Genomic DNA, 56519 nt, shown 5'->3' with positions numbered 1-56519 from the left:
ACTCATTCCCGAAGTTCTTCGTGAAGATTCTCGTGCCGTTGATCGCGTCGGGCATCGGCGTCGCTGCCTTCTTCTGCTTTATGTTCTCCTGGGTCGAACTGCTGCTGGCGCGCACGCTGACCTCGGTGAATGCCAAGCCGATTTCCGCGGTCATGACGCGTACCGTGTCGGCCTCTGGTATGGATTGGGGCCTGCTCGCCGCCGCCGGCGTGCTGACCATCATCCCCGGTGCCCTCGTCATCTGGTTCGTCCGCAATTACATCGCGCGCGGTTTCGCGCTTGGCCGGGTCTAGGAGGTCGTCATGGAAAACATCGCATGGATGGCCTGGACGCCGCCGACGGCGATCTTCTTCGGCCTGCTGGCACTCACGCTGGGCACCATGACTTGGCTCGCAGTCGCCTATCCCGAAGCCGAACGCATCGGCATCCTGCGCATTCCTACCACGCGCGGCGACCGGCTGTTCCTGTCGCTGATCGCGGCGGCCGTCATCCACCTGTTGTGGATCGGCTTCGTCGGTTCCGACCCGATCGCGACGCTGCCGATCGGCGAGGAGGGAGTTGAAATCTCGAATCTGTGGTTCGCGACATTGATTTCGCTGGTCTCGGCGGTGGCAATTTTTCGCACCGTCTGACCGGCATGGACTGCAGTCCCGGGATGAACCCGGGCCTGAAACAGAAGTGAGGGAGGAAGCTATGAGGCACCTGACGACACAGGCACGTCGCCCGACGCGCCATATCACGATGACCAGCGCTGCTGCGTTGATCACGGCGACTGCGTTGCTCGCCGCACCGGCCAAGGCCGACGACGCCACCATTCAGAAGTGGATCGACAGCGAATTCCAGCCATCGACGCTGTCGAAGGCAGAGCAGCTGAAAGAACTGCAGTGGTACGAGAAGGCCGCGCAGCCGTTCAAAGGCATGGAGATCAATATCGTCTCCGAAACCATCACCACGCACGAATATGAATCGCGCACGCTGGCCAAGGCATTCTCCGAGATCACGGGCATCAAGCTGAAGCACGACCTGATCCAGGAAGGCGACGTGGTCGAGAAGCTGCAGACCCAGATGCAGTCCGGCAAGAACGTCTATGACGGCTGGATCAACGACTCCGATCTGATCGGCACGCATTTCCGCTACGGCCAGACCATCGCGCTGTCGGACTACATGACCGCAGAAGGCAAGGACGTCACTAGCCCGACGCTCGACGTCAAGGACTTCATTGGAACGTCCTTCACCACCGCGCCGGACAAGAAGATGTATCAACTGCCCGACCAGCAGTTCGCCAACCTTTACTGGTTCCGGTACGACTGGTTCACCAATCCCGACTACAAGGCCAAGTTCAAGGCCAAGTATGGCTACGATCTCGGCGTGCCCGTGAACTGGTCGGCCTATGAAGATATTGCCGAGTTCTTCACCAACGACATCAAGGAGATCAACGGCGTCAAGGTCTATGGCCACATGGACTACGGCAAGAAGGATCCGTCGCTCGGCTGGCGCTTCACCGACGCCTGGCTATCGATGGCCGGCAATGGCGACAGGGGTCTTCCGAACGGTTTGCCCGTCGATGAATGGGGCATTCGCATGGAAGGCTGTCGTCCGGTCGGCTCCTCCGTCGAGCGCGGCGGCGATACCAACGGTCCGGCAGCGGTCTACTCGATCGCGAAATACCTCGACTGGATGAAGAAGTATGCCCCGCCGCAGGCGCAAGGCATGACCTTCTCGGAGTCGGGGCCGGTGCCGGCGCAGGGCAATATAGCCCAGCAGATGTTCTGGTACACCGCCTTCACCGCCGACATGGTGAAGCCGGGTCTTGCGGTCATGAATGCCGACGGTACGCCGAAGTGGCGCATGGCCCCGTCGCCGCATGGCTCGTACTGGAAGGAAGGCATGAAGCTCGGCTATCAGGACGTCGGTTCGGGCACGCTGCTCAAGTCGACGCCGGCCGATCGCCGCAAGGCGGCCTGGCTCTATCTGCAGTTCATCACCTCGAAGACGGTGTCACTGAAGAAGAGCCATGTCGGTCTCACCTTCATCCGTGAGAGCGATATCTGGGACAAGTCGTTCACCGAACGTGCGCCGAAGCTCGGCGGTCTGGTCGAGTTCTATCGCTCGCCAGCCCGCGTGCAATGGTCGCCGACCGGTAACAACATCCCGGATTATCCGAAGCTGGCACAGCTGTGGTGGCAGAACATCGGCGATGCGTCGTCGGGTGCGAAGACCCCGCAGCAGGCGATGGACTCGCTGGCCGCAGCTCAGGATTCGGTGCTCGAACGTCTTGAACGATCCAAGGTTCAGGGCGAATGCGGACCGAAGCTGAACAAGAAGGAAACCGCCGAGTTCTGGTATGCGAAGTCTGCCAAGGACGGCAACATCGCACCCCAGCGCAAGCTGGCGAACGAGAAGCCGAAGGGCGAGACGGTGGACTACGACACCCTGATCAAGTCGTGGCCTGCGACCCCGCCGCAGAAGCGCGCGTCGAACTAAGGCGAACTTTCTGAACAACAAAAAAGGCCGGGAGCGATCCCGGCCTTTTCTCTTGCTGTCATTCCGGGGTCGCGCCCGCAAAGATGCGTGTGCGCCCCGGAATGACGGCGTACTTACTCCGCTGCCTGCTTCGCGCCCAGCACCGGGTAATCCGTGTAGCCCTTGGCGCCGCCGCCATAGAACGTCGCCTTGTCGGCATCGTTGAGTGGTGCGCCGATCTTCAGGCGCTCGACCAGATCCGGATTCGAGATGAACGGCTTGCCGAAGGCGATCAGGTCGGCGGCATCGGCCGCGAGCACCTTGTTGGCCAGCGCGAGATCGAATCCGTTATTGGCGATATATGTGCCCTTGAAGCGCTTGCGCAGGCTGGCATAGTCGAACGGTGCGACGTCGCGCGGACCGCCGGTCGCGCCTTCGACGACATGCAGATAGACGAGCTTCTCGGCGCTGAGCCCGTCGGTGATGTAGTCGAACAGCTTTTGGGCCTGCTTGTCGGCGGCGGCATCGTTGGCCGGCGTCACCGGCGAGATGCGGATACCGGTTCTGTCGCCGCCGATTTCCTTGGCAACTGCCGTGGCCACTTCCAGCATCAGTTTGGCGCGGTTCTCGAGCGAGCCGCCGTAAGCGTCGGTGCGCTTGTTGGTGCTGTCACGCGCGAATTGCTCAAGCAGATAACCATTGGCGCCATGGATCTCCACGCCATCGAAACCGGCTTCGATCGCATTGGCAGCGCCGCGTGCGAAACTGTCGACGACGCCTTGAATTTCACCCAGCTCCAGCGCGCGGGGTTCCGAGACGTCGGTGAAGGTGTTGTTGACGAAGGTCTTGGTGTTGGCGCGGATCGCCGAAGGGGCCACCGGCGCGCCGCCATTCGGCTGCAGGCTGACATGCGAGATGCGGCCGACGTGCCAGATCTGCATATAGATGTGACCGCCCTTGGCATGCACGGCCTCGGTCACCTTCTTCCAGCCAGCGATCTGCTCCTTGGTGTAGATGCCCGGGACGTCCTGATAGCCCTGGCCCTGCTGCGAGACGGGTGTGCCTTCGGTTACCAGAAGGCCGGCGCTGGCACGCTGGCTATAATATTCGATCGCCAGCGGGTTCGGCACGTTGCCCGGCAATGCGCGATTGCGCGTCAGCGGCGCCATCACCGTGCGATTGGTCAGCGTGTTTGCACCAAGCTTGTAGGGTTCGAAGAGTTTGGACGTGCTCATGATGAATGATCCAGTCGATGAAAGGTGAAATCGAATTGGGCATCATGCAGCGCATTGGCAATACCGCTGCGCTGCATGTCGTTGGTTCAGGATAAAACGATCGTGGCGATGACGGATTGAATGATCATGATCTCTCTATCGGTCGGCCAGCAGCCGAATATCCTGCGGTGATGGCGCGGCTTACTGCGCGCCGAGGAAGTCGCGCTTGCCGACATCGATGCCGCACATCCGCAGGATGCCGTGGGCAGTGGTGATGTGGAAATAGAAGCTCGGTAGCGAGAAGCTGGTGAGGAATTGCTGGCCGGACATGGTGGTGGTCTTGCCGGGGCCGGTGGGGAAGGTGATCTCCCGGGTCTCGCCGCCGTCGAATTGGGCGGGCTTGTAGTTCTTCAGGTAATCGACGGTCCTGCCGATTCGCTGCTGCAATTCATCGAAGGTCGTTTCGGTATCCGGCACCGCCGGCACTTCGCTGCCGGACAGGCGCGCGCTGCCCTTGGTGGCGAAATCGCAGGAGAGCTGGACCTGCCGGCTCAGCGGCAGCATGTCCGGGAAAAGTCGCGTGCCGAGCAGGACGGCGGGCTCGATCTTCTTTGCGGCAGCATAGGTTTCGGCCTTTTTCAGTCCAGCGGACAGACTGCCCAGCATCTGCAGATAGGCAGGCACGACGGAATCATAGAACGGCATGAGGATGCTCTTTTGTGATGCGTTTCGAGGCACAGCGCGGCAGGTCGAGAAAGATGCTGTTGCATGGAGTTGGGGCGCGGTTGGCTGATTTCAACCGCCCGGCCTCACAAAAGAGAAGAAATTTCGAGGCTTATCCCGATAAGGGGATACCGATTCTTCGCTTCGCTTTATCCCCCGGATTTCAATGCTGTGAGCAATTCGGCCGTCGGCCAGGAGTCCGCGGGCAGGCCGAACTTGACCTGCATGGCCTTCACCGCGGTGCGGCTCTGCTGGCCGAGAATGCCGTCGATCTTACCGACATTGAAGCCGCGCTTCACCAGCAGTTGCTGCAGTTCGCGGAGTTCAGGATGTGACAGCTGCGCGACAGGGGCGGAGGGCTGCCGCATCTTGGAGGCGCCATTGATGCGGGTGGCGAGATAGGCTGCTGTCGTCGAATAGATCAGCGAATTATTCCATTCGGTATAGGCGGCGAAATTCGCGTAAGCGAGGAAGGCGGGGCCGTGCCGGCCCATCGGCAGCAGCAGCGATGCCGGCATGCTGTCATTCGGCAGTGGCCGTCCGTCGGGATAGCTGACGCCGAATGACGCCCATTTCGCGCGGGGCAGTTGGATAGTGAGATCGGCCTGATCCCACGGCACGTTGTCGGTGACCCGCACCTCCTGCAGCCATGGCTCGCCGCGCCGCCATTTCAAACCGGTGGAAATGTAGTGCGCGGTTGAGCCGATCACGTCGGCGGGGCTGCGCAGCAAATTGCGATGACCGTCGCCGTCATAGTCGACGGCATAGTTGAAGTAATGCGTCGGCAGAAACTGCGTCTGGCCGAGTTCGCCGGCCCATGAGCCGATCATCTCGGCCGGCGAAAGGTCGCCGCGATCGATGATCTTCAGCGCGGCGATGGTCTCGTCCTGAAACATCTTCGAGCGCCGGCAGTCATAGGCCAGCGACACCAGCGAGCGCAGCGTCTGCAAATTGCCCATCTGCACGCCGAAGTCGCTCTCCAGCGCCCAGAACGCTGCGATGACGGCGGGCGGCACGCCATACTCCTTCTCTGCACGCGCAAAGGCTGCGGCGTTCTGCTTGATCTTGAGCTGCCCGTTCTGCATCCGGTAATCCGCCGCCATGCGTCCGGCGAATTGCGTGAACAACTGCCCGAATACGCGCTGTCCACGGTCGCGGTTGACGATGCCCTGGTCGTAGACGAGGTAGGGCGCCGCTTCCGCCATCGCGCGCTGCGATACCCCGCTAGCGACAGCCTGCTGTTTCAGCCCGGCAAGGAATTGATCGAAGCTCTGGCCGCCATGACAGGACGCTGCGCGCTGCGCGGAGGCGGGGGAGGTGAAGGAGATAAGGGCAGATGCTGCAACGAGAATTGTGAATCGCACAGACATTCGCAGCATGAACCAGACCTCTCCGCTGTCGTACCCGGACTTGATCCAGGCATCCATCTTTCTCCCACACTAACATTCAAGATGGATGGCCGGGTCAAGCCCGGCCATGACATGTCATACAAGCATCAGCGCTCGAGGACCCACCGTGTCACGGCCTGATGAAAATTCAACGGTCCGGGCACTGTCATGTGGGTCTTCACATACTTGAAGCCGGCTTTTTGCAAGGTTCGATTCGGTCCAACATTGAAGGCATTCGGCTCGCAGAACAACGATTTGAGCTTCAGCATATCGAAATAGATCGCCGCGCTTCGGCGAACGCATTCTGTACCGATTCCGGTTTGTCGTCTGTCCGGGTGCAGCACGTGAAGATGCATGGTGGCGCTTTCGCCGTAGACAATCTTGTCACAACTGGAAAATCCGATGGGCTGATCATCCATTAGCCACAGCGCAACAACGGCGGCGCGGCGTTCCGGCGGGAGGGCATATTGTTGGCCGATACGCTCCTGCCAGATCAGCGCCGGCGGCATCCTCGTTGGATCGACGCCCATCGCTTCCAGGAATTCCGGCGTGGCGTTGTGGAAATAGGTGCTGACGACGTGAGCTTCGGACGGCAGCATTTCCCGGACCAGCAACGTCATCAATGGCCTCAATGTTAGGGGCGATCGGGAAGACCTTGCAATTATAGTTCCCGCGCATTGCTGAAAGCAAATGACGATACCCGCCGCGTATTCTCGTCCAGGATCAGGCTGCGCGTGATCGGCGGCTCCGCGCGCTGGCTGCAGTTTTCGCGCTCGCACAGCCGGCAATTGACGCCGATCGGCGTGCCTTCGATTTTCTCCAGATCGAGGCCCGCGGAATAGGCCAGCTTCCCGGCGTGGCGGATCTCGCAGCCGAGGCCGATGGCGAAGCGCGGTTGCGGCTGCGGATGCGGCGCTGCGGGCCGGCGTAGTGTCTGTGCGATGGAGAAGTAGCGGCTGCCGTCGGGGAGTTCTATCACCTGGCTCAGCAGGCGGTCCGGCGTGTCGAAGGTCGAATGCACGTTCCACAGCGGGCAGGTGCCGCCGAATTTCGAAAACGGGAAGGTGCCGGATGAAAACCGCTTCGAGACGTTGCCGGCATTGTCGACGCGCAGCATGAAGAACGGCACGCCGCGCGCATTCGGCCGCTGCAGTGTGGTGAGGCGATGACAGATCTGCTCGAATCCGACATTGAAACGCTGGCCGAGCACCTGCACGTCATAGCTCAGCGCTTCCGCGGCGGCATGAAACGCCGCATAGGGCATTAGCGCGGCGGCTGCGAAATAGTTGGCCAGCGTGATGCGATAGAGCCGCCGTGTGGTGTCGTCGAGCGGGCCGGCGCGGCCGATGATGGTCTCGAAATGCGATGAGCACTCGACGAGGCCGATTTGGAATGCGACCTGAAAGGCGCGGCCGGGCGCATCGACCATTTCCGAGATCAGCAGCTGCCGGCGATGTCGGTCGAAACGTCTGAGCGTCTCGCGCATCACATCCACCGGCATAATGCGAGTGACGATCGAATACTTTTCGCGCAACCGTGTGCTCAGGGCAGCAAACAGATCCTGCGACGGCACATTGATCTCGTCGCGCAGGCCCTCGGCCGCCGTTTCGAGTTCGGGAAAGTAGTTACGGTTGGCTTCGATCAGGTCGCGCACGCGCTCGATCGGATTGGCCTCGAATGGCGCGCCTTCATGGCGATCGGCCATCTGCGCCGCCACCATGGTCTCGCCGCGCCGGGCTTCGGTATAAGCCGCATAGAGCCGCTGCAGCGCATGCGTGACGCCGGGACAGAGTTCGGCAAGGTCGCGCAATTCCTGTTTCGGCAAATCGATCTGGCGAAACAGCGGATCGGAAAAGATCTCGTTCAGCTCCGCGAAGAAGCGATCTTCATCCGCCGTCGCGAGATCGCGGAGATCGAGGTCATAGGTCTCGGCGAGGCGCAGCAGCAACTGCGCGGTGACCGGCCGCTGGTTGCGCTCAATCAGATTGATGTAGCTCGGCGAAATGCCGAGGCCCTCTGCCATCTGGGTCTGGGACAGGCCCTGTTGCTGCCGGATCCGCCTGAAGCGCGGCCCCACGAACAGCTTCTTGCCAGACTCGCCCGCCATCCGCGCCAATTCCTGGTTCCCCGAGTCGCCACTCGGTCGTTGATTGTGACAAAATTGACAAAATGACATTAATTACAAGTCGTGATGTTACATCACATCACCATTCAAACACAAGGCATCTGGTGGTTTTGCCTGACATGGCGTTATCTGTTCACACGGTGAATGCATCGCATGTCACGAATGTCGATTTAAGGAATGAACAGGAGCACGACATGTCACACGGTAGCAATTTCTGGGTCATCGGCGGCGAGTTCGGTTCGATGAACTTCCACAAGCTGGTTGAAGGCTCGGCCCAGGTGCAGGGCCCGTTCAAGACGCGCAAGCAGGCCGAAGAAGCCTGGAAGACCGTGTCGGAAGAGAATCGCCACCGTGCCGGCGTCCGCTTCTCCATCGTCGAAGAGCCGAGCCGTCAGGTCGCTTAGGACCGACGGGTCGCCTGAGGCTGAGATCCCGAGCGGCGTCAGTGCCGCCGGATCGCCTCAAGCCTGTCGCTGGTTTGCCCATAAGAAGACGTCCAAGGATATCAGCGGCCTCATCCGGGCAACCGGGTGGGGCCATTGATGCGTTTAGCGGCCAAGCCTCTGGAAACAAACGGCCTTTCCGGCACTCGTGGTTACTGATAGGTTACTGCCCGGTGGATGGCGCGCTCAGGCAGCCAGAAAGGGGTCCAGCGTGGCGAGTAACGGGACGAAGCCTGTCGAGGAAGTCAGGCCGCAGCGACTGCGCGACGCGTTGCGTCAGGCCCGCATCGAGGCGGCCGATCGCACCGGTGTCGTCGTCGAGTTGCGCGATGCCGAAGTGGCGCGGCTGGAGATCCTCAATGAAGCGCTCGATCCGCTGTTCGCCGAGATTCCTGTTGGCATCGAGATGTTCGACCGGGGCATTAGCCAGGGCGACACGCCGCGGCTGTGGATCGACATGGTCGCCCATGTCGCCATGGGGCGTGACAAGCGCATGTATCGCTTCGTGCAGGACACCCGCCATGGCCGCGTGGTGCTGGGCGAGGCGCATGACATTCCGACCATCGTAAAGGCGGTCACCGACTATATCGCGCGCCGCATGATTGAGCGCGAGCACGCGCTGGTGACAATGCCGGCGCCGGAGGTAGCGACGGCGGTGAAGAAGCCGCGCAGCAGATTCTGGCCGTTCGTGTTCGGTGTGATTGTCGGCGTCGTGGGACTATTTGCGCTCGCGTTGTTCGTGTCCGTGCGCGGACATTAGTCACGCTACACCAGCATCGTCCGCGTCAGCTCGTGCACCATATTGCTGCCCCCGAACCCTCGCACCGTCTGCTCGCAGCGCCAGCGTTCGCCGTCGCGTTCGATGGCGAACAGATTGTAGGCCGCTGCCGGCTTGTGGCCGTGTGCAACCGATGATGCCGATGGCACGCCGATTGCGGGAATGCGCCGCTGTGGGCCGTCGAACCACATGGTCGAATGAATGTGGTCGTGGCCGTGCAGGATCAGTTCGACGCCGTGGCGCTTGAGCACAGCTTGCAGCGCTTCGGAATCCGTCAGTCGCTTCATTTTCTGCTTTGAGCGTAGTGGATGATGAATCAGCAATACGCGAAACAGATGAGCGTCGGCGAGGCCGCCAAGCATAATGTTGAGCGCCCTAAGCTGTGCGTCGCCGAGCGAGCCCGTCGCCATGAACGGCGCGGTTGGCACACTCGACGACACGCCGATCAGAGCCAGCGGGCTGCGGATACGCAGAAATGGAAAGCGCGTATCGGGGGTGCCGTCACTGCGCATATAGTCGCCGAAAGTCTCGGCGAAACGTTCGGGTGCTCCGCGCACATAGCCGTCGTGATTGCCGGGTACCAGCGAGACCTTGTCCGGTGTGCCGACGCTTTCGATCCAGCGGCGCGCGCGCGGGAATTCGGCATCCAGGGCGAGATTCACGAGATCGCCAGTGACGGCAATATGGTCCGGCTGCTGCGCCTGCATGTCGCTGACGATGACATCCAGCATATCGCGGCGGTGGATCAGATGCCGGTTACGCCGCCAGTTCAGATAGCCGAGCACGCGCTGCCCCAGGAGCTCGCGCCAGTGCGGCTCTGGCATCGGCGGAACATGCGGATCGGACAGATGGGCGAGGGTGAAAGCGGTCATGAGAAGCGATCTGCCCCTGCGCGTATGTGAACAAGCCGGCTCAATGCGCCCTCATGCCTGTGAAATCCCTGCATGTTTTGGCAAGGTGGGGCATATGACGCAAGCACCCACCGTGTCGCCAGCCAGGAATTTGCCGCGATGACCTCACCGACGTTGCGGCAGCGGCTGGAGCCGACCCTGCGCAAATTCGTGCATCTGTATTTCCGCTTCGCCCGCGGCATGACCTTGGGCGTCCGCGCCGTGGTGCTGGACGCTGACAATCGCGTGTTTCTAGTCCGGCACACTTATGTCACCGGCTGGTATCTACCCGGCGGCGGCGTCGAAGTCGGCCAGACCTTTCGCGAGGCGCTAGACATGGAGCTGCGGGAAGAGGGGCGCATCGAACTCACGGGAGAGCCGGTTCTGCATGGTGTCTTTCTCAACAGTCACGTCTCGATCCGCGATCATGTGGCGGTCTATGTGGTCAGGCAGTTCCGGCAGGACTGGTTGCCCGAGCCCAATCGCGAAATCGCCGAAACCGGTTTCTTCGCCCTCGATGCCCTGCCTCACGACACCACCGAGGGCACCCGGCTGCGGCTGGCCGAGATATTCGACGGCAAGCCGATCAGTGCTACCTGGCGGGTCTGATCCCGTCCGCCCGGGCAATGGACCGCGCGCCCGCCAAATGCTATCCCGCCTCCCGACATGAATGACCTTTCTCTGACCATCCTGGCGGAAACCGCCAACGACGCCCAGATCATCGAACGGCTGCACGCCCGCACCTTCGGCCCGGGCCGTTACGTGCTATCAGCCTACCGGCTGCGTGAACATGTCGGTCATCTGCTCGACCTGTCTTTCACGGCACGGATCGGCACGCTGCTGGTCGGCTCGGTCCGGCAATTGCCGATCTGTGTGGGTGATACGCCGGCACTGCTGCTCGGGCCGCTGACCGTCGAGCCGCCATTCCGCAGCCGCGGCGTCGGCCGCAAGCTGCTGGACCGCGCCATCGCCGATGCGCGCAAGAAGGGGCACAAGCTCATCGTGCTGGTCGGCGACGAGCCCTATTACCGCCGGGTCGGCTTCAAGGCGATCCCTAAGGGCAATGTGACCATGCCGGGTCCGGTCGATCAAAACCGGTTGCTTGTGCTCGAGCTGGTGGAGGGCGCCGCTACGGGTCTCGCCGGCGCCGTTCGGCCGGATTGGGACGCGGCGAAGTAATTTTTTGATCCAAGCCGTCATTCCGGGGCGCGCGCAGCGTTAGCTGCGAGCGAACCCGGAATCTCGAAGTGATAGAACCGCATGAGGTTCCGGGTTCGCGCATTCAGCCGCGCTGAATGCACGCCCCGGAACGACGAGTACCAATCAGAACTTCACACTAGCAAATGCCCGCACGTTCAGCCCGGGCTGCAGCACATTGTCCTTGTTATAGGACACCGCGTTGCGGATGGTCTCGTTCAACAGATTGTTGCCGACCACGCCGAGGGTCATTTCCTTGGCGCCGTAGATGCGCGGATCGAGCAGCGTCTTGTAGCTCACTTCCGCTTTCAGCAGGTTGTAGCCCGATGTCGGCGTCTCCGCGATCTCAGCGATGTCGTTCTGCGCGAAAGCGTGCAGCAAGTTCACGCGCGCGAACCAGTTGGCATCGCGCCAGAACAGGCCGCCGCCGGCACGCACCGGCGGAATGCGCGGCACATTGGTGCCGTCGCTGAAGGTCGCGCGCACGATGTCGGCCTGGGTCTCGATACCCCATGTGCCGCCATAGATCTGCGCAACATCGAGCTGGCTCTGGAATTCGCCGCCGCGGAAGGTGGCGTCACGCTGCGAATAGATCGCCTGGTTCAGTTCGAGGCCAAGCCCCGCCTGGCAGACTCCGTCTCCGCAGGTGTTGCCGGTCAGGCGGCGATAGATGAAGCCGCTATATTGCGTGTAGTAACCGGTGAGCTCGAAGCGGAACGGACCGGCGGCGCGGCGCAGGCCGAGTTCGACCGACTTCGCCGTCTCGATGCCGAGATTGGGATTGCCGATGTCGAAGGTCTCGGTCGCATCATGTCCGCCGCGCGAGAACAGTTCGGCGGGCTTCGGTGCGCGCTCGGTATATTGCGCGGTGATGCTGGCGGAGAGCCCATACCAGGGCAGGTCCTGGATCAGGCCGATGCTGCCGCTCTTCGGCGTGAAGGTGAGGTTACGCCCGACCGCCGGACCGATCGCGCCAGGATCGGCATTGAGATCGAACTCGTTCGGGATCGACGATGGCGTCGTGCCTGACAGTTCGACATGCTCGATGCGGCCGGCGATCTGCGCCTTCGTGGTTTCGGTGAATTTGAACTCGTTGAAGCTGTAGCCGGCAATCCTTGTGTTCTTATTCGGATCCCACAGACCATTGAGCGGGCTGCCGATGTCATCGGGGCTCGGTGCCGTCAGCTCCTGATGATTGACCTGCAGGCCGAAGGCCGACGTGATCGTGGCGAAACGTGCGTTGAAGGGCATCATCTGCACTTCGAGCCGGCCTTCCTGCTCCTTGTTGGTGAAGGTCTGGCGCACGCCATCGGACAAGAGGTCGCTGGCGTCGGCAAGGCCGATCTCGTTGTGCTTGTAGTTGGTCGCGCCGACCCAGAAGCGGATCGCTTCGACCGCCGCGGCGTCCGGGCGATATTCGCCCTTGGCCGTGAACTTGGTCTGCTGGCCGGCGATACGGGTGCCGACCTGCGCGCCTTCAACGCCCGGAATGCGATAGGTCGTGTTGTTCTGGGTGATCGCCGCGCCGATATAGCCGCCGGTGAAGAAGTAGGAGCCGCCGACCGATGCGCCGGCCGACTGGTTAGCCGAGTTCGGCTGACGTCCATTGAAGGCAAGGCCGGGATCGGCATAGGGATAGCTCGGCACATTGTAGTCGCCGGCCTTGCGTCCATAGACATCGGCATGAACCGCGACATTGCCGCCGCCGGCATCGAGCAGGATGCCGCCATCAACACCGCGATCCACCGAACTGAACGAGGTGCGGACTTCGGCATTCATGCAGCCCGGCGCCGCGAGACCGGCGGCCGGCGCCTTCACCGGCATGCCGTAGCTCTGGAACGGCGCCGCCACGGCGCAGTTCGGCAGCGCATCGGGAATGCGATTGTTGGACGCGCTGACCACGCCGCCGATCGATTGCGAGCCATAACGCAGTGTCGCCGGGCCGCGGATCACCTCGATCTGATTGGCGGCAAACGGATCCACCGGCACGAAATGATCTTCGCCGAGGTCGGATGCGCCGTTGCTGCCAATGCCGTTTTCGACGATGCCGACACGATTGACGTCGAGACCCCTGATGATCGGCCGGCTTGATGCGCCCGGTGCGTAGCCGGAGCCGGTTATGCCAGGCTTGTTGGCGAGCAGGTCGCCGAGCGTCGAGGCACCGGAACGGCGGATCTCGTCATTCGGCACCACGGTGACGGTGGCGAACTGATCGGTAACGATCGGGAGTTCGCCCTGCTGCGCCTGCACGGCCGGCTCTGCCTCGACGGGCACCGGCGCAGCATTGCGGTTCGGCGCGGGGCGCGTGACATGAGTATGCGCGGTGCGTGACGGCACCGGCTTGCGGCGCACGATCGGGCTTGGCGCGGTGACTTCCACGGCGGGAAGCTGCGTCTGCGCCAGCGCGGATTGCGGGAGGCAGCTCAGTCCCACCACGGCAGATGTGCCGAGCAGGAGGGCGCGCTTGAATTGAATCGACATAGGTTTGTCCTGACTTCACCGGCCGCGCGCTCGGGTGCTTGCGCCGGGACTCGCGGTGATGCGAATCTGACTTCGGTTACGCCGTTCGCGAGGAATTCGCGGCAGCGATCGTCAAAGGTCGTGTCAGGAAACAGGAGGGCCGCGCGGCTGCGACGCGCCGCTGATGGCGTCGAGATGGTCGAATTCGGCTTCGGCGATCCGCTGCAGCAGGACGGCAGCCTGCGGCAACAGCAGGACCGGCGGCGCGGCAAACAGCGCGGTACCGGCCATCGCCATGACAGCGCAGATGGCGCAGGGATCGGCGGCGCGGTGATGGTGGTCAGTATCGGGAGCGGCCGGCGTCTGCGTTGCATCGCTGGCCGAGAGCGCGATGGTCGAGTCGAGAGGGGCCGCATGAACCGTTCCGCCATGGACATGGCCGAATGACAGAATGAGCTGCACTGCCAGCGCGAACAGCGCCAGCTTTGCCCCATGTCTGATATTCGTGCGAAACCACTTCATGCCAATAGGCCGCCCCGCATCGGCTGGCGGAGAGGTCTGCCAGTGCCGATGTTATAATGTAACATCGCGCGACAGGCGGCCGGGTGTCAACGGCCAGTCATCTCCGGACACAGAAACCCGGCCTGCTGTGGGATTACGGCAACGCTTCGCGTCGATGGATGTTGGCCAATCCACGCTGATGATGAGAGGGACCGAAATTGCGCGTTACACCGTCGCGCGCCTTGCAATGGCTGTCGCATGCGCGCTGGCCAGCACACGCGCCGTCATCTTCTGAAATTGCAGCGCTGCCGGCGACAGGCTGCGGCCGGTCTGCTGAATCCAGGACAGTTGCCGCGTGATCGCCGGGCGCACGAGCTGGAAAGCGATCAGACCTGGGTACTGCTCGGTCGGCATCATATAGGAGGGCAAGATCGCATAGCCGATGCCCTTCGCCGTCATCGAAAGCGCCGTGTTGATGAGCGACACTTCGTGGGTCGGGATGAGCACCTTGCCATCGCGCCCCAGCCGTCGATCGATCTGTGCTCGGATCAGCGTGTCGCGGCGCATCGCGATGGTCGGCAGTGTCGCGAGTTCATCCCACGATAGCGTTTGCATCGCTGCGATCGGGCAACCCGGCCAGCCGATGGCGCTGAGACGCCCTCTCACCAGAGGCGTCAACGTCACCTCGGGCACCGGGCCATCCACGCTGCCGATGGCGAATTCGGCGTCCGACGCGAGCAGCGCGCTTACGAGCTGATCGGATGCGACATCGCGCATGATGACATCAACGTCGGGATAAGCGGTGCGGAATGTCGCGAGCACGGCCGGCATGAGCGCGGAGGCTGCACCGGCCGATGCGACGAAGACGACTGTGCCGCTCCGTGCTTCCGACAGGCTGCGCATCTGACGCGTGAGGCTGAGCGCGTCGCCCAACATACGCTCTGCGGCTCGGACTGCGTCGCGTCCGGCTGCGGTCGGTACACACGACCGTGTTGTGCGGTCGAACATTGGCAGGCCCAACTGCAATTCAAGCTGGCGGAGCAGCAGGCTGACCGCCGCCTGGGTGATGTGAAGTTCTTGAGCTGCGCGCGTCATCGAGCCTGTGCGGCTGACCGCGACCAGTGCTTCCAGTTGGCGAAGGGTGATATTCATGAGGTAATCTTATCAATCAATACTGGAAAAGCGACTTCTCTTATCAAGAGTTGCGGCTAGCTTCAACGTAACGCGCGCAGACGCGGTCGAGGGAACCTGCCATGCAAGACTATGAGACATCCGTCGTTATTGTCGGCGCCGGGCCCGTGGGCCTTACCGCTGCTCTGGACCTTGCATCCAGAGGGATAGGCGTGATCGTGCTCGAGACGCGGCATGCCGGCGAGCCGCCCAATGTCAAATGCAATCACGTTTCGGCCCGATCGATGGAGGTTTTTCGCCGGCTTGGCATCGTGGCCCAAATCCGCGACGCTGGTCTGCCGCCCGACTTTCCCAACGATTGTTCGTATCGCACCACCGCAACGGGCATCGAACTCAGCCGGATCGTCATCCCGTCGCGCACCACGCGCTACACCGCAACGGATGGACCTGACACGTGGTGGCCGACACCCGAACCGCCGCACCGCATCAACCAGATCTATCTGGAGCCTGTTCTGTTTGCGAACGCGGCCGCCAATCCCAGGATCACGATTTTGTCCCGCACCGAGATGGTGCATTTCGATCAGGACATATCGGGCGTCTTGGTCAAGGCCCGTGGGCTCGATGAGGACCGATCCTTCACCATCCGTGCCCGTTTTCTCATTGGATGTGACGGCGGCCGCTCATTGACACGCAAGCTGATCGGCGCGTCATTTGTCGGAACGCCTGTGATCCAGCGGGTTCAATCGACCCTCATCGATGCGCCGGATCTGAAGACCCTGATGCAGTCCCACACACCGGCCTGGATGGTGCTGGCCCTCAACCCGCGCCGTACCGGCACTGTCGTTGCCATCGACGGGCATGACCGGTGGCTGATCCACAATCACCTCAAGCCGGACGAGCCGGAATTCGACTCGGTCGATCGCGACTGGTCTATCCGTACTATTCTGGGCGTCGGGCCTGATTTCAATTACAAGGTCGTCAGCAAGGAAGACTGGGTCGGGCGCCGTCTCGTCGCTGATCGCTTCCGCGACCGTCGCGTCTTCATTTGCGGGGATGCCGCGCATCTGTGGATGCCTTACGCCGGCTACGGAATGAACGCCGGCATCGCTGATGCAGTTTCGCTGTGCTGGATGCTCGCAGCGCATCTCAACGGCTGGGCGGATGCCGGTCTGCTCGATGCCTATGCGGCCGAACGTCAGCCGATCACCGATCAGGTGTCACGGTTCGCGATGGAGCATGCGCTTGCCAGCATCAGCCAGCGCGGCGCAGTACCTGCGGTGATCGAGGAAGACAGCGAAGCGGGTGCGGCGGCGCGTGCCGCGGTCGGCCGTGCCGCATATGATCTCAACGTGAAGCAATACTGCTGCGCGGGGCTCAATTTCGGTTACTTCTATGATCAGTCACCGGTCATCGCCTATGATGGCGAGGCGCCGCCGGCCTATACGATGGGCGATTTTGACCCCTCGACGGTGCCGGGCGCCAGGATGCCGCATGTCTGGCTGAGCGATGGCCGTTCGATCTTTGACGCGATGGGGCCCGGCTATACGCTTTTGCGCTACGATCCGGCTTGCGATGTGACTGCGTTGAGAGAGGCCGCGCGCCGCAACGGAGTTCCTCTGACGCTGATCGATCTGTCGATAGCGGAGGTCGATGCAGGGCAACCCGCTGAAGCATTGCTGCTGGTGCGGCCGGATCAGCATATTGCCTGGCGTGGTCGCCTCCCTCCGCCGGACCCCGACGCGTTGATTGATCTCATCACGGGCAGAACCGCGTCTACGCATCGGAGCGCAGCCGCGCACCAAAACTCAGCCTCGCATACTGTTTCGGGAGCAATTGCATGACTGTATTCGCTCCGACCCGCAGGATGTTGCTTGCAGGCGCCGCCAGTTCGATCGTGGTCGGTACGACGACGCCCGTGTGGGCCGCCTATCCTGACCAACTCATCAAGATTGTCGTCACCTTTCCGCCAGGCGGCAGCGCCGACATCTTTATTCGTGCGCTTGAGCCGGTGATCGCTGCAGACCTGAAGCAGGGCTTCATCATCGAAAATCGCGGCGGCGCGGGCGGCAATATCGGTATGCAGGCGGTGGCGCAGGCGAAGCCTGACGGCTACACCTTAGGCGTGGCGCCGGCAGGCGCATTGACCATCAACCCTCATATCAGCCCGGCGACGTCTTTCGATCCGATCAAGGATCTGACGCCGATTACGCTGCTCGCCGATATCCCGTTTGTGCTGGTCGCAGCGCCTGACGCCCCATTTGCCACGCTCAAAGAGGCGCTTGCGACTGCTGTTGCAAAGCCCGGGCAACTATCGGTGGGATATGGCGGCAACGGCACCGTGATGCACATGACGGCTGCGCTGTTTCTCCAAACAACGAATGTCAAACTGACACTGGTTCCCTATCGGGGCACAGGGCCTGCGGTGACCGATGTCCTTGCCGGGCATATCCCGCTTGCGGTGTTGGACATCCCCAGTTCGCTGGAATTGATCCGTGCCGGGCGACTGAAACCACTTGGCGTCACCAGTGCCAAGCGCGTGCCGTTCCTTCCCGAAGTGCCCACACTCGATGAGCAAGGTGTTGCCGGGTTTGAATCGACGGGCTGGTTCGGCCTCGTGGCTCCCGCCGCGACACCTGGTGACATCGTGACGCGCTTGAATGCCGCCTTCGTCAAGGCTCTGGGAGACCCGGACGTGATCGAGAAGCTGCGGACGATCGGTGCACAGCCGGCACCAATGACGCCGGAAGCCTTCGCGGCCTATATCCGCTCAGAAAGCGCCAAATGGGGGCGTCTCACGCGGGAGATGAACCTCGCGGCGCAATGACCCGGCCGCCATTGGTTCGTACTATCGGCTCTCCCGGAGCCACGTCGCGGCAAACGCGCCGAGCAGCAGCAGCAGCCCGATCAGGCCGGCAAACATCGGCAGCACGCCAACGCCGCGGACCACGCTGGCATCGCGCATATGCACGCCCATCCAGCCGTCGCCGCGGAATACGGTCGAGGAGCGCACCGGCACGATGCGCGGCAGCTCGATGCCCGAGCCTTCATTGATCCGTCGGGCGTCGCCACCACTGGCCTGCGCCAGCGGCTTCAGCATCTCGGTGGTCGAGGTGACCTCGGAGAATTCCTTCGGGTTGATCGGGCCGACATTGATCAGCGCCTTCAGCGTGCCGTCGGTGGCCTGCCACAGACCGAGTTCATCGGCCGGCGTGGTCGCGCGCCACAGACCGGGCTCGCCGGCTGACAGCGTCAGTTCGCGGGTCTTGCCTGATGGTGAGGTCACCGTCACGGGCTGCACGGCGTCGCCCATGGTCTGGCGCAGCACAACGAGATCCTTGCCCTGACTCTGCAGCTTGAGTGCTTCCTCGTCGAGATCCGGCTGCTTCATCAGCCAGTGCGACGTGCGACGAAGCAGATCGAGATGCGGGCCGCCGCCTTCATAGCCGCGCGCCCACAGCCAGATGTGATCTGACAGCAGCAGCGCGACGCGGCCCTCGCCAGAACGCGACAGCAGCAGCAGCGGCTGGCCGTCGGCGCCGGTCATGACGGGCGGCGTGGTGGTGTTGCGCGTCTCGACGGTGCGGAAGAAGCGGCTCCATTTCGGCGGTTCGGAATTGGAGCCTTCGAGGCCGCGCGTCACCGGGTGACGTTTGCCGATATCGCTGAGATGCGCATAGAACGGCTTCTCGCTGACCCCGACGGGTTCGGCGGGCAGCACCGAATCCAGCGGTGTGCGCCAGATCGACGTGTTCGATGCGTAGTCGGGACCAGCCGACACCAGCACGGCGCCGCCGGCGCGGACATAGCGCGCGATATTGTCGAAATAGGCGATCGGCAGCACGCCCTGGCGGGCATAGCGATCGAAGATGATCAGCTGGAATTCGTGAATCTTTTGCTGGAACAGTTCGCGGGTCGGAAACGCGATCAACGAGAGTTCATTGATCGGCGTGCCGTCCTGCTTCTCCGGCGGGCGCAGAATCGTGAAGTGGACAAGGTCGATCGAGGCGTCGGACTTCAGCAGGTTGCGCCAGGTGCGCTCGCCGGAATGCGGTTCGCCAGAGACCAGTAGCACGCGAAGTTTGTCGCGGACGCCATCGATGGCGACCACTGCGCGGTTGTTGACCAGTGTCAGTTCGTTGTCGAGCGGCGAGGCCTCGATCTCGACGATATTCGGGCCGGCATGCTTGATGTCGATGTCGACACTGACGGTCTGGCCACTCAGGACCGTGCGCTCGCTCAGCGTATCGCCGTCGCGGCGGATCGCGACGCGGGCGCGTTCGCCGGTGATGCCCTGATCGTCGAGGCGGAATGTGACGCGCTGCGACTGGCCGACGATGCCAAATCTCGGAGCAGCCGTGATGGCGATGCGGCGATCACGCTCGTCCTTGCGGCCGGTGATCAGCGCATGGACCGGGGCATTGAAGCCGAGACCTGCGACATTGGCCGGGATGTCATGGACGCGGCCGTCGGTGATCAGGAAGGCGCCGGCGACACGGTCTGTCGGGACATCGGAGAGCGCGGAGGACAGCGCGCCAAACAGTTTGGTGCCGTCGGTCTCGCCATCGGCCTGTCCGGCTTCGACAACACGGACTTCGAGGCCTTTGACCTGCTTGAGGCGATCGACCAGTTGCTTCTGCGCTTCCTGGGTTTCCTTGGTGCGCTCGCCGAAATTCTGGCTCGGGCTCTTATCGATCACCACGGCAGCGACCGATGTAAGCGGTTCGCGCTCCTCGCGCGTGAAGGAGGGATTGGCCAGCGCCAGCAGGATCAGCGCCAATGCGGCGACACGCACGGCGGCGCCGCGGGCGCGGCCGAGCAATAGCAGCGCCGATATCACCACGACGGCGGCGAGGCCGATCCACAGCGCGATGGTCGGGACGAGGGGCGTAAACGCGATGCCGTACTGCATGTCGCGCTCCTATTGTCCGAGACGTTCGATGAGCGCGGGCGCGTGGACCTGATCGGCCTTGTAATTGCCGGTCAGCGTGTACATCACGATGTTGACGCCGGCGCGGAACGCGAATTCGCGCTGCCGCGGTTCGCCGGGCGTCAGCGGCAGCATCGGTTGGCCATCGGGCCGCATCGCCCAGGCGCCGGCGAGATCGTTCGAGGTGATGATGATCGGCGACACGCCGTCACCGCCGCGGGCGGGACGCGAGGCTGCGTCATCGCCGTCGTCGCGCGGCAGCGTCTCGACCCAGGTCGGCCCGGAATTGAAGCGGCCGGGGAAGTCGCGCAGCAGATAGAAGGTCTTGGTCAGTACATGTTCGCGCGGCACCGGCTCGAGCTCCGGCACATCCAGCGAGGACAGGATGTTGCGCAGCGTCAGCATGCCCGGCGTCTGCGACTCGCCGTTCGGTCCGGGCGGCGCTTCGACGGCATCGCGGGTGTCGAACAGCACCGTGCCGCCTTGCTTCATGTAAGCGTCGATGCGGTTGATGGCCTCCTGCGGCGGCTTGGCGGCACCGGGAATGATCGGCCAGTAGATCAGCGGGAAGAAGGAGAGTTCGTCGCGAGAAGGATCGACGCCGACCGGCTCGCCCGCTTCCAGCGCGGTGCGTTGCGCGAGAAACAGCGTCAGGCCGGTCATGCCGGACTTGACGATCGAGTCGACGTCGGCATTCCCTGTGACGACATAGGCCAGACGCGTCTGGGACACCGCCTTGACGGCGAAATCGTCGCTGGCCGGATCGGCGCGTGACGGCGTCGGTGCGCCCATCACACTCGTCAGCGCGAGAGCAACGGCGAGTGCGGTCGACACAGCGCGGCGACGGAACATCGCAGCGATAGCGCCGCCGAGCAGCGCAACAATGATCGCGTCGACCAAAAACAGCGCCAGCGCCGTGGAGAGCAGGATGCCGCGGAGGTCGCGCGGTTCGGCATTGGTGTAGCTGGCGCGGTTGGCCTTCAGGCCTGAGAAATCGATAGGCTCAATGCGATCGGCCGATGCCAGTGCATTCACCGCGAGCGGACCATCGGCAGGGCCATAGAAGCCTGGCGGGTGATCGAGCGTGGCGCGGTCGCGATAGTCGGCGGCGAGCGGCTTGGCCGTGGAGGGCGGCGGCGTGAATGCGCCGAAACCATCCAGCGTGCGCAGCGGCGCCACAGTCTCTGCGCCGGTCTCGCCGGCGACACCTGCACCGGGCGTGGACGTGTAACCGGAGATATCGACGACCCTGCGCAGCATCTCTACGAAGGTGCCAGACAATGGCAGGTCCGACCAGCGCATATCAGCGCTGACATGGAACAGGGTCACGAGACCCTTGCCACGACGTTCACCGGTGACCAGCGGCGTGCCATCCACCAGCGACGCCCAGCTCTTCGAGGCCAGCGCAGCGTTCGGCTCGGCGAGCACCTGACGATTCACGGTGATGTCTTTTGGGACAGGGAGACCGGCGAACGGCCCATCGGCGGCGAAGGACGCGAGATGTTGCGGCTTCTCCCAGGTCAGGCTGCCGCCGAGGCTGCGGTCGCCGCGGCGCAGTTTCACCGGGACGAGATCGTCGTCGCCTTGCGCGAGGCGTGGGCCGGCAAAGCGCACCAGCACGCCGCCCGCATCGATCCAGGTATTGAGGCGCTCTCGGATTTCCGGCGACAGGGTGCCGACATCGGCCAGCACGATCATCGGAAGTTTCTGGTCCAAAAATTGCGTGATCGCCTGCTGCGGCGCGCCGCGATCGCCGAGGCGGACGTCAGCGAATGGCGCCAATGCGCGGGTGAGATAGAAGGTCGAGGCCAGCAGCGGCTGCGCGGTATCGTTGGTGGCGCCCGAAACGATGCCGATGGCGCGACGGCGCCAGCGCTTGTCCAGCAGTTGCACGGCGCCGGCGGAGCGTTCGCCGGTGATTTCGAGCCGTGCGATGTCGTTGCGCAATTCGACAGGTAGGTCGAACGACGCTTCGGTCTCGCGGTCGTTCGGCGTGAACAGGAACTTGGCCTCGCCGACCGGCGATCCCTTCTGGTCGAGACCGCGCACCACGCCGCCATCAGGGCCGCCGCTATTGGCGCGCAGCACCTTCACGGTCATCTTCGCTGCGGCGTTTTCCGCTGCGACCAGCGCATGGGCCGGCGTGGCGCCGCCGTCATAGATGGTCAGTGTGCGGTCGCCGATGGCCTTCGCAAGGCCTTGCGTGAAGTCAACGCCACGGCCGGTATCGACACCATCCGAGAGCCAGACAATCTCGCTGTCGCCGGTGGCTTTCAAAAAGCGCTCCAGCGCCGGCAGTGTATCGACGCGGTCGATCGCATAGGGCTTCGGCGAGAGCTGACGCAGCGCGACGCGCGCGGTGCCGCCGGGCAGCAGCGTGATGTCGCGGTTCGGTTCCGACAGCGGAACAAGGGCCACGCCGCGGCGATTGCTGTCGGCATTGGCAATCAGCTCATCCGCCGCCTTGACGCGAGCGTCCCAGCTCGCCGCGGCGCTCCAGCCATCGTCCAGCAAAATCGTCAGCGGGGCGTTGCTGCCGGCAGCTCCGGTCTGCGGATTCCAGATCGGGCCGGCGGCAGCAAAGATGATTAGTGCCGCAGCAAGCAGGCGCAGCAGTGTCAGCCACCACGGCGAGCGCGACGGGGTCTCTTCCTTCGGCGTGATATCGAACAGCAGACGTGTCGGCGGAAACGCGATGCGCTGCGGGCGCGGTGGCATCACGCGCAGCAACCACCATAGCACCGGAAGGCTGATCAGGCCGAGCAGCAGCAGCGGTTGGGCGAAGGCGAGCGGAAAGCCACCGATCATGCTGAACGTCCTGCCTTGACCATGCTGCCGCCGCCGGCAGATTTGTTGACCATCATGCCGCCATGCAGGAACAACAGCAGCTCAGCCGCCGAGCGGCTGGTGGTGTGTGTCGAGAACAGCCAGCCGAGCTTGGCGGTCTCGGCGCGAATTTCCTCGCGATGCGCGGCGACGCGCGCCACGTAATCCTCGGCCCAGGTCTGCGCCCGTCCGGCGGTGATCACGTTGCCGCTTTCCGGCTCGACGAATTCGACGCGGCCGGAGTAAGGGAAACTCTCCTCGGCGGGATCGACGACCTGCACCAGCGCGCCATGCGCGCCGGATGACGACAGACCGGCCAGCATCTCCTTGATCTCCGGCATCGGCGACCAGAAGTCGCCGAGCACCACGATCTCGGCCAGTGCTGAGGGCACAAACGAAGGTGGCAGGCTGGCGCGGTTCGTCGTGTCGTGCAGCATCGCCTGCGCCATCTTGTCGATGACGCTGCGGCTGGACGTCGGATTCATCAGGCCGGGCACGCCGACGCGTTCACCGCCGGCCACCAGCAATTCAGCCAGCGCGAAGGTGACGATCAGCGCGCGTTCGAGCTTGCTGTCGCGCGCGCCCTTGGAGGCAAAGGCCATCGACAGCGACCGGTCCGGCCACAGCCAGACGGTGTGCGCGGCTTCCCATTCCTGCTCGCGGACATACAAATGATCGTCGCGCGCCGAACGGCGCCAGTCGACATTCTGCGACGGTTCGCCGGAGACGAAGCGGCGATATTGCCAGAAACTTTCGCCATGGCCCGCGCGGCGCCGGCCATGCAGGCCATGGATGACGGTCGCAGCAATGCGCCGGGCCTCCAGCACCAGACGTGGCAATGACGCAGCAAGCGAACGGCTTTCACCATCGGCGCGGCGGACTGCGATGATCTCCTGCGTGGCGTGATCCGGCGCTGCGGCCATTAACCGATCCGCGTCTTGAGCTGACGGATGACGTCGGGGACTGTGCGACCTTCGGCACGCGCCGAGAAGGTCAGCGCCATACGATGCTTCAGGATCGGTTCGGCGAGATAGAGCACGTCGTCGATCGACGGCGCTAGACGGCCATCGAGCAATGCACGGGCACGCACTGCCAGCATCAGCGACTGTGACGCGCGAGGACCTGGGCCCCAGGCGATCAGCTTGCTGGCATCGCCGGCGTCCGGCCCCGGACGTGCCGAGCGCACCAATGTAAGAATCGCTTCGACCACGCTGTCGCCGACCGGCAGACGGCGGATTAGGCGCTGCGCGGTAATCAGCGTTTCAGCGGTCACGGCAGCCTTGGCGATGGTTTCTTCGGCGCCGGTGGTTTCGAACAGGATGCGGCGTTCGGCGTCGCGATCCGGATAATCGACGTCGATCTCCATCAGGAAGCGATCGAGCTGCGCTTCCGGCAGTGGATAGGTGCCTTCCTGTTCCAGCGGATTCTGCGTGGCCAGCACATGGAACGGCTTCGGCAGATCGTGCCGGGCGCCGGCGACGGTGATGTGCTGTTCCTGCATCGCCTGCAGCAATGCGGATTGCGTGCGCGGCGAGGCGCGGTTGATTTCGTCGGCCATCAGAAGCTGTGCGAAGACAGGTCCCGAGATGAAGCGGAACGAGCGCTTGCCGGCGACGCTCTCGTCCAGCACTTCGGCGCCGAGAATGTCTGAAGGCATCAGGTCGGGGGTGAACTGGATGCGCTTGGCATCGAGGCCGAGCGTGACGCCCAGCGTTTCCACCAGCTTGGTTTTGGCGAGGCCCGGAACACCGATCAGCAGCGCATGGCCGCCGGACAGGATGGTCACCAGCGTGTTTTCGACGACGCGTTCCTGGCCGAAGATGACAGTGGAGATAGCTTCCTTGGCGGCGCGCATCTGGCCAGCCACCTGTTCCGCGGAGCGGACAATCACGTCTTCGAGTTTCTCGACACTGTCAGCGCCAGCCATCCATTGCTCCTTCGGGTGAACGGCGCCTGAAATACGCCGCCGCATTTGTCGTCACGCCATCTTAGTATTCCATGGACCTGATGCTAAACTTAAGCGAAGGCCATGTATTTGTTGAATTAAACTATCCCCACAATATCGGGATGCGGCTATGAACTGCATCACGTTGTGGCGAGTTTGAATGTGACACCGCACGTTTCAAGACTTGAGGTTCAAGACTTGCACCAAACGTGCCAAATGGCAGTGGTAAAGTCAGGGCAAACAATGGCGAAGCAAGGGCAAACCGCAAATCAGGGGCTGGATGGCCTGACCACTGCGGCGAAAGATGCGGCGGCCAACGGTAAAGCCGGCGAGGGCCTGCCGCCGGTGCATCTGTGGAATCCGCCATTCTGCGGCGATCTCGACATGCGAATCGCTGGTGATGGTACGTGGTTCTATTTGGGGACGCCGATCGGCCGGCCCGCTTTGGTGCGGCTGTTTTCAACGATCCTGAAGCGTGAGGGCGGCAAGCACTTTCTCGTGACCCCCGTGGAGAAGGTCGGCATCACCGTGGACGATGCTCCTTTTCTCGCCGTCGAGATGCTCAAGGAGCAGGACACGCGCGGCACGGTGTTGAAGTTTCGCACCAATGTGGACGATTGGGTGGAGTGTGACAGCATACACCGGCTGCGATTCGAGATGGCTGAAGACGGCGGGTTGACGCCCTATCTGCATGTCCGCAGTGACCTGTGGGCCAAGGTGACGCGGGCGGTCTATTACGATCTGGTTGACATGGGCGAGGAGCGGATGGTCGATGGTATCGCGATGTTCGGCATCGCCTCCGCGGGCGCGTTTTTCGCCATGGCCGATGCGGAGCAGGTCAGGGAAGCTACATAAGTGAGCCGATTGAAGTGAGCCGGGCGAATGAGCCGATGCTGAAGACCGACGCGGATGCCGCGGATATCGGTTCAGTTGAGTTTTTCAAGCGGGCGAAGGCACGCCTGAATTTCGATGTGCCCGAGGGGCTCACCGACGCCAGCATCGTTCCCGTCACCGGCGATGCCGGCAACGACCGCATGATCCAGATCGTGGCGCAGGAGCGGCCGATCCGCCCGGCCGCGGTCCTGATCGGCATCGTCGAACACGAACAACCAACCGTGCTGCTTACCCAGCGCTCCGCGCATCTCAACGATCATGCCGGACAGATCTCGTTTCCCGGTGGCAAGATCGATCCGACCGATGTCTCGCCGCTGGACGCCGCGTTGCGCGAGGCCGAGGAGGAAATCGGTCTCGATCGCTCCTTCGTCGAGCCGATCGGCTATCTCGATCTCTATGCAACCGGCTTCGGCTTTCGCATCCTGCCGACACTGGCGCGGGTGAAGCCGGGCTTCAGTCTCACGATCAACGAGAACGAAGTCGAAAGCGCGTTCGAGGTGCCGCTGGCGTTTCTGATGGACCCCGCCAATCATCAGTTGCACAGCAAGGAATTCCGCGGCATGGAGCGGTCCTATTACGCGATGCCGTTCGCCGAACGTTATATTTGGGGCGCTACCGCAGGCATCCTGCGCGTGCTGTATGAACGGATCGTGCTCACATGATCCGTCCGGTTCTGACCGAAGTCGGCATTTTCCTCATCCCGTTTGCGCTCTATGCCATTTTCCTGATCGCGACCAAGAATGGCGTGACACTGAAATCGTCATGGCCGATGCCGGTGATGATCAGGCTCGCGATCGCCGCCGCCGTGCTGGTGATCGTGAGCCTCGTGCTGCTGGCGCAGTTTTCCGGCGCGCCGCCGGGATCGACCTATGTCCCGGCGCATATCGAAAACGGCAGGCTGGTTCCCGGGGTCGAAAAATGAGCGTGCGCAAACTGCACGATGCGCCGTGGCTCACGTCAGGACCGTCCGGGCAGGTGCTGGCGCTGCTCAACGGCAATGGCGAGGAAGCCCGCGCGGTCGGCGGCGCTGTGCGCAACGCTCTGATGAAATTGCCAGTGGGCGAAATCGATATAGCCACGACGGCCATGCCCGATGAAGTGATCCGCCGCGCCAAGGCTGCCCATATCAAGAGCGTGCCGACCGGCATCGAGCATGGCACAGTGACGCTGGTCGTCGATGGTGCGCCGTTCGAGGTAACGACATTGCGCGAAGACGTCGAGACCTTTGGCCGCAAGGCCAAGGTGGCGTTCGGGCGCGACTGGAAGCACGATGCCGAACGACGTGATTTCACGATGAACGGTCTTTCCGCATCCATCGACGGCGTAGTGCACGATCATGTCGGCGGCCTGTCCGATCTCGATGCCCGGCGGGTGCGCTTCATCGGCGATCCCGATAGGCGCATCGCCGAAGACTATCTGCGCATTCTCAGGTTCTTCCGCATTCATGCCGCCTATGGCGCCGGGGCGCCGGATCGCGAGGGCTATCTCGCCAGCATTCGCGGCCGCGATGGACTGGCGGGAATATCGGCCGAGCGTATCAGGATGGAGTTGCTCAAGCTGCTGGTGGCCGATGGCGCCTTCGCGGCGGTGGATGCGATGGTCGATGCCGGCCTGATGCTGCGGATCGTGGGCGGTGTCACTTACAAGGGACCATTCGCCGCAATGATCGCCATCGAGCAGGCGTTGGGGCTAAAACCCGATGCGGTTCTGAGGCTTGGCGCGCTCGGCGTCGCAGTTACGGAAGATGCGCGCCGGCTTGCGCAAAAGCTGCGGCTCTCCAATGACGAAACCAAGGCACTGGATTCGATGGGCCATCGCTGGTGGCGGCTGAAGGGCATGGATGAATCCCATGCCCGGCGTCGGCTCTATCGCCTCGGCGAAACGCGCTATCGCAATCGCATGATGCTGGCCTGGGCCCGCGCCGGCCGCGATGCTGATGTGGAGGCGTGGAAAACGCTCGTGGCCTTGCCGGAGCGGTGGACTCCGCCGGTGTTTCCGCTCAGGGCTGCCGACTTCATGGCGCGCGGCATCGCCAAGGGCCCGGCGCTCGGCCATGTGCTGGCGCTGGCGGAAGATGCCTGGCTGGCGCTGGACTTTCCGATGGAGGTCGATGTGTTGACTGTTATCGCCGACCAAACGATTGCGCGATTCAAGCACGACCATCAGCTCTAAGTTTTTGACCGCACCATGAAGCATGTCATTCGCCCCGGTTCTGCCGATATCAGCGATGATGCCGACATCGTTGTGCCGTGGTGGAGTTTTACCAAGACGCTGATTGCCGCCACGGCACTGACCATGGTGCATGATGGACAGTTGGCTCTGGATGATGCGTTGCCGGGCGAGTCCTTTACGCTCCGCCAGTTGTTGCAGCATCGCGCCGGTCTGGCCGACTACGGTTCTGTTGCGGCCTACCATGCGGCTGTCGCTGCCGGTGAAGACGCCTGGCCGGTGGACCAGCTGCTGCACTCAGTTTCTGCTCTGCATGCCGGAATTGAGCCGGGCCATTTCGCCTATTCGAATGTCGGCTATTTGCTGGTCCGGGAACATCTCGAACGCGTGAGCGGGCTGGGGCTCGATGCCTTGATACGACACCGGTTGCTCGAACCCTTCGGTGCGGTCGGGCCGCGCATCGCCAATCAACGCAGCGATCTCGCCGATGTCCGGATGGGCAATGCGCAGTCCTACGATCCGCGCTGGGTCTATCACGGGCTGGCGGTCGGGACATTGCGCGATGCCGCAATGCTATTGCACCGCTTGATGACGACGGACTTGCTGCCTGTGGGGCTGCGCGACGAGATGTGCCACGGAATCGCAGTGGGTGATCCCGGTACAGGACGTCCGTGGCAACACGCGGCTTACGGCCTTGGCGTTATGGCTGGAACGACAACCAGTAATTTACGCGTCGTCGGGCATACCGGCGGAGGTCCGGGCAGTGGCATCGCCGTCTATCATTGTCCCGAACATGCGCAAGCAACCGTTGCGGTCTTCGCGACCGACGGTGCTGCAGGCAATATCGAGGCGGACGCGTTCAAACTCGGCCTGCAAAGATGAGCAACAAGCCGCCGCCGGACATTTGCGCCCGGCGGCGGACGGCCTGATCAGGCCACCTTGCTCTTGTGCTCTTCTTCTTCGTCGTCGTGTTCTTCAGCTTCGTCCTCTTCGCTCTCGTCTTCGTCGTCATGCGGGATGACGAGGGCGAGTTCGAGCACGGCACGCGGAAGGGTCTCGCGGAACAGATCGCCTTCCTCGCCCAGCCAGATGCATTCGATGTTGTCGCCGTCAACGTCGGCCACGGTCAGCGGGCAACCGCCCGACTTCAGCATGACGACATCGCCTGATTTCAATTCCATGGTCGGCTCCCGAAATGTGTTTGACGCGCACTGAGTCTAGCTCCGCGTCATGACAGGCCGAACACGGGGATGTTTCTGTCAGCTATTTTTGCTGAAGCAGTTTTGCGAGTTCCGCGCCGAGGCCGACGCTCTCCAGCGCAGGCGGCGGGCTGCTGTCGAGACCTTTCGCTGCTGCGGCGATCACGGCACGCGTGCCGGTTTCGACGGAACACAAGACGGGTACCGGCACGTCAGCTTGGATGCGAGACGCAAGGCCGGCGAGCGCAGCGCCGCCAAGGATCACGACCTCGGCCCCGTCGTCCGTGGCACAGGCCGTGCAGGCGCTGGCGAGCGCAGCCAGTGCTGCATCGGGATTCCGCGCGATATCGCCGCCGGTCGGTGCGATGGTGCGCACCTTGGCGAGCTTGTCGACCAAGCCAATGCTCCCGACGAACTCCCGGAGCATCGGCCCCCACAGCGCGCCGCCGGTGACGATGGCGAAACGCCCGCGTCTGGAGGCCTCGATGCAGGACGCTTCGGCCATGCCGACCACGGGAACGTCTGCAATTTCGCGCAGCGCCAGCAGGCCAGGGTCGCCGAAGCAGGCGAGGTAGACCGCATCGCAGCCGGCGCCATAAGAAGCATAGGCGTCGAGCGCCGCATGGCCTGCGATGGCCGCCGAGGCGCGCGTCGAAATATAGCGGGCGCCGAACCGGCCGGTCGCCGGCACAAAGGTCGCGGCATCGCCGGCTACGGCCTCGACATGCCGTTTTACGAGCGTGGTAACGCTCTCGGTGGTGTTGGGATTGATCAACAGAATGCGCACAGGGATGGGCTCTCGATGAGTCCGTCCACTATAGGCGCCAGTGCGGGAAATGCACGGCGATCATCGAAACGCACGCGGGCGCATGAGACGTGCCGCCCGCGCCATCCTAGCTGCCGGCGCCGTAATAGGCTTCGCTGCGGACGATCTGGTGATCGGCATCGAAATCCATCATCTCGCACGCCCTGGTCGGTCCACTGGGCAGCGGCGCGCTCCACCAGACCGTCAGGCGCTGTAACGCGCCGTCCCAGGCGGCGCTCTCCAGGGTGAGATGTGGCTCGGATAGCCCGCCATAAGCGGCGTGCCAGTAGGTGCGAATGGCGTCGCGTCCCTTTATGGTGGATGATCCCGCCAGTTTCGTTGCCAGCGGGCTGCGCATCTCACCTTCGGGAGCAAAATGATTAACGATCGTATCGATCGCGAGCCGGTTCCAGTTTGCAGCCCATTGCTGCGCGAATGCCATCGCGTCCTGCCGCGTCAACATGAGTCCCGTCTCCCTGTCGTGAGCCTTCGATGAGCCCATCTCCCAGAAAACCTAGCATCGCCGTTTATCAAGTCAATGATATTGACCTTAAGAAACTCGATCCGCTCGATGATGCACTGGCGCTGATGTATTTCGGATGGCGCGGGATGACGCGTGCGGCTGACGAGTATCTGGCGACGGTCGGCCTGTCTCGGGTTCACCATCGCATTCTCTATGCCGTGCTGCGCGGCGAGGGCATCACGATGTCGGATCTGCTGGCGATCCTGCAGATTTCGAAACAGGCGCTGCATCGCCCGATGAAGCAATTGCTCGATGAGGGCTATGTGGCCGTCAAGCGCGATCCGACGCGGCATCGTTTCAAGATTCTTGAACTGACGCCCGCCGGCCGCGCGGTCGAGCGCATCGCATCCGGTCATGAGCGCAAGATCATGGCCCGCGCCTTCAAGAAGGCGGGGGCGGGCAGCCAGGCCGCATGGTCGGCGGTGATGGCGGAGGCGGCGCGCGACTAGCCAAGTTCAAGTCTTGAGGTCAACAATATTGACTTGATAGGCAAGCTCTGCCATCCCGGTCCCATAACAAGGATGTTCACGGGACGGCGGAGGCAAACATGACAACTGAGATTGGTGACGCGAGCAGCGGACTGAAGCTTGTGCAGCAGGCCTTCGCCGCAGGCGGATTTGCGCGCGGCATCGGCCGCACACTCGGCATCAAGGGCGAGTCCGCAGAGCAGGGCAAGGTTGTGCTGGTCGGCTCGCCGAACGAGGATCACTACAATCCGCTCGGAACGGTGCATGGCGGTTACGCAGCCACGATGCTGGACGGCGCCATCGCATTGGCAGTGCAGACCTCGCTGCCTGCGGGCACTGGTTACGCGACGCTCGATCTCAAGATCACCTACATTCGCGCTATGACGGCTGCATCAGGGCCGATCCGCGCCGAGGGCCGTATTATTCACATGGGACGCAGGATGGCCGCGACGGAGGGTACGCTGACCGACAAGGATGGCAGGCTTTGCGCCCATGCCACCGCCACCTGCATGATCACAGGGAAAGACTAGAGCATGATCCCGAAAGCTGGATTCCGGTTTTCGCCGACAAACGAATTCGTTTGTCGAGAGATCTCCAATAGAGACTTTAGCCCTTCGGCCCGAAATACACGCAGCTCTCGTTGCAGCTGTCGCGAAACACGCCGACGCGGACGACCGGAGCCTTATCGGCGACGCGGTCCCAGATGAAGCGCGAGAGATTTTCCAGCGTCGGAATGCCGATCGCTTCGATCTTGTTGAGAAACTTGTGGTCGAGCGTCTTGCGCAGCTCGTCGAGGCTGCGGTCGAGCAAGCCGAGATCCATCACCATCCCGGTCACGGGATCCGGCACGCCGCGGATGGTGACTTCGGCGCGGAAGGAGTGGCCATGGATTTCCTGGCTCACTTCGCCGAGCGTGGTGTGGGACAGCGCATGCGCCGCCTCGAAGCGAAACGATTTGGTCAGTTCCCACATAGGAAGTCGTCGTCCTTAGAAGTCCGGGTCCTTAGCGGATCCCAAGTGTCTTGTGTGTCTGCACGCTCAGCCGCCATTGCGGGTGGCGCAGGCAGTAGTCCACCGCGTGCGCGGTATTACTGATGGCGTCCGGCCCGTCCATCGGCTGCAATGAGAAACGCTCGAAGGTGAGGCCTTCGAATTTTTCCGGCATCGCCTGCGCCTGCGGATAGACCAGCTTCAATTCGTGTCCGCTGTGCACCACGAGTTCCGCGCCGGCCTTCGGGCTGACGCAGATCCAGTCGATGCCTGCGGGCGGCGCGACGGTGCCGTTGGTCTCGACGCCGATCTCGAAGCCGCGCGCATGCAATGCGTCGATCAGTTCGGCGTCCACCTGCAGCAGCGGTTCTCCGCCGGTCAGCACCACATAGCGGTTATCGGAAGGGCCCACCCATTGCGCGGCGATGGTGTCGGCGAGCTTCTCGGCGTCCGGGTAGCGGCCGCCCAGCGTGCCGTCCATACCGACAAAGTCGGTGTCGCAGAACTGGCAGGTCGCGTCGGCGCGGTCCTGTTCCCGGCCGGTCCAGAGATTGCAGCCCGAAAACCGGCAGAAGACGGACGCGCGGCCGGCATGGGCGCCTTCGCCCTGCAATGTCAGGAAAATCTCTTTGACCGCGTAACTCACTGTCTTAGCTCTCTAAAACCGGCATGCCCGATCCGGCTCGGGCCACATCTCGGTTCCATATGGGGTAAGCCGCGGCTCTTAGCACGGCTAGCCGGTGGATGTCCCGGCCGATCACCGACATGTCAATTGCGATGTCCGGCGCGGGCCGCCAAAGGTCGATGACATCACGTCAAATTGTCGCACCTGGATACCATGCAGCCGTCGCTCGTCACATCCGGCAGTTCTGCCGCCGCCACACGTACGTGCGGGACCTGCACCATGTGCTGCAAGGTCTATCGCATCGACGACCTCGCCAAGCCGGCGGGCAAGTGGTGCAAGCACTGCGCGATCGCGCAGGGTTGCAAGATCTATGACACCCGACCACAGCAATGCCGCGCCTTCGATTGCGTCTGGATCCAGGACGACGAGATGCCGGAGTCCTGGAAGCCGGAAAACTCCAAAATCGTGTTTTCCGTCTATCCGACGACGGGCTTCATCTATGGCCAGGTCGATCCCGGCACGCCTTTCGCCTGGCAGAAGGAGCCGATCCATTCCGGCCTGATCGCCTGGTCGGAGAAGCTGCTGGCAGAACGTCGCCACCTGCTGATCTTCGTCGGCGGCAATGCCACGCTGATCATGCCCACGGGGCCAGTGCCGATCGGCCCGATGTCGCCGGCGGATGGCTTCATCATTCGCGAGACGTTTACGGCCAAGGGCAAGGACTACATCGCTACGCGTGTCCCGAGCGGGCGGTAGTCAGCCGATCTCGGGCATCAACCCTCAGTGTAACGGCAGGTTCAGCCGGTCGCCTATGAGCTGGTAGAGACGCGAGGCGACTACGGCCACGAGCGTCAACGCAACAACCAGTATTGCGCCGAACCACAGCGTACTCACAACCATACCCACATGGTTTCTCGAGCCCACCAGCGGTGCGACCGCAAGAGCAAGCAAGCCGATTGGAATAAGCGGCAGGATCGTTGCCATGAGCACGAACCAGATGTGACGGCGTGTGTCGCTTACTGCATTTTGCCAGGTGGCTCCCGGGGCATCGACAGCCACCGCCGGTAGAAGTGCGAGGCAATACTGGACGGCGACCAAGCCGGCGAGATGGATAATGGTCACGACCACCGAGCGACTGGAGCCGGGGAATGATTGACCAGCGCTATAATAAACAGGACCTCTTGGCGTCGTGAGGGCTTCCAGAAGTGATGGCACGCCCATGATGAAAACAGCCAAAGCGAGCCAGCCGAAATATGACTGGAAACGCGGTTCGGACGGTGTGAAATCGTATTGCTGGGTCAATTCGCCGAGCACGACAAGTCGGTGGATTGCCAGCAAGAACGGCGTCAGCAGGAAACATAATCCGGTCGTTATCGTTTGTCGGGCAAGCGCTTGTGCGATTGGATCTCGTGTCAGGAACAACGGTCCAATCAGCGCCGCCACAGTGCCGATGGATACGATCGCAGTCGCGATCAGTGCAGGAAGCCAAGCCGTTCGTAGGGCATGATACAAATCCCAGTAGGCCCATACGAGCATGTTGAGAACTGACGGACGGGTGCGAGTCATCAAGGGTCCCCCGATAATGACCGGTATCAGTATCCCGTCCGTCTTAAAGACGTCGCTGCGCGCGTCGTTAACAAATCATGACGTTTGTCGAAGAACGTGCCTCAGAGTCCTCTTTTTGTATGAACGTGATGCTGTCCGAAAATCGGCGTCCGCTTCTCGGGATCGCGCTCTAGCCGCGCGTCTGCCTGAGCGCTTCACCGAGCGCCATGGCCACCGTCATCGCCAGATTGATCGAGCGCAGATCCTGGCGCATCGGAATCACCAGCCGTGTATCGGCGGCCGCTGCGACGTCGTCCGGCACCCCGGCGGATTCCCGCCCGAACATCAGGATGTCATTGGTGTCATAGCGATGCTCGAGATAGGGCGTGGCGCCCTTGGTGGTGAACAGCGCGAGACGATGGCCGGCCTCGCGCCGCCAGTCCTCGAAATGCCGCCATGAATCGTGCCGGACGATCGACACCTGATCGAGATAGTCCATGCCGGCGCGGCGAAAATGCCGGTCGGATATTGGAAAGCCCGCCGGTTCGATAATATGCGCTTCGACATCGAGACAGGCACAGAGCCGCAGGATCGTGCCGGTGTTCTGCGGAATGTCTGGCTGGTAGAGGGCGATGCGCACGATGGTTTGGTCTCCGGCCGCGTTGCAATCGACCTGGCCCATGTCAGGCGATAGCGCCTGACATGCAGTCGGACAAGGCCGGCGGCTCTACTCAGCCGGCGCGAGTCGCGTATTCGAACGCGCTTCCGTCGTTTCGCGTACCTTCACGCGTGCGCGGCGCTTGCGCCACCAGATCACCACGCCGGTCACTGAGAGCGCCGCCACGACCAGACCCATCGCCGAAATCAGGATGCGGCCGGGCAGACCCAGGATTCGTCCCGAATGCATCGGGAACTGCATCTGCACGAAGATGTCGGCGGCGGTGCCGACCCAGGGCAGCTTTGCGCCGAGCGGACGGCCGTCCTCGCTGTCGTAAAAAAGCGACGGCGGGCCGACGCCTGCGGCGCCGTGATCGTCGCCAGGCTCGAAGAAGAACACCTGATACACGCCGTGTGCCGGGCCGTAGAACAGCGAGCCGATCGGTGTGGTCCAGCCGCGCGCCTTGCCGTCGGCGGTGGCGCGCTCGAGGATCTGGGCCCAGGTCATCTTGGGTTCGATCGGATTATCGAGGTGACGATACTCACGCTGCTCGTAAGGCGTCGGCGTGTAGTCCGAGAACTTCTTCATCAGCGGCGAAAAGACTTCGAAATACAGGTTCAGCGAGAACGCCGTGAACGCGATGATGAAGAGCAGGGCCCAGGTCCACAGGCTGAAGGCGCGGTGGATGTCGAAATTGATCCGGTAGGCGCTGCCTGAGGTCTTGATCATCCAGGCCGGCTTCCAACGCGCCCAGAACCCCTTGCCGAGTTCGCGCGCGACGGCGGGAGCGGCTCCCGCCTTGACGCGTTTGCGCGACGGCAGTGTCAGATAGAATCCGATGAAGCAATCGATGGTCCAGATGATGGCGATGACGCCGAGGATGCGCATGCCCCAGCGGTCGCTGCCCCAGAATTCCGGGATGTGCATTGTGTAATGCAGCTTGTAGAGGAACGAGACGAAGTTCTCGCGGGTCACGGGCCAGACGGCGCCCCAATAGCGGCGGCCGAGTTCCTCGCCGGTGTTGGGATCGAGGAAGATCTGATTGTAATCGAGTGTGTAACGCTTGCTTGTCGTGGGATCGATCCGCGGCAGAACAAAGAACGAGAGCGACTCATTCTTTTCCGGCGTCATGTACATGTGGATCACGCGCGCGCGCGGATCGCGCTGCTCGATCAAGCCCGCGAGTTCGATCGACGGTTTGGCGGGGCCTGCGGTGGTGACATCCTTCAGCTTGCTGTTGAGAAGATCGTCAAGCTCGTGATCCCACGAGATAACCGCGCCGGTGACGCCCGAGAAGAACAGGAAGGCGGCGGTGAGGAGTCCAGCCCAGCGATGCAGGCGCCCGAAGATCGATCTCATGGCGTTCCGCCCGTGTTGTTGTCGTCGCGTTTACTACCAAGTGTCGCCACTGCCGGTCGAGAGACCGGCGGTGGCGTATTGTCGCGTTTTAGGGTGATTCTAATGTTCACCAGCGATAGGTCAGCTTGGCGACGACTTTGCGCGAGTCACCGTAGAAGCAACCATAAACGGGGCTGTAGCAGGATGAAACATAGCGGGTGTCCGCAATGTTGGTGACGTTGAGCGCGAGCCGGTAGTTCTTCTGATTATAGGCCAGTAGCGCGTCGACCACGGTGGCTCCCGGCACCTTGCTTGTGTTGGCATCGTCGGCCCAGCTATCGCCGATATAGCGAATGCCGCCGCCGACCTGGACGCCCTCGAACAGGCCGCCTTGCATCGTGTAGTCGCTCCAGATGCCCAAGCGATTCATCGGCACGGTGGTCAGAGCCTTGCCAACATTCACCGGATCCTTGGTGACTTCGATGTCGATGTAGGAATAGGCGGCGCGGACATTGAAGCCGGCGGCGAGGGTGGCGGTGGCTTCCAGTTCGATGCCGCGAGAATTGACCTCGCCGGTTTGAATCGCCGTGAATGGCGCAACAGGCAGGAAGCGAACGACATTTTGCCGGGTCAGGTCGAAGGCGGCAAGCGTGATCATCGCATTGATGCCGACCGGCTGATACTTGATGCCGACCTCATGCTGATGCGCTGTTTCCGGCGCCAGCAGACTGCCATTGGCGATGTTCAGCACCGGCAGGAACGACTCCGAGTAGCTGTAATAGGGCGCCACGCCGCTGTCGAAATTGTAGATCACGCCTGCACGACCGGTGAAGGCCGAGGCGTCGGTGGAGGTCGATGAACCGTCCATGTAGTTGTTGTAGGTCGTCTTGGCAAAATCCTGCCGGCCACCGAGCTGGACCGAAAGACGACCGAGCTTGATCTGGTCCTGGGCATAGATGCCGACCTGCGATTGCTTCACACGATAGTCTTCGTAGAGCGCGCCCTTGGTCCAGCTGTTGGTGTAGACGGGGTTGAAGACGTTGAGGGGATCGGCGCTGTAGCTCGTGTTGACGTCGGTCGATGTCGTGTTTCGATAGTCGATGCCGAACAGCGTGGTGTGGCTCAGGATGCCAGTGGTGAAGTGGCCCTCCAGCTGGTTGTCGACGGCGATGGAGTTGATCGTAGAGGCCGATGATCCGCCGTAGCGGTAGAGCAGCCCGGCGGCTTCGTCGAGGTAACCGCCGGCATTGATGCTGTCGGATTCGTTGTGCATCCACGAGTAGCGCAGGTTCTGTCGGAAGGTCAGGTTGTCGTTGATGTTATGCGCGAACAGGTAGCCAACCGAAGCGATCTCGTTGTCGTATCTGTTGAAGCCGGGTTCGCCAGTGTTGCGGTTGATAGGGATGATACGGCCCGCATTCGGATAGATCGTGCCGGATGCCGGCAGGAACTGCAGACCCCAGCCGTTCTTCTCCTTCTGATAATTCGCCAGCACTGTGAGTGTGGTGTCTTCGTTCGGCTTGAAGGTGACGGCCGGCGCGATGAAGACGCGGCTGTCCCTGGCGTCATCGACCTGCGTGCCGCCGTCACGGACCAGGCCGGTCAGGCGATAGAGTACCGTGCCTTCCTTGTTGGCGGGGCCGCCAAAATCGAACTCGCCCTGATAGCGGTCGAAACTGCCGCCTGACACCGAGATTTCGCCGAACTGCCGGGCGGTCGGAAGCTTGCTGACATAGTTGAGAATGCCGCCCGGCCCGCTGCCACCATACATCACCGAGGACGGCCCTTTCAGCACTTCGAGACGAGACGCGCCGAAGGGATCGAGGCTGTCGAAATGGATATAGGGCGTGCTGGGCAGCCGCAGGCCATCGAGATACAGCCCCTGCTGCGTCATGTCGAAGCCGCGTATCTGAATGCCGCCATTGCGGGTGTCGGAACCGCCATTGACGTCGCCATTGGCGCCCGCGGTGTAGCGCAGCGCCTGAGTGAGGGTCTGTGCGTCCTGGGTCTTGATCTGGTCGGAGGTGATCACCGAGATCGATTGCGGAGTTTCCATGATCGGGGTGTCGGTCTTGGTGGCGGAGCCGCTGCGATTGGCGACGAAGCCGATCACGGGGCCGCCGGCGCGCTCACCGGCGTTGGGATTGGCTGGTGCCACCGGCGCCGCCTGCGGCGCACGGGCCGTGCGATTGGCGCGGGCGGCGCGGCTGGTCGATGCGCGCTGGGTCGGCCTGGCCGTCGCCGGACGCGTACGCTGCTGCGGCGCATCCACCGTCACTGGCGGCAGGGCAGACTGAGCGTCGGCAGTACCTGTCGGAATCGACAAAGCGAGACCGCTGACGGCGCAAAGACATAGAGCCCGAAGCACATGCAGCCGAGTTGCCGATTCGATGAAGTGGGATGTTGTCATGACGCTGCGATGCCCCAGTTAGGCCGGCTCTACCGGTAAAATTTGGATGCTTTCGCTTTAGCGCAGGCGAAGAATGAGAACAGAATTAGCGATTTAGAACGTCTTCAAACGCGCTACTTGAGCGCGATTTGTTGCTGAAACGACGCAGAATTATTCACGATCATGAATTGTTGCCGTTTTTTGCCTGGCGGTCGCGCGAATCGTAGTGCGCGAGAGGTGTCCGGAAAATCGGCGGAGCGCGATCGACTGCGAATCGCGATCCCTTGTCCCGCCAAAAACCTGATGGCTGTTTCCTATAGTCACGACGTGCCGAATTATCCGCCGCGCGGAAAGGCGTTGATTCTGTGGTGCATCGCATCTTGCTTCGCCGATCGTAGGCTTGCACTGCCGCACCAAGGGTGCCAATAGAACGATTCTGGACTGCGTGTTCTGCCTGTTAGGCAAGGACTAGTAGGCCTCTGCCGCCGTGGGGAGAATCGCGGGCGTCGGTTTTTTGCTTCAGGTCAACGCAAAGACGTGACCGGGAGTGTCTAAGCCGGCTGCAGATAAGAAAGGGTTGGGATCGTGACGACAACGTCTTCGGCGGAACACACGCGCCGTGATTTCTTGTTCGTGGCCACTGGGGCAGTGGCTGCAGTGGGCGCCGCAGCCGCCGTCTGGCCGCTGATTTCTCAAATGAATCCAGATGCTTCGACCATCGCGGCGGGTGCGCCGATCGAGGTCGATCTGGCCCCCATCGCCGAGGGGCAGGACATCAAGGTGTTCTGGCGCGGCAAGCCGATCTACATCATGAACCGGACCAAGAAGCAGGTCGAAGAGGCGCGCGCCGTTCCGGTGTCGAGCCTGCCCGATCCGCAGACCGATCAGGCCCGCGTCAAGGAAGGCCACGACCAGTGGTTGGTCGTCATCGGCATCTGCACCCATCTGGGCTGCATCCCGATTGCTCACGAAGGCGCTTACGACGGCTTTTTCTGCCCCTGCCACGGCTCGGTCTACGACACTTCGGGCCGCATCCGTCAGGGTCCGGCGCCGCTCAACCTGCCGATCCCGCCTTACGCCTTCGTCTCTGACACCAAGATCAAGATCGGCTGAGCTGTCGGATCCCATCCGATCTCGCGCCGATAGTGTTTTTCTCTTCTCAGGATCGCATCATGAGCGGACCATCGACCTACCAGCCGACCAATCCCGCTTTGCAGTGGATTGAAAAGCGTCTGCCAATTATCGGCCTCGTCCATTCCTCCTTCGTTGCCTATCCGACACCGCGTAACCTGAATTACTGGTGGACGTTCGGCGGCATCCTGTCCTTCATGCTCGGCGTGCAGATCGTCACCGGCGTGATCTTGGCGATGCACTACACGCCGCATGTGGACATGGCGTTCAATTCGGTCGAGAGCATTGTCCGCGATGTGAATTACGGCTGGCTGTTGCGTTATCTGCACTCCAACGGCGCATCGATGTTCTTCATCGCCGTCTACATCCATATGCTGCGTGGCCTGTATTACGGGTCGTACAAGGCACCTCGCGAAATCCTCTGGATCCTCGGCGTGATCATCTACCTTCTGATGATGGCGACTGGTTTCATGGGCTACGTGCTGCCGTGGGGCCAGATGAGCTTCTGGGGTGCCACCGTCATCACCAACCTGTTCTCGGCGATTCCCTATGTGGGCGAGAGCATCGTGACCCTGCTGTGGGGCGGCTATTCGGTCGGCAATCCGACGCTGAACCGCTTCTTCTCGCTGCATTACCTGCTGCCCTTCGTGATCGCCGGCGTCGTCGTGCTGCACGTCTGGGCGCTGCATGTCGCCGGTCAGAACAATCCGGCCGGCGTCGAGCCGAAGACCGAGAAGGATACCGTGCCGTTCACGCCCTACGCGACCATCAAGGATGGTTTCGGCATGGTCTGCTTCATGATCTTCTACGCCTGGTTCGTGTTCTACATCCCGAACTATCTCGGCGATCCCGATAACTACATCCCGGCCAATCCGGGCGTGACGCCCGCGCACATCGTGCCGGAATGGTACTACCTGCCGTTCTACGCCATCCTGCGTTCGATCCCGAGCAAGCTCGGCGGCGTCATCGCGATGTTCTCGGCGATCATCGTGCTGGCCTTCCTGCCCTGGCTCGATACCGCCAAGACCAAGTCGTCGAAGTATCGTCCGCTGGCCAAGCAGTTCTTCTGGATGTTTGTCGTGGTGGCGGTCCTGCTCGGTTGGCTCGGCGGCAAGCCCGCGGAAGGCATCTACATCATCGCCGGCCGTGTCCTGACCTTCTGCTACTTCGCCTACTTCCTGATCGTGCTGCCGATCCTCAGCCGTATCGAAACGCCTCGCGCAGTGCCGAACTCGATCGCTGACGATGTGCTGGCCAAATACGGCAAGAAGGCTGCTTCTGCCATCGTCGCACTGGTTCTCGCCGGTGGCCTGATGGCCGGCGGCACGCAGAGCGCCAAGGCTGCCGACGAGCATGGCGGCCCGACGCCGCCGTCTCTGAACTGGTCGTTTGCAGGCCCTTTCGGCAAGTTTGACCGCGGTGCCCTGCAGCGCGGTTACAAGGTCTACAAGGAAGTCTGCTCGACCTGTCACTCGATGAGCCTGATCCACTTCCGCAACCTCGCGGACGTGGGCGGCCCGGGCTTCTCTGCGGCTCAGGCGCTGGCAGTGGCATCCGAGATCAAGGTGCAGGACGGTCCGAACGACGCCGGCGACATGTTCGAACGTCCCGGTCGTCTCGCGGATCCATTCCCCAAGCCGTTCCCGAACGAGAACGCGGCGCGCGCAGCCAATGGCGGTGCCTATCCGCCGGACCTGTCGCTGATGGCCAAGGCCCGCAACTACGACCGCGGCTTCCCGCAATTCGTGTTCGACTTCTTCACCCAGTTCCAGGAGAAGGGCCCGAACTACATCGACGCGCTGCTGCAGGGTTACGTCGATCCGGCGCCGAAGGATTTCGCGCTGCCGCCGGGCGCGTATTACAACAAGTACTTCCCCGGCCACGCCATCAAGATGCCGAAGCCGATCTCCGACGATCAGGTGACCTATGACGACGGCACCCCGCAGAAGGTCGAGAACTACGCCAAGGACGTTTCGACCTTCCTGATGTGGACCGCGGAACCGCATCTCGAGGCCCGCAAGCGTATCGGCTTGCAGGTGATGGTGTTCCTGATCATCTTCGCGTTCCTGATGTATTTCACGAAGAAGAAGGTCTGGGCGAACGCTCACTGAGCATCGCAAACATTCTTTCAAAAGGGCCCCCGATGGGGCCCTTTTTCGTTTTCAGCCTGTGCGCGCCCGGACCATGGATTCTCGAGGAACCGTTGACTAAGCTTCGCGCAAAGGCGGGAGACGCGGGCTCGGTGAGCGTCACGGATATCCACGCTCATCGGGGGGATGGATGGCGGGCGCGGCGATCGACGATATTCTGCTGAACATCAGTCCGGGTGGCCAGATGGCGCTCGGCATCGTGCTGGCGCTGATCATGTATGGCGTCGCGCTCGATCTTCGCGTCACCGATTTCGTCGATGTGTTCCGACGTCCGGCGGCGCCGCTCGCGGGGCTCGCCGCGCAACTGATCCTCCTGCCGGCGGTCACATGGGCGATCACCATGGTGTTGAAGCCGCAGCCTTCCATCGCGCTTGGCATGATGGTGGTGGCGGCCTGTCCTGGTGGCAACATCTCCAACCTCATCACTCATATGGCGCGCGGCAACACGGCGCTGTCGGTGTCGATGACCGGCATCTCCAGCCTGCTTGCGTCCGTCACGACGCCGCTGAACATCCTGTTCTGGGCCGGGCTCAATCCGCAAACCGCCGCACTGCTGCGCCAGGTGAGCGTCGATCCCGTCTCGTTCATCGGATCGACCGTGCTGCTGCTCGGCGTGCCGATGGTTGCCGGTTTGCTCACGGTGCGTCATCTGCCGGGGCTGGCCGACCGTCTGCGCCGGCCGCTGCAGATCCTGTCTTTCGTGTTTCTGATCGGATTTATTTTGGCCGCGACGATCACCAACTGGCGCTACATCGCGGTATTCTCGACAGCGGTGCTGCCCTTCGTCGTGCTGCATAACGCGATCGCCGTCGCACTCGGCTGGGGCGTCGCGAAGATCCTTGGGCTCAGCGACTACGACACCCGCGCGCTCACCATCGAAGTCAGCATGCATAATTCCGGCCTGGGGCTGGCGCTGATCCTCACGCAATTCGACGGCCTTGGCGGCGCAGCGCTGGTCGCCGCTGGCTGGGGAGTCTGGCACCTCGTCTCCGGCTGGGCGCTGGCGGCCTGGTGGAAACGGCGCGATCCGCATCCGGCACGCATTGAAGGTGCGGCATGAGAGACGCGATGGCGAATAGCGGCGTGCTGATCACCGGCGCGGCAGGCTTCATCGGCAGTGCTTTGCTGCGCGCACTCGCGGCCGGCGGCGACGGGCCGGTGACGGCGCTCGATCTGCGCGAGGTGCCGCCGCAAGAGCGTCTCGACGGCATTGCCTACGAGCACGGCGACATTCGCGATCCCGGCCTGAAGGATGTCATCGCCCGCGTGAAGCCGCGCACCGTTGTGCATCTCGCCTCGGTCGTTGCCGTCGGAGGCGACGACCGGCGTGACTATGAGATCGATGTGCTGGGCACGCGCAATGTGCTGGAAGCCTGTCTCGCGGCTGGTGTCGGCCACCTGATCGTGACTTCGAGCGGCGCGGCCTATGGCTATCACGCCGACAATCCCGTCCCGTTGCGCGAGGCCGATCCGCTACGGGGCAACGAGGATTTCCCTTATGCGCGTAACAAGCGCGAGGTCGAGGAGATGCTGGCGCGATGGCGGCAAGATCATCCGCAATTGCGGCAGACCGTGTTCCGCCCTTGCACGGTGCTGGGGCCGACCACGAACAACCAGATCACTGCGCTGTTCGAGCGCCCCGTCGTGACCGGTCTGAGCGGCACTGCAACGCCATTCTCGCTGATCGCTGATAGCGATGTGGTGGCCGCCCTGGCGCAGGCCGTACGCACCGGCAGAGACGGGATCTATAATCTCGCCGGCGATGGCACACTCAGCCTGCGCGAGATCGCAAGGCTCAATGGCAAGCCATTCGTTCCGATTCCGCCCGCGGTGATGAAGGGCGCGCTGTGGCTGCTCCATGCGCTCGGGCTGACCAAGTTGACGCCGCAGAATGTCAAATTCATCCAGTACCGTCCGGTGCTCGACAACACCCGGCTCAAATCCGAATTCGGATATTCGCCCGAGCTTGATGCGCGCGCCGTGTTCGAACGCTATCGCGACGAACGCCCGGAGCTGATGTCATGACTTTCCTCGTCATCGGCGCCGGTCCCGCAGGTCTTGCCGCAATCCAGAGCCTGAAGGCCGCTGGCCATGCTGTGGAAGCCGTCGAGCAGAATGCCGATATTGGCGGGCAGTGGCTGTATGGCGCGGCGCCGAGTGCGGTCTATGCCTCGACGCATCTGATCTCGTCGAAGCGCACCACGGCCTTTGCGGATTTCCCGATGCCGGAGGACTGGCCGGCCTATCCCGGCCATCGTCAGGTGCTGGATTATCTGCAGAGCTATGCCCGGCATTTCGATCTCTATCCGCTGATCCGCTTCAACACCGGCCTGCGCAGCCTGACGCGGCAGGAAAGTGGATGGCACGCTGCTTTCAGCGACGGCACGTCGGCAGACTATGCCGGCGTCATCATCGCCAATGGCCATCTCAGCGATCCCCTGATCCCCAAAACGTCAGGCACCTTTGATGGCCCACTGATGCATGCCAAGGACTACAAGACCGCCGATATCTTCGCCGGCCAGCGCGTGCTGGTGGTCGGCATGGGCAATACCGGCTGCGACATTGTCGTGGATGCAATCCATCGCGCGGATAAGGTGTTGTGGAGCGTGCGCGGCGGCAATCATTTCGTGCCGAAGTTTCTCGCTGGCAAGCCGGCGGATGAAGGCAATCACAAGCCGAAGCGCTTCATCATCCCGAAGAACCTGCGCTCAAGGCTGCACGAGCCGATCCTCCGCTTCATCGTCGGCGCGCCGGAGCGTTTCGGTCTGCCGAAGCCGCAGCATCGGCTTTATGACCGCACACCGATCGTCAATTCGCTGGTGCTGCAGCATCTCGGCCAGGGCGATGTCGCCCTGCGCAAGCCGGTCCGCGAATTCAACGGCAAGTCGGTCGTGTTCGCCGATGGCCGCTGCGACGAGGTCGATCTGGTGTTGCTTGCGACCGGCTACCGGATCACGTTTCCGTTCCTCGGCGATCTCCGTGCACTCGATTGGCAGGACGCGATCGGTGCGCCCAGGCTGTTCATGAACATGTTTCCGTCGGAGGATAACGGCCTGTATGTGGCCGGGCTGCTGGAAGGCGCGGGCGTGGGCTGGGAAGGGCGTGCATTGCAGGCCCGCGTGATCGCAGCCTATCTCGCGGCCAAGGCCGCGCGGCCGGATGCGGCAGCAGCGCTGCGGCAGGAGATCACGCAATGGTTCGCGCAACCGCCACGGCGGGACGGCGGCGAACACGGACTGTTTGTCGATTTTCTGACCTACAAGCGAGACCTGCAGCGCGCGCTGGCCCGGTTGAGTTGACACGTGAGGGGTCTATAAGTTGCCCCGAACCATTCCAGCGGAGGACATCATGGGAACATCGATCAGCTTCAAGCGCCCCGACGGCAAGGAAGCCAAGGGCTATCTCGCCAATGCCCAGGCCGGCAATGCGCCCGGCGTCGTCGTCATCCAGGAATGGTGGGGTCTGCAGGAGCAGATCAAGGGCCTGGCCGATCGTCTTGCGCTGGCCGGCTTCGATGCGCTGGCGCCTGATCTCTATAACGGCGTGGTCGTGCCCTATCACGACACGGATGCGGCCGGCAAAGAGATGAACTCGCTCGATTTCATGGACGCCACCACGCAGACCGTGCGCGGCGCGGCGCAGTACCTGTCGCGCAACGGCGCCAAGGTCGGCCTTACCGGCTTCTGCCTCGGCGGAGCGGTGACCATCATCGGTTCGTGCAAGATCCCCGAATTGAAGGCCGCCGTGGCGTTCTATGGCATCCCGCCGGAGCAGGCCGCGAAGCCCGCCGACGTGCAGGTGCCGCTGCAGGGCCACTTCGCCAATCGCGATGACTGGTGCACGCCGGAAGTCGTCGACAATTTCGAGAAGGGCCTCAAGGCCGCCGGCAAGTCGGCCGAGTTCTTCCGCTATGATGCCGACCACGCCTTCGTCAACGAGCAGCGCGTCTCGGTGCATGACCGCGAAGCCGCCGAACTGGCCTGGGGCCGCGCGACCGCGTTCTTCAAGAAGCACCTAGGCTGAGGTCCTATGATCGGATGCTGATCCGCAGAGCGCGACCCGATGAAGCGGCCGAGATATGCGATGTCTTGCGCCGCTCCATCGCCGAGCTCTGCGGCGCCGATCATCATGGCGATCCGGCGATCCTGAGACGTTGGCTCGTCAACAAGACTCCTAAAATAGTGGAGGGCTGGATCGCTCATCCGGACAATTTCGTTCTCGTCGCGGTCGAGGAAGAAACAGTGCTCGCCGTCGGCATCGTCAGACACGATGGCGAGATTACGTGCAACTACGTCTCGCCGGATGCCCGGTTCCGGGGCGTCAGCAAGGCGATGCTGGCACAGCTTGAGGCGACCGCACGGGACCATGGCAACGATGTCTGCCATCTGATCAGCACCGAGACAGCCCATCGCCTGTATCGGTCTGCCGGCTATGAAGACTGCGGAGTGCCGCAGGGAAAATTCGGCACGACGTCATCCTTTCCGATGCTGAAGCGGCTCACTGGTTAATCCCACACACGTGACGCATAGCCGCGTGGCAGCTTGATGCGACAGGCCTGACCCTGTAGGTCGAGGCCAATGACATCCGACTACACCATTTCCGATTTGCGCCAGCAGCCGGACTTCTTCGATACCGTCGCCGATCGGATCTGGCAGGCGTGGTGGAAGCGTCATGGCGTGCCTGAGGCCTATATCGTCGAGCGACTGCGCGAGAACATGCAGGGGACCGACCTGCCGATCGCGCTGGTGGCCCATCGTGGGCCAGACTTTCTCGGAACGGCGTCGCTGCTGGTGTCCGATCTCGACGAGCGCCCGCAATATACGCCCTGGGTAGCGGCGGTCTGGACCGAGCCAGATGCCCGCAAACAGGGTATCGCCCCGGCGCTGATCGAGCGGGCCTGCCTGGAGGCCTTCTCCCGGGGGCATGCCCGGGTCTATCTCTGCGCTGCCCCGCCCCGTCGGGCCTGGTACGAGAGCATCGGCTGGACCCCGATCGAGGACGGTGTCGGGGCGCTCAAGCTGACGGTATTCTTCCGGGAGCGGCCGGAGGCCGTCTAGTCCCTTGACCTTCGAGCCCGGCCATGGTGATTTGCCCGCCATGAGCACCCCTGTCCGCAACAGCCGTCGTTGGTGGCGCACCTCCTGAAGAGGTGGTCGGTGCGATTTGCTTATTTTCAATCGTCGAAGGCCGCCATCGCAGTGCGACGGCCTTTGCTTGTTTGTTCTGTGTGGCGCCCCCTCCGGCATGTTTCCTAAGAGGACACCATGAACAGGACTGTGTTTTCGCTCCCCGCTGACAGCGCCTACAAGACCCGCGCGGGTCTCACCGTGGCGCGCCACGTCGATTATTTCACCGGCGGCACCGCGCTGGACGATCTGATCGTCCGGCTCGACCAGCGCCGCGGCGTGGTGCTGTCGTCGGGTACCACGGTGCCCGGTCGCTATGAGAGCTTCGATCTGGGTTTTGCCGATCCGCCGTTGCTGCTGGAAACCACCGGGACGGATTTCACGCTGACGGCGCTGAACAAGCGTGGCCAGGTGTTGATCGCCTTCCTTGCCGACACGCTGCAGGATCCCTGTATCGCCCTCGACGGGCGGACGATGTCGAAGCTCAAGGGCCACATCATCCGCGGCGAGGCGCCGGTCGAGGAAGACCAGCGGACCCGCCGCGCCAGCGTGATGTCGCTGGTGCGCGACATGGTCGCGCAATTGTTCTCCTCGGACGATTCCATGCTCGGGCTCTATGGCGCCTTCGCCTATGACCTCGTGTTCCAGATGGAGGACCTGAAGCAGAAGCGCGCGCGCGAGGCCGACCAGCGCGACATCGTACTGTATCTGCCCGACACGCTGCTGGCCTATGACCGCGCCACCGGCCGCGGCGTGGTGATGTCCTATGACTTCACCTGGAAGGATCGCTCCACCGAGGGCCTGCCACGCGATACGCCCGACAGCGGCTACAACAAGGCACCGCGCCAGGGCTTTGCCGATCATGCGCCCGGCGAATATCAGAAGACTGTCGAGAACGCCCGTGCCGCCTTTGCGCGCGGTGACCTGTTCGAGGCGGTGCCCGGTCAGTTGTTCGCCGAGCCCTGCGAGCGTTCGCCGGCGGAAGTGTTCCAGCGGCTCTGCGTGATCAATCCGTCGCCCTATGGCGCGCTGATGAATCTCGGCGACGGCGAATTTCTCGTCGCTGCCTCGCCCGAGATGTTCGTGCGCTCCGACGGTCGCCGCGTCGAGACCTGTCCGATCTCCGGCACCATTGCGCGTGGCGTCGATGCCATCGGCGATGCCGAACAGATACGGCAGTTGCTGAATTCGGAGAAAGACGAGTTCGAACTTAACATGTGCACCGACGTCGATCGTAACGACAAGGCACGCGTCTGCGTACCCGGCACGATCAAGGTGTTGGCGCGTCGGCAGATCGAGACCTACTCAAAACTGTTCCATACTGTCGATCATGTGGAAGGCATGCTGCGGCCGGGCTTTGATGCACTCGATGCGTTCCTGACCCATGCCTGGGCGGTGACCGTGACCGGCGCACCGAAACTGTGGGCGATGCAGTTCGTCGAGGATAACGAGCGCTCGTCGCGGCGTTGGTATGCCGGCGCGATTGGTGCCGTGTCATTCGATGGTGGCATCAATACCGGCATCACCATCCGAACGATCCGCATGAAGGATGGCCTCGCCGAAGTTCGCGTCGGCGCGACGCTGCTGTTCGATTCGGATCCCGTCGCCGAAGAGAAGGAATGCCAGACCAAGGCCGCAGCCCTGTTCCAGGCGCTGCGCGGCGATCCGCCGAAGCGGCTGTCGGCCTTCGCCCCGGATGCAACCGGTTCGGGCAAGAAGGTCTTGTTGATCGATCACGACGACAGTTTCGTGCATATGCTGGCAGATTACTTCCGTCAGGTCGGCGCGACCGTCAGCGTCGTTCGTCATGTCCATGCACAGACCGTCCTGAACCGCGAGAGTTTCGATCTGCTGGTGCTGTCGCCGGGGCCGGGACGTCCCGCCGATTTCGGCATCAGCAAGACACTCGATACCGCGCTGGACAAGAAACTGCCGGTGTTCGGCGTCTGCCTGGGCGTGCAGGCAATCGGCGAATATTTCGGCGGCGTGCTGGGCCAGCTCGCGCAACCGGCGCATGGACGGCCGTCGCGCGTGCAAGTGCGGGGCGGAAAGTTGATGAACGGTCTGCCCAATGAAATCGTCATCGGCCGCTATCACTCGCTGTTTGTCGAGCAGGACAGCATGCCCGATGTGCTCACCGTGACGGCCTCGACCGAGGACGGTGTCGCCATGGCCATCGAACACAAGACGCTGCCGGTCGGCGGCGTGCAATTTCATCCGGAATCGCTGATGTCGCTTGGCGGCGAGGTCGGCTTACGTATCGTCGAAAACGCATTTCGGTTGGGGCAGCGCCCCAACTGATGTCCATCTGAAGAACCGAAAGACCCTGATGACACCCGAACTCGCGCACGATCTCAAAGCCTCCGTCCGCACCATTGTGGATTATCCGAAGCCGGGTATCCTGTTTCGCGACATCACCACACTGCTGGGTGATGCGCGCTCGTTCCGCCGCGCGGTGGATGAGCTGGTGCAGCCCTGGGCGGGGCTGAAGATCGACAAGGTCGCCGGCATGGAAGCGCGCGGCTTCATCATCGGCGGCGCGGTGGCGCATCAGTTGTCGGCCGGTTTCGTGCCGATCCGCAAGAAGGGCAAGCTGCCGCACACCACCGTGCGCATCGCTTACTCCCTTGAGTACGGTATCGACGAGATGGAAGTGCATGCCGATGCCATCAAGCCCGGCGAGCGCGTCATCCTGGTGGATGATCTGATCGCCACCGGCGGCACCGCTGAAGGTGCGGTCAAACTGATGCGCCAGATCGGTGCTGAGGTGATGGCCGCCTGTTTCATCATCGACCTGCCGGATCTCGGCGGCGCGGCCAAGCTGCGGGCGATGAATGTGCCGGTGCGGACGTTGATGACGTTCGACGGGCATTGATTGCCCGTCACGACCCCTGCAGCAAAAGTCCCAGCTCGATTTCCCGAAAGCTGAAATAATTCTTCCTGATCCACTGATGCAGCTCGGTCGATGAATCCTGCTCCGAGCGCAAATAGCCGGTGAAGGAGAAATTCAGCCGGTCGATATAGGTCTTGAGGAACACCGGCAGCGCCGCGATACGCAGCATACGGCCCTGCGCCAGCGCCACTGGGATTTCGCCGCGCAGCACGTGTTCGTTGTCGATCACATAGAGCGAATTGCGGGTGAACTGCTGCTGCAGCATCTCGTAGCCGCGCAATGAGGCGCGGTCGCTGTCGCCCATGAAGAACACGATGGGCGCCACACCGCGGCGTGCGGCTTCCTTGGCGAAACCGATCTCGCCGGTCATTTTGAAGAATTCGTCGAAGGCGAAATAGCCGAGGTCGATCACCTTGGCGATGTCGTCGTTGATGATGAGCCGGTCCATCAGCGACATCTTGCCGAACGTGTCATTGACGTCGGCGGTCTCGGTCAGTTTCGGCAGGAAATCCAGCAGCGACGGTTCTTTCAGGCTGACATCGAAGGCGGTGACGTCGCCGCGCTGCAGCTTCAGGAATTCGCACAACAGGCGCGCGACGAGGGTCTTGCCGACCATCGGTCGCGTCGAGCAGATGATATAAACGGGCGTGCGTCGCATCGGCGCAATATCAGGCGAATCCGACGCCGCTCCAATCGTTAAATGGACTTACTTCTCGCCGGGGCTGCGGGCACCGGGCTTGTCGTGGACGATGTCGGTCAGCTTGATGCGGTCGAATTCGCTCCAGACATTGGCCAGCCAGTGCCGGACATAGCCGCGCAGCACGAACGAATAGTTCGCGGTCTCGTCATGCGGTCCCTTGTTGGCGACGAATTTCAGGAACGGCACGCTGGAGACCTCGACCTGCTCATAGGCCATTTCGTTCAGCTTCGGGATGGTGATCTCGGTGGCGCCCTTGATGCGGTGGAAATAGGAGTTGTAGGTCGCCTGGTCCCATTCGAAGAAGCTGGTGTTGTTAATGAAGTTCTTCACCAGGAAATACTTCGCACCGTCCATGAAGCCGGCGGTCTCGGCGATCTCGTCCAGGGAGGCGATCGACGGGCCGAGTATATGGAAAACGGCAAAGGTAATCTGGCCGGACTTGGCGGCATCGAGGAAGCCGATGTCACGCAGATCGGCCAGCGCCCGGGACAGCAGGCCTGCGCGGACGTCGATCACGGTCACCGAGGGCGATGCGCTGTTGAGCGTATCGAAGATCTTCATCTGGTCGGACGTGGTCGTCATGTCGACGATTTCGGTGATGTCCGAATGGAACCGCTTCAGCGTGCCGCGCGGCGCTTCGGTGTCGAAAGCGCGCGTCGGGACGTTGTTGGCGCTGAAATAGTCCAGAACCGTCCGCGAAACCGTGGTCTTGCCGACCCCACCCTTGTCCGCGCCGACGACAATCACTGCTGGCTTCGCCATGGAATTCCTTTGCCGCTTTCAACTGGAGCATCCGCGCGATGGAGATTCGCGCGCCGGAGAACACTACCCGATGCCTGCTTTGGGCGCGAACATGGCAGAAACAAGGGGGATTTCAATCGCTGAAAGATATGGCCCACGGAAATCATTGGGAAATTCTCCATATTTGGTCGCGGGCATTGTTTTCGGCATTTCGGATCGCCGGACCGGCTGGCCGGTTCTTCGGCTTGCTGCCGATCCTCACCAGACCGTGATTGATGCGACGCACAAAATAGATTGCAGCCTAATCGATAGGGTCCTATCTAATTTCCATGCCCCACTCCCAAACGCATATCCAGGCCGAACTGGGCCTGCTGGTTGCGCGACTGGCACGGGTCTGGCGCCGCAAGGCTGACCAGACCCTGTCGGCGCATGGCCTGTCCGAAGCCACGGCCCATCCGCTGCTGATCCTGTCCCGCGCCGGACGCGAGAACGTGCGTCAGGGCGTGCTCGCCGACGAAATGGGGCTCGAAGGTCCATCGGTGGTCCGGCTGATCGACCTGCTGGCTGCCGAAGGGCTCGTCGAGCGCCGCGAGGATCCGACCGACCGCCGCGCCAAGGTTTTGCACCTGACCCCGCTTGGCGAAGCCAAGGCCGAAGAGATCAGGCGCGTCATGCGCCGGCTGCGCGGTGACCTGATGAAGGGCATCGCGCCGGATGAACTCGCTATTGCCTTCGATGTGCTCGGACGGATCGAGCTATCGGCCAATCGCCTGTATGAGGCCGCCGAGGAGGCGGACGCGTTGCCATGACCTCCGCTGCTGCCAGACCGCCGTTTCTCGTCCGCCACGCCGACATCATCTTCTCCGTGAAAACCTTCATCGCCGGCATGATGGCGCTGCTGATCGGCTTCGCGATGGATCTGCCGCGGCCGTATTGGGCGCTGGCCACGGTCTATATCGCCTCGCAGCCGCTGGCCGGCGCTACGCGTTCGAAAGCGCTGTTTCGCGTCATCGGCACACTGGTTGGGGCTTCGGCCAGCGTCGTGCTGGTGCCAAATCTCGTCAATTCGCCGGAACTGCTCAGCCTCGCCATAGCGCTGTGGGTCGGTCTCTGTCTCTATGTGTCGCTGCTGGACAGGACGCCGCGCGGCTACATGTTCATGCTGGCAGGCTACACCTGTGCGCTGATCAGCTTTCCCTCGGTCAACGAACCCGCAGCCATCTTCGATACGGCGGTCGCGCGAAGCGAGGAGATCATCGTCGGCATTCTCTGCGCGACGCTGGTATCCACGATCCTGTTGCCGCGCAGCGTCGGTCCGGCGGTTGCAACGCGGGTCGATAGCTGGCTCGCCGGTGCGCGCAAGCTGACCCAAGACGTGCTGGCCGGCCGCAGCGCCGATCCGGCCACGCGCGATCTGCGCCTCAAGCTCGCCGCCGATGCCGTCGATATCGATACGCTCGCCGATCATCTAGCCTATGATCGTCTCGGCGGACGCGAGACCTCACGCTGGATGCGCGCCCTGCGCACGCGCATGCTGACATTCCTGCCGCTGCTGTCATCCATGGGCGATCGCATCGACGCGCTGGGCGAAGACGCGCGGACGACCTCACCGCAATTGATGGCGCTGATCGACGACGTCTCCGCCTGGATTGCTGACAACAGCACCGACCGTGAACCCGCCAAGCGGCTGCGCAGCATGATCGCCGCGCAGCAGCCGAAGCTGGGTGCGTCGTCGTCATGGACCGAGATCATGATCGCGAGCCTGCTGATGCGGATGCGCGAGCTCGTCGATATTTCGGCGGATTGCCGGGTGCTCAATCAGGCGATTGCCGAGGGCGGCCGTCCGCCGGGCGCGAAACTCGCCTTTCAGGCTGAAGCCGGTGTGGCCCCGGTGCGGCATGTCGATCACGGCATGGCGCTATGGTCCGCAGCAGGCGTGTTCATTACCATCCTCGTCTGCTGCGCGTTCTGGATCGCCACCGGCTGGACCGATGGCGCGACAGCACCGACCATGGCGGCTGTCGGCTGCTCGTTCTTCGCCAGCATGGATGATCCCGCGGTGGGGTTGCGCGGCTTTGCCAAATGGACGCTGGCCGCGATGGTGATCATCGCGCTCTATCTGTTCGCGATCCTGCCGGCCATCACCGATGTCGAGTTGCTTGTTGCCGTGCTGGCGCCGCCGTTCCTGCTGTTCGGCTATCTCATCGCACGCCCCGCCACCTTCTTCATCGGCATGCTGCTGGCGGCGAATACCGCGACGCTGATGGCGTTGCAGACGACTTACAATGCCGACTTCGCAAGTTTCGCCAATTCCAGCGTGGCTTTCTTCGTCGGCACCGAGCTGTCCGTCATCTCGATCCAGTTGATCCGCTCAGTCGGCTCCGAATGGAGTGTGAAGCGGCTGATGCGGCGCGGCTGGATCGCCATCGCGGAGGCTGCCGAACAGCGCGGCAACCGCGACCGCGCGGCTTTTCCCGGCCTGATGCTGAATCGCATCGGCCTTCTCGCGCCGCGGCTGACGGCGCTGAAGGCTTCGCCGCTGCGTGCTGTCGACAACCTGCGCGAATTGCGCGTCGGGCTGAACATCGTCGATCTGCGCCGTGCGCGGCATCACCTGTCGTCACCGACGCTCGGTGCCATGGACGCGATGCTGGACGAACTGGCCGTGAGCTTCCGCAACTACAAAGGCGGAGCGATGCCAGAGCCACTGCTGGCGAAGGTTGATCACGCGCTGTCGGAGGCCATCAGCGAGCGCGGGGCAGGGCGCGCGGATGCACTGATCGGGCTTGTCGGCATTCGCCGCGGTCTGTTTCCGACAGCACCCGCCTATCTGCCCGAATCGGGCCTTCTCGCCGGGAGTGTGGCGGCATGAGATATGAAATCGATCTGTTCGGTGTGCTGTTGCCATCGCTGATGCTGTGGCTGGTCATCACTTACGCCATCGGCGCGTTGCTGCGCCCGTTGATCGAGCGCTCCGGCCTCTATCGCTATGTCTGGCACCGCGCGCTGTTCGATCTTGCTCTGTATGTCTGCCTCTTGGGCGGCGTGGTTTATTTATCCTCCGGATTGCTGTCATGAAAAACGCTGTGAGTTTTATTCGCCGTTTCGCCGTCACCGCGCTGGCCGTCGTCGCCGCGCTCGCCGTGGGGCGCTATCTCTGGGTCTATTATATGGATGCGCCGTGGACCCGCGACGGCCGCGTCCGTGCCGACGTGGTCACCGTGGCGCCTGATGTCTCCGGCTTCGTCACCGAGATTCTGGTGAAGGACAATCAGAAGGTGGCCCGCGGCGACGTCATCATGCGGATCGACCGTGCACGTTTCGCGCTGGCACTGCAGCAGGCCGAAGCCGTTGTGGCCGGTCGCAAGGCCAGCCTTGAACAGGCCGATCTCGATCTGAAGCGTTACAAGGAATTGACAACGGCCGCCGTCTCGCAGCAGAAGCAGGAACAGGTGCTGGCGACGCAACTGCTGGCCAAGGCGTCGCTGGATCAGGCCATTGCCGATCGGGCCGTGGCGCAGCTCAATCTCGATCGCAGCGAGGTTCACGCGCCCGTCTCGGGCGTGATCTCCAACATGGACCTGCGCCCCGGTACCTATGTCACTGCCGGCAAGGGCGTGATGGCATTGGTCGATACGTCGAGCCTGCATGTCGACGGCTATTTCGAGGAGACCAAGCTGTCGCGGATCCACGTCGGCGATCCCGTCCACATTCACTTGATGGGTGATGCCGCCAAGCTCACCGGCCATGTGGAGAGCGTTGCCGCCGGCATCGAGGACCGCGACCGCGCAGAGGGTAGCAACCTGCTCGCCAATGTGACCCCGACCTTCAGTTGGGTCCGTCTCGCCCAGCGCGTGCCGGTGCGCATCGCGCTCGACGCTGTTCCGGCAGGTGCGACGCTGGTCGCGGGCCGCACGGCGACGGTGGAGATTTTGCCGGGCAACGGGACGACGATTGCGAAGGTGAACTGACGCTTCAGGCGTCCGTATCCGGCATCGTATCCAGCAGCATCGTCTCAAATCGCGCACGGATCTCGCGGGGCGTGGCGCCGAAGCGCTTTTTGAAGGTGCGGTTGAAATAAGACAGGTCGCCGAAGCCGACCTCGAAGGCGATGGTGCTGACGGCGCGATCTCCGCGGTTGCCGTCGCGCAGCATGTGGAAGGCGCGTTCCAGACGGCGCTCCAGCAGGTAGTCCGAAAACGTCCGGCCTTCGGCCTCGAACAATTTCTGGAAATAACGCGCGGTGACGCCATGGGTGGTCGCGAGCCGCTCCAGCGACAGCGTCGGCTGGCTGAGGCTGGCCTCGATATCGGCCTTGAGGGACAAGAGACTGATGGTTGGCCGGTCCGGCCGCAATGCTGCGCGTCGCTCCGGCGCATCGGCTTCATCGATCATGGTGGCGACGAGGCCGTTCATATAATCGATGGCAAGACCGGTCAGCGCCGCCGAATTCATCGGCAGCAAGCCGCGCATCACCGCGGCGGCGTAATGGCCAAGCGCGATCAGCCCGCCATTGTCATGGGCGATGTGGCGCAATCCGGTATGGCCATTGCTGGGGAGTAGCAGGCAGTCGACGCGGCTCACATCATTCATGATGAAGGTGGTGGCGCGGCCGGGATCGAGAATGATCGCCTCGCGCGGCATGCATGTCTGGCGCTGGCCATCCTGCTGGACGATCACCACGCCGTCGGACGGCCGCAGCACCAGGATGTCCTGCGGCGAGTCGTTGCCGGTCGTGGCGCTATCGTCGTCGGGCATGGTCCAGAGCGGCGCGGGATCGAAACACGACATCAGTCCGAGATGCGGCTGCATCCGCAGGATCGCCTTTGACTGGAACGGCGCTGCGCGAAACGATCCCAGCGAATTGCGCTGCACGGTCTTCCACGGCAGGCGGCTCTCAAGCGGCTTGCGCAGGGTGTCATCGATATCGTCGGCAACCAGCCAGAGCGGGACGAGAGGGCAATCGGGAGCGGCATCGACGCAGGATGGAGACCGCGACTGATGCGCGTTTGCCACAGCATCGAATCCAAACCGCTTCGTTCGCTCCAGTCCGACTATCAATTCACCGAGTCCAAGTCATGCCATGGGCTGTGCCGTATCGCTGTGACGATAGACGGAATGCACAGGCGTAAGAAGAGTAAAGCCGCGGCCGGAATTTACATTGA

At 62.6% G+C, this 56519-nt stretch carries 56 protein-coding genes (1 of these 56 cut by a window edge); 31 read left to right on the top strand and 25 right to left on the bottom strand.

All coding sequences use genetic code 11. The features are described from left to right. The 3 genes from LPB73_RS21955 to LPB73_RS21945 form a co-directional block, all read left to right on the top strand. Positions 1-293, top strand: the final stretch of a protein-coding gene (locus tag LPB73_RS21955; RefSeq protein WP_093759629.1) for a carbohydrate ABC transporter permease. Its footprint begins 514 nt before the window's first position; the window shows 293 of its 807 coding nt (coding positions 515-807); its start codon lies beyond the left edge, outside the window; the stop codon is at positions 291-293. 9 nt (positions 294-302) lie between these two features. Then, positions 303-632: a DUF2160 domain-containing protein gene (locus LPB73_RS21950; protein ID WP_093759628.1), complete on the top strand. Its 330-nt coding sequence runs from the start codon at positions 303-305 to the stop codon at positions 630-632. A gap of 61 nt (positions 633-693) precedes the next feature. Continuing rightward, a complete protein-coding gene (locus tag LPB73_RS21945) occupies positions 694-2484 on the top strand; it encodes an ABC transporter substrate-binding protein (protein WP_231078166.1) in 1791 nt (596 codons plus the stop codon). A gap of 113 nt (positions 2485-2597) precedes the next feature. Here the strand turns inward: LPB73_RS21945 and LPB73_RS21940 are convergent, their stop codons facing one another. The 5 genes from LPB73_RS21940 to LPB73_RS21920 all read right to left on the bottom strand — a co-directional run bounded on the left by LPB73_RS21940 (position 2598) and on the right by LPB73_RS21920 (position 7895). After that, positions 2598-3698: an alkene reductase gene (locus LPB73_RS21940; RefSeq protein ID WP_231078165.1), complete on the bottom strand. Its 1101-nt coding sequence runs from the start codon at positions 3696-3698 to the stop codon at positions 2598-2600. A 180-nt stretch (positions 3699-3878) separates the two neighbouring features. Further along, the gene (locus tag LPB73_RS21935) at positions 3879-4382 is read right to left on the bottom strand and encodes a DUF1993 domain-containing protein (protein ID WP_184513332.1); all 504 of its coding nucleotides are present in this window, start codon (positions 4380-4382) and stop codon (positions 3879-3881) included. 167 nt (positions 4383-4549) lie between these two features. Beyond that, positions 4550-5779 (bottom strand): lytic murein transglycosylase, encoded by a 1230-nt coding sequence (locus LPB73_RS21930; protein ID WP_414716815.1) that lies wholly within the window; start codon positions 5777-5779, stop codon positions 4550-4552. Positions 5780-5895: 116 nt separating this feature from the next. Continuing rightward, entirely contained in the window at positions 5896-6408 is a 513-nt protein-coding gene (locus LPB73_RS21925; RefSeq protein ID WP_231078164.1) for a GNAT family N-acetyltransferase, read from the bottom strand. A 41-nt stretch (positions 6409-6449) separates the two neighbouring features. Next, complete coding sequence (locus LPB73_RS21920) at positions 6450-7895, bottom strand: helix-turn-helix domain-containing protein (RefSeq protein ID WP_231078163.1); 1446 nt, start codon at positions 7893-7895, stop codon at positions 6450-6452. Between the two features lie 212 nt (positions 7896-8107). Here LPB73_RS21920 and LPB73_RS21915 point away from each other — a divergent pair, with 212 nt between their 5' ends. Together LPB73_RS21915 and LPB73_RS21910 are read left to right on the top strand one after the other, a co-directional pair. Continuing rightward, complete coding sequence (locus LPB73_RS21915) at positions 8108-8317, top strand: DUF4170 domain-containing protein (RefSeq protein ID WP_068733054.1); 210 nt, start codon at positions 8108-8110, stop codon at positions 8315-8317. A 250-nt stretch (positions 8318-8567) separates the two neighbouring features. Next, the gene (locus tag LPB73_RS21910; RefSeq protein ID WP_120288345.1) at positions 8568-9116 is read left to right on the top strand and encodes a hypothetical protein; all 549 of its coding nucleotides are present in this window, start codon (positions 8568-8570) and stop codon (positions 9114-9116) included. 5 nt (positions 9117-9121) lie between these two features. Here LPB73_RS21910 and LPB73_RS21905 read toward each other — a convergent pair whose 3' ends face one another. Continuing rightward, positions 9122-10006, bottom strand: coding sequence for a metallophosphoesterase family protein (locus LPB73_RS21905; RefSeq protein WP_120288346.1), 885 nt, complete (start codon positions 10004-10006; stop codon positions 9122-9124). Between the two features lie 138 nt (positions 10007-10144). Between LPB73_RS21905 and LPB73_RS21900 the strand changes: the two genes are divergently transcribed. Next, on the top strand, positions 10145-10633 hold the full coding sequence (locus LPB73_RS21900) for an NUDIX domain-containing protein (protein WP_093760065.1): 489 nt from the start codon (positions 10145-10147) through the stop codon (positions 10631-10633). 57 nt (positions 10634-10690) lie between these two features. Continuing rightward, the gene (locus LPB73_RS21895; protein WP_093759621.1) at positions 10691-11203 is read left to right on the top strand and encodes a GNAT family N-acetyltransferase; all 513 of its coding nucleotides are present in this window, start codon (positions 10691-10693) and stop codon (positions 11201-11203) included. A 144-nt stretch (positions 11204-11347) separates the two neighbouring features. Here the strand turns inward: LPB73_RS21895 and LPB73_RS21890 are convergent, their stop codons facing one another. The 3 genes from LPB73_RS21890 to LPB73_RS21880 all read right to left on the bottom strand — a co-directional run bounded on the left by LPB73_RS21890 (position 11348) and on the right by LPB73_RS21880 (position 15334). Continuing rightward, positions 11348-13702, bottom strand: coding sequence for a TonB-dependent receptor (locus LPB73_RS21890; protein ID WP_093759620.1), 2355 nt, complete (start codon positions 13700-13702; stop codon positions 11348-11350). A gap of 123 nt (positions 13703-13825) precedes the next feature. After that, positions 13826-14203 carry a DUF2946 family protein gene (locus tag LPB73_RS21885; RefSeq protein ID WP_231078162.1) on the bottom strand — a complete coding sequence of 126 codons (378 nt, stop codon included), beginning with the start codon at positions 14201-14203 and terminating at the stop codon, positions 13826-13828. A gap of 204 nt (positions 14204-14407) precedes the next feature. Next, complete coding sequence (locus LPB73_RS21880; protein ID WP_231078161.1) at positions 14408-15334, bottom strand: LysR family transcriptional regulator; 927 nt, start codon at positions 15332-15334, stop codon at positions 14408-14410. A 101-nt stretch (positions 15335-15435) separates the two neighbouring features. Here LPB73_RS21880 and LPB73_RS21875 point away from each other — a divergent pair, with 101 nt between their 5' ends. Together LPB73_RS21875 and LPB73_RS21870 are read left to right on the top strand one after the other, a co-directional pair. Then, complete coding sequence (locus LPB73_RS21875) at positions 15436-17154, top strand: FAD-dependent oxidoreductase (RefSeq protein ID WP_231078160.1); 1719 nt, start codon at positions 15436-15438, stop codon at positions 17152-17154. Next, positions 17151-18137: a Bug family tripartite tricarboxylate transporter substrate binding protein gene (locus tag LPB73_RS21870; protein ID WP_231078159.1), complete on the top strand. Its 987-nt coding sequence runs from the start codon at positions 17151-17153 to the stop codon at positions 18135-18137. The genes LPB73_RS21875 and LPB73_RS21870 overlap by 4 nt, the downstream gene beginning before the upstream one ends. Positions 18138-18158: 21 nt before the next feature. Here the strand turns inward: LPB73_RS21870 and LPB73_RS21865 are convergent, their stop codons facing one another. From LPB73_RS21865 to LPB73_RS21850, 4 genes are read right to left on the bottom strand one after another with little or no spacing between them, the layout of a single operon-like run. After that, the gene (locus tag LPB73_RS21865; RefSeq protein WP_231078158.1) at positions 18159-20222 is read right to left on the bottom strand and encodes a hypothetical protein; all 2064 of its coding nucleotides are present in this window, start codon (positions 20220-20222) and stop codon (positions 18159-18161) included. A 9-nt stretch (positions 20223-20231) separates the two neighbouring features. Continuing rightward, positions 20232-23045, bottom strand: a complete 2814-nt coding sequence (locus tag LPB73_RS21860) for a DUF4159 domain-containing protein (protein ID WP_231081217.1) — start codon at positions 23043-23045, stop codon at positions 20232-20234. Further along, complete coding sequence (locus tag LPB73_RS21855) at positions 23045-23989, bottom strand: DUF58 domain-containing protein (RefSeq protein ID WP_175368681.1); 945 nt, start codon at positions 23987-23989, stop codon at positions 23045-23047. Before LPB73_RS21855 ends, LPB73_RS21860 begins: the two co-directional genes overlap by 1 nt. Further along, positions 23989-24993 (bottom strand): AAA family ATPase, encoded by a 1005-nt coding sequence (locus LPB73_RS21850; protein ID WP_089262552.1) that lies wholly within the window; start codon positions 24991-24993, stop codon positions 23989-23991. The genes LPB73_RS21855 and LPB73_RS21850 overlap by 1 nt, the downstream gene beginning before the upstream one ends. A 261-nt stretch (positions 24994-25254) precedes the next feature. Here LPB73_RS21850 and LPB73_RS21845 point away from each other — a divergent pair, with 261 nt between their 5' ends. Genes LPB73_RS21845 through LPB73_RS21825 form a run of 5 tightly spaced genes read left to right on the top strand, consistent with a single transcriptional unit; the run spans position 25255 to position 28956 of the window. Next, a complete protein-coding gene (locus LPB73_RS21845; protein WP_231078157.1) occupies positions 25255-25866 on the top strand; it encodes a DUF1285 domain-containing protein in 612 nt (203 codons plus the stop codon). Between the two features lie 35 nt (positions 25867-25901). Beyond that, entirely contained in the window at positions 25902-26567 is a 666-nt protein-coding gene (locus LPB73_RS21840) for a CoA pyrophosphatase (protein ID WP_120288355.1), read from the top strand. Then, the gene (locus LPB73_RS21835) at positions 26564-26827 is read left to right on the top strand and encodes a DUF6111 family protein (RefSeq protein ID WP_089262546.1); all 264 of its coding nucleotides are present in this window, start codon (positions 26564-26566) and stop codon (positions 26825-26827) included. Before LPB73_RS21840 ends, LPB73_RS21835 begins: the two co-directional genes overlap by 4 nt. Then, positions 26824-28077, top strand: coding sequence for a CCA tRNA nucleotidyltransferase (locus tag LPB73_RS21830; RefSeq protein ID WP_231078156.1), 1254 nt, complete (start codon positions 26824-26826; stop codon positions 28075-28077). The genes LPB73_RS21835 and LPB73_RS21830 overlap by 4 nt, the downstream gene beginning before the upstream one ends. Positions 28078-28092: 15 nt before the next feature. Next, entirely contained in the window at positions 28093-28956 is an 864-nt protein-coding gene (locus LPB73_RS21825; RefSeq protein ID WP_231078155.1) for a serine hydrolase domain-containing protein, read from the top strand. 47 nt (positions 28957-29003) lie between these two features. Here the strand turns inward: LPB73_RS21825 and LPB73_RS21820 are convergent, their stop codons facing one another. From LPB73_RS21820 to LPB73_RS21810, 3 genes are all read right to left on the bottom strand, one after another. Further along, positions 29004-29255, bottom strand: a complete 252-nt coding sequence (locus LPB73_RS21820) for a YodC family protein (protein ID WP_093759610.1) — start codon at positions 29253-29255, stop codon at positions 29004-29006. A gap of 82 nt (positions 29256-29337) precedes the next feature. Further along, positions 29338-30060: an aspartate/glutamate racemase family protein gene (locus LPB73_RS21815; protein ID WP_231078154.1), complete on the bottom strand. Its 723-nt coding sequence runs from the start codon at positions 30058-30060 to the stop codon at positions 29338-29340. Positions 30061-30166: 106 nt separating this feature from the next. After that, on the bottom strand, positions 30167-30541 hold the full coding sequence (locus LPB73_RS21810; protein ID WP_231078153.1) for a nuclear transport factor 2 family protein: 375 nt from the start codon (positions 30539-30541) through the stop codon (positions 30167-30169). Between the two features lie 29 nt (positions 30542-30570). Between LPB73_RS21810 and LPB73_RS21805 the strand changes: the two genes are divergently transcribed. Both LPB73_RS21805 and LPB73_RS21800 read left to right on the top strand, forming a co-directional pair. Then, positions 30571-31050 (top strand): MarR family winged helix-turn-helix transcriptional regulator, encoded by a 480-nt coding sequence (locus tag LPB73_RS21805; RefSeq protein ID WP_231078152.1) that lies wholly within the window; start codon positions 30571-30573, stop codon positions 31048-31050. Between the two features lie 98 nt (positions 31051-31148). Further along, on the top strand, positions 31149-31598 hold the full coding sequence (locus tag LPB73_RS21800; protein WP_231078151.1) for a PaaI family thioesterase: 450 nt from the start codon (positions 31149-31151) through the stop codon (positions 31596-31598). A gap of 76 nt (positions 31599-31674) precedes the next feature. Here the strand turns inward: LPB73_RS21800 and LPB73_RS21795 are convergent, their stop codons facing one another. Continuing rightward, positions 31675-32040 (bottom strand): 6-pyruvoyl trahydropterin synthase family protein, encoded by a 366-nt coding sequence (locus LPB73_RS21795; RefSeq protein WP_089262534.1) that lies wholly within the window; start codon positions 32038-32040, stop codon positions 31675-31677. Between the two features lie 31 nt (positions 32041-32071). After that, entirely contained in the window at positions 32072-32704 is a 633-nt protein-coding gene (gene queE / locus LPB73_RS21790) for a 7-carboxy-7-deazaguanine synthase (RefSeq protein WP_231078150.1), read from the bottom strand. A 192-nt stretch (positions 32705-32896) separates the two neighbouring features. Here queE and LPB73_RS21785 point away from each other — a divergent pair, with 192 nt between their 5' ends. Beyond that, entirely contained in the window at positions 32897-33439 is a 543-nt protein-coding gene (locus LPB73_RS21785; protein ID WP_231078149.1) for a hypothetical protein, read from the top strand. A gap of 24 nt (positions 33440-33463) precedes the next feature. Here LPB73_RS21785 and LPB73_RS21780 read toward each other — a convergent pair whose 3' ends face one another. The 4 genes from LPB73_RS21780 to LPB73_RS21765 all read right to left on the bottom strand — a co-directional run bounded on the left by LPB73_RS21780 (position 33464) and on the right by LPB73_RS21765 (position 38337). Further along, entirely contained in the window at positions 33464-34249 is a 786-nt protein-coding gene (locus LPB73_RS21780) for a hypothetical protein (RefSeq protein ID WP_231078148.1), read from the bottom strand. 169 nt (positions 34250-34418) lie between these two features. Continuing rightward, complete coding sequence (locus LPB73_RS21775) at positions 34419-34868, bottom strand: tRNA (cytidine(34)-2'-O)-methyltransferase (protein WP_231078147.1); 450 nt, start codon at positions 34866-34868, stop codon at positions 34419-34421. A gap of 87 nt (positions 34869-34955) precedes the next feature. Continuing rightward, positions 34956-36245 carry a siderophore utilization protein FsrB gene (gene fsrB / locus LPB73_RS21770; protein ID WP_089262527.1) on the bottom strand — a complete coding sequence of 430 codons (1290 nt, stop codon included), beginning with the start codon at positions 36243-36245 and terminating at the stop codon, positions 34956-34958. Positions 36246-36351: 106 nt separating this feature from the next. Beyond that, positions 36352-38337: a TonB-dependent siderophore receptor gene (locus tag LPB73_RS21765; protein WP_231081216.1), complete on the bottom strand. Its 1986-nt coding sequence runs from the start codon at positions 38335-38337 to the stop codon at positions 36352-36354. A gap of 861 nt (positions 38338-39198) precedes the next feature. On the opposite strand from LPB73_RS21765, the gene petA reads away from it, so the two are divergent. The 10 genes from petA to LPB73_RS21715 all read left to right on the top strand — a co-directional run bounded on the left by petA (position 39199) and on the right by LPB73_RS21715 (position 49895). Next, a complete protein-coding gene (petA, locus tag LPB73_RS21760) occupies positions 39199-39726 on the top strand; it encodes a ubiquinol-cytochrome c reductase iron-sulfur subunit (RefSeq protein WP_068733107.1) in 528 nt (175 codons plus the stop codon). Between the two features lie 59 nt (positions 39727-39785). Next, the gene (locus LPB73_RS21755; RefSeq protein WP_231078146.1) at positions 39786-41855 is read left to right on the top strand and encodes a cytochrome c1; all 2070 of its coding nucleotides are present in this window, start codon (positions 39786-39788) and stop codon (positions 41853-41855) included. Between the two features lie 169 nt (positions 41856-42024). After that, positions 42025-42954, top strand: coding sequence for a bile acid:sodium symporter family protein (locus tag LPB73_RS21750; RefSeq protein ID WP_231078145.1), 930 nt, complete (start codon positions 42025-42027; stop codon positions 42952-42954). Further along, positions 42951-43919, top strand: a complete 969-nt coding sequence (locus LPB73_RS21745) for an SDR family oxidoreductase (RefSeq protein ID WP_231078144.1) — start codon at positions 42951-42953, stop codon at positions 43917-43919. Before LPB73_RS21750 ends, LPB73_RS21745 begins: the two co-directional genes overlap by 4 nt. Beyond that, positions 43916-45193 carry a flavin-containing monooxygenase gene (locus tag LPB73_RS21740; protein ID WP_231078143.1) on the top strand — a complete coding sequence of 426 codons (1278 nt, stop codon included), beginning with the start codon at positions 43916-43918 and terminating at the stop codon, positions 45191-45193. The genes LPB73_RS21745 and LPB73_RS21740 overlap by 4 nt, the downstream gene beginning before the upstream one ends. A 49-nt stretch (positions 45194-45242) precedes the next feature. Then, positions 45243-45917, top strand: coding sequence for a dienelactone hydrolase family protein (locus LPB73_RS21735; RefSeq protein WP_068733116.1), 675 nt, complete (start codon positions 45243-45245; stop codon positions 45915-45917). 65 nt (positions 45918-45982) lie between these two features. Beyond that, entirely contained in the window at positions 45983-46402 is a 420-nt protein-coding gene (locus LPB73_RS21730) for a GNAT family N-acetyltransferase (protein ID WP_349768792.1), read from the top strand. A 69-nt stretch (positions 46403-46471) separates the two neighbouring features. Further along, the gene (locus LPB73_RS21725) at positions 46472-46951 is read left to right on the top strand and encodes a GNAT family N-acetyltransferase (protein ID WP_231078141.1); all 480 of its coding nucleotides are present in this window, start codon (positions 46472-46474) and stop codon (positions 46949-46951) included. 207 nt (positions 46952-47158) lie between these two features. Continuing rightward, positions 47159-49321: an anthranilate synthase component I gene (locus LPB73_RS21720; protein ID WP_231078140.1), complete on the top strand. Its 2163-nt coding sequence runs from the start codon at positions 47159-47161 to the stop codon at positions 49319-49321. Between the two features lie 28 nt (positions 49322-49349). Next, complete coding sequence (locus LPB73_RS21715) at positions 49350-49895, top strand: adenine phosphoribosyltransferase (protein WP_068733118.1); 546 nt, start codon at positions 49350-49352, stop codon at positions 49893-49895. A 7-nt stretch (positions 49896-49902) separates the two neighbouring features. On the opposite strand, the gene LPB73_RS21710 is transcribed toward LPB73_RS21715, so the two are convergent. Next, positions 49903-50571: a hypothetical protein gene (locus tag LPB73_RS21710; RefSeq protein WP_089262509.1), complete on the bottom strand. Its 669-nt coding sequence runs from the start codon at positions 50569-50571 to the stop codon at positions 49903-49905. A gap of 48 nt (positions 50572-50619) precedes the next feature. Beyond that, positions 50620-51375, bottom strand: coding sequence for a hypothetical protein (locus LPB73_RS21705; RefSeq protein ID WP_089262507.1), 756 nt, complete (start codon positions 51373-51375; stop codon positions 50620-50622). Between the two features lie 308 nt (positions 51376-51683). Between LPB73_RS21705 and LPB73_RS21700 the strand changes: the two genes are divergently transcribed. Genes LPB73_RS21700 through LPB73_RS21685 form a run of 4 tightly spaced genes read left to right on the top strand, consistent with a single transcriptional unit; the run spans position 51684 to position 55325 of the window. After that, positions 51684-52163 (top strand): MarR family winged helix-turn-helix transcriptional regulator, encoded by a 480-nt coding sequence (locus tag LPB73_RS21700; RefSeq protein WP_231078139.1) that lies wholly within the window; start codon positions 51684-51686, stop codon positions 52161-52163. Next, entirely contained in the window at positions 52160-54226 is a 2067-nt protein-coding gene (locus tag LPB73_RS21695) for an FUSC family protein (RefSeq protein WP_231078138.1), read from the top strand. Before LPB73_RS21700 ends, LPB73_RS21695 begins: the two co-directional genes overlap by 4 nt. Then, the gene (locus tag LPB73_RS21690; protein WP_068733131.1) at positions 54223-54432 is read left to right on the top strand and encodes a DUF1656 domain-containing protein; all 210 of its coding nucleotides are present in this window, start codon (positions 54223-54225) and stop codon (positions 54430-54432) included. Before LPB73_RS21695 ends, LPB73_RS21690 begins: the two co-directional genes overlap by 4 nt. After that, entirely contained in the window at positions 54429-55325 is an 897-nt protein-coding gene (locus LPB73_RS21685) for an HlyD family secretion protein (protein WP_231078137.1), read from the top strand. The genes LPB73_RS21690 and LPB73_RS21685 overlap by 4 nt, the downstream gene beginning before the upstream one ends. A gap of 4 nt (positions 55326-55329) precedes the next feature. Here the strand turns inward: LPB73_RS21685 and LPB73_RS21680 are convergent, their stop codons facing one another. Further along, a complete protein-coding gene (locus LPB73_RS21680) occupies positions 55330-56370 on the bottom strand; it encodes a helix-turn-helix transcriptional regulator (RefSeq protein WP_231078136.1) in 1041 nt (346 codons plus the stop codon). Positions 56371-56519 lie beyond the last annotated feature (149 nt).

Source organism: Tardiphaga sp. 37S4 (genome assembly GCF_021044645.1).
GTDB classification, from domain to species: Bacteria; Pseudomonadota; Alphaproteobacteria; order Rhizobiales; family Xanthobacteraceae; genus Tardiphaga; species Tardiphaga robiniae.
This window is presented reverse-complemented; position numbering and strand designations above follow the sequence as displayed.

Coding starts and splice junctions, on each gene's coding strand:
- LPB73_RS21725 (WP_231078141.1), top strand. CDS start 46,472: ATGACATCCGACTACACCATTTCCGATTTGCGCCAGCAGCCGGACTTC.
- LPB73_RS21930 (WP_414716815.1), bottom strand. CDS start 5,779: ATGCTGCGAATGTCTGTGCGATTCACAATTCTCGTTGCAGCATCTGCC.
- fsrB (WP_089262527.1), bottom strand. CDS start 36,245: ATGAGATCGATCTTCGGGCGCCTGCATCGCTGGGCTGGACTCCTCACC.
- LPB73_RS21710 (WP_089262509.1), bottom strand. CDS start 50,571: ATGCGACGCACGCCCGTTTATATCATCTGCTCGACGCGACCGATGGTC.
- LPB73_RS21685 (WP_231078137.1), top strand. CDS start 54,429: ATGAAAAACGCTGTGAGTTTTATTCGCCGTTTCGCCGTCACCGCGCTG.
- LPB73_RS21885 (WP_231078162.1), bottom strand. CDS start 14,203: ATGAAGTGGTTTCGCACGAATATCAGACATGGGGCAAAGCTGGCGCTG.
- LPB73_RS21785 (WP_231078149.1), top strand. CDS start 32,897: ATGCAGCCGTCGCTCGTCACATCCGGCAGTTCTGCCGCCGCCACACGT.
- LPB73_RS21940 (WP_231078165.1), bottom strand. CDS start 3,698: ATGAGCACGTCCAAACTCTTCGAACCCTACAAGCTTGGTGCAAACACG.
- LPB73_RS21945 (WP_231078166.1), top strand. CDS start 694: ATGAGGCACCTGACGACACAGGCACGTCGCCCGACGCGCCATATCACG.
- LPB73_RS21835 (WP_089262546.1), top strand. CDS start 26,564: ATGATCCGTCCGGTTCTGACCGAAGTCGGCATTTTCCTCATCCCGTTT.
- LPB73_RS21705 (WP_089262507.1), bottom strand. CDS start 51,375: ATGGCGAAGCCAGCAGTGATTGTCGTCGGCGCGGACAAGGGTGGGGTC.
- LPB73_RS21810 (WP_231078153.1), bottom strand. CDS start 30,541: ATGTTGACGCGGCAGGACGCGATGGCATTCGCGCAGCAATGGGCTGCA.
- LPB73_RS21720 (WP_231078140.1), top strand. CDS start 47,159: ATGAACAGGACTGTGTTTTCGCTCCCCGCTGACAGCGCCTACAAGACC.
- LPB73_RS21755 (WP_231078146.1), top strand. CDS start 39,786: ATGAGCGGACCATCGACCTACCAGCCGACCAATCCCGCTTTGCAGTGG.
- LPB73_RS21895 (WP_093759621.1), top strand. CDS start 10,691: ATGAATGACCTTTCTCTGACCATCCTGGCGGAAACCGCCAACGACGCC.
- LPB73_RS21935 (WP_184513332.1), bottom strand. CDS start 4,382: ATGCCGTTCTATGATTCCGTCGTGCCTGCCTATCTGCAGATGCTGGGC.
- LPB73_RS21690 (WP_068733131.1), top strand. CDS start 54,223: ATGAGATATGAAATCGATCTGTTCGGTGTGCTGTTGCCATCGCTGATG.
- LPB73_RS21865 (WP_231078158.1), bottom strand. CDS start 20,222: ATGCAGTACGGCATCGCGTTTACGCCCCTCGTCCCGACCATCGCGCTG.
- LPB73_RS21805 (WP_231078152.1), top strand. CDS start 30,571: ATGAGCCCATCTCCCAGAAAACCTAGCATCGCCGTTTATCAAGTCAAT.
- LPB73_RS21950 (WP_093759628.1), top strand. CDS start 303: ATGGAAAACATCGCATGGATGGCCTGGACGCCGCCGACGGCGATCTTC.
- LPB73_RS21715 (WP_068733118.1), top strand. CDS start 49,350: ATGACACCCGAACTCGCGCACGATCTCAAAGCCTCCGTCCGCACCATT.
- LPB73_RS21855 (WP_175368681.1), bottom strand. CDS start 23,989: ATGGCCGCAGCGCCGGATCACGCCACGCAGGAGATCATCGCAGTCCGC.
- LPB73_RS21800 (WP_231078151.1), top strand. CDS start 31,149: ATGACAACTGAGATTGGTGACGCGAGCAGCGGACTGAAGCTTGTGCAG.
- LPB73_RS21740 (WP_231078143.1), top strand. CDS start 43,916: ATGACTTTCCTCGTCATCGGCGCCGGTCCCGCAGGTCTTGCCGCAATC.
- LPB73_RS21840 (WP_120288355.1), top strand. CDS start 25,902: ATGCTGAAGACCGACGCGGATGCCGCGGATATCGGTTCAGTTGAGTTT.
- LPB73_RS21900 (WP_093760065.1), top strand. CDS start 10,145: ATGACCTCACCGACGTTGCGGCAGCGGCTGGAGCCGACCCTGCGCAAA.
- LPB73_RS21890 (WP_093759620.1), bottom strand. CDS start 13,702: ATGTCGATTCAATTCAAGCGCGCCCTCCTGCTCGGCACATCTGCCGTG.
- LPB73_RS21920 (WP_231078163.1), bottom strand. CDS start 7,895: ATGGCGGGCGAGTCTGGCAAGAAGCTGTTCGTGGGGCCGCGCTTCAGG.
- LPB73_RS21820 (WP_093759610.1), bottom strand. CDS start 29,255: ATGGAATTGAAATCAGGCGATGTCGTCATGCTGAAGTCGGGCGGTTGC.
- LPB73_RS21695 (WP_231078138.1), top strand. CDS start 52,160: ATGACCTCCGCTGCTGCCAGACCGCCGTTTCTCGTCCGCCACGCCGAC.
- LPB73_RS21825 (WP_231078155.1), top strand. CDS start 28,093: ATGAAGCATGTCATTCGCCCCGGTTCTGCCGATATCAGCGATGATGCC.
- LPB73_RS21880 (WP_231078161.1), bottom strand. CDS start 15,334: ATGAATATCACCCTTCGCCAACTGGAAGCACTGGTCGCGGTCAGCCGC.
- LPB73_RS21735 (WP_068733116.1), top strand. CDS start 45,243: ATGGGAACATCGATCAGCTTCAAGCGCCCCGACGGCAAGGAAGCCAAG.
- LPB73_RS21780 (WP_231078148.1), bottom strand. CDS start 34,249: ATGACTCGCACCCGTCCGTCAGTTCTCAACATGCTCGTATGGGCCTAC.
- LPB73_RS21925 (WP_231078164.1), bottom strand. CDS start 6,408: ATGACGTTGCTGGTCCGGGAAATGCTGCCGTCCGAAGCTCACGTCGTC.
- LPB73_RS21830 (WP_231078156.1), top strand. CDS start 26,824: ATGAGCGTGCGCAAACTGCACGATGCGCCGTGGCTCACGTCAGGACCG.
- LPB73_RS21845 (WP_231078157.1), top strand. CDS start 25,255: ATGGCGAAGCAAGGGCAAACCGCAAATCAGGGGCTGGATGGCCTGACC.
- LPB73_RS21700 (WP_231078139.1), top strand. CDS start 51,684: ATGCCCCACTCCCAAACGCATATCCAGGCCGAACTGGGCCTGCTGGTT.
- LPB73_RS21915 (WP_068733054.1), top strand. CDS start 8,108: ATGTCACACGGTAGCAATTTCTGGGTCATCGGCGGCGAGTTCGGTTCG.
- LPB73_RS21750 (WP_231078145.1), top strand. CDS start 42,025: ATGGCGGGCGCGGCGATCGACGATATTCTGCTGAACATCAGTCCGGGT.
- LPB73_RS21875 (WP_231078160.1), top strand. CDS start 15,436: ATGCAAGACTATGAGACATCCGTCGTTATTGTCGGCGCCGGGCCCGTG.
- LPB73_RS21870 (WP_231078159.1), top strand. CDS start 17,151: ATGACTGTATTCGCTCCGACCCGCAGGATGTTGCTTGCAGGCGCCGCC.
- LPB73_RS21850 (WP_089262552.1), bottom strand. CDS start 24,993: ATGGCTGGCGCTGACAGTGTCGAGAAACTCGAAGACGTGATTGTCCGC.
- LPB73_RS21745 (WP_231078144.1), top strand. CDS start 42,951: ATGAGAGACGCGATGGCGAATAGCGGCGTGCTGATCACCGGCGCGGCA.
- LPB73_RS21905 (WP_120288346.1), bottom strand. CDS start 10,006: ATGACCGCTTTCACCCTCGCCCATCTGTCCGATCCGCATGTTCCGCCG.
- LPB73_RS21795 (WP_089262534.1), bottom strand. CDS start 32,040: ATGTGGGAACTGACCAAATCGTTTCGCTTCGAGGCGGCGCATGCGCTG.